General features: G+C 61.9%; 49 protein-coding genes and 1 pseudogene (1 of these 50 only partly in view). 21 read left to right on the top strand and 29 right to left on the bottom strand.

What is annotated here, in order from left to right:
• Positions 1-16 precede the first annotated feature (16 nt).
• The 3 genes from AC2CHD_RS18755 (at position 17) to AC2CHD_RS18745 (ending at position 2,952) form a co-directional block, all read left to right on the top strand.
• Positions 17-1,081 carry an ABC transporter ATP-binding protein gene (locus tag AC2CHD_RS18755; protein ID WP_484554864.1) on the top strand — a complete coding sequence of 355 codons (1,065 nt, stop codon included), beginning with the start codon at positions 17-19 and terminating at the stop codon, positions 1,079-1,081.
• Positions 1,074-1,955 carry an ABC transporter permease gene (locus tag AC2CHD_RS18750; RefSeq protein WP_229450781.1) on the top strand — a complete coding sequence of 294 codons (882 nt, stop codon included), beginning with the start codon at positions 1,074-1,076 and terminating at the stop codon, positions 1,953-1,955. The genes AC2CHD_RS18755 and AC2CHD_RS18750 overlap by 8 nt, the downstream gene beginning before the upstream one ends.
• A gap of 190 nt (positions 1,956-2,145) precedes the next feature.
• A complete protein-coding gene (locus AC2CHD_RS18745; RefSeq protein ID WP_484554863.1) occupies positions 2,146-2,952 on the top strand; it encodes an ABC transporter permease in 807 nt (268 codons plus the stop codon).
• A gap of 308 nt (positions 2,953-3,260) precedes the next feature.
• On the opposite strand, the gene AC2CHD_RS18740 is transcribed toward AC2CHD_RS18745, so the two are convergent.
• Positions 3,261-3,692 carry an Lrp/AsnC family transcriptional regulator gene (locus AC2CHD_RS18740; RefSeq protein ID WP_484554862.1) on the bottom strand — a complete coding sequence of 144 codons (432 nt, stop codon included), beginning with the start codon at positions 3,690-3,692 and terminating at the stop codon, positions 3,261-3,263.
• Between the two features lie 137 nt (positions 3,693-3,829).
• Here AC2CHD_RS18740 and AC2CHD_RS18735 point away from each other — a divergent pair, with 137 nt between their 5' ends.
• On the top strand, positions 3,830-4,933 hold the full coding sequence (locus tag AC2CHD_RS18735; RefSeq protein WP_484554861.1) for a saccharopine dehydrogenase family protein: 1,104 nt from the start codon (positions 3,830-3,832) through the stop codon (positions 4,931-4,933).
• Positions 4,934-5,028: 95 nt separating this feature from the next.
• Positions 5,029-5,964, top strand: a complete 936-nt coding sequence (locus AC2CHD_RS18730; protein ID WP_484554860.1) for a DMT family transporter — start codon at positions 5,029-5,031, stop codon at positions 5,962-5,964.
• 14 nt (positions 5,965-5,978) lie between these two features.
• On the opposite strand, the gene AC2CHD_RS18725 is transcribed toward AC2CHD_RS18730, so the two are convergent.
• From AC2CHD_RS18725 to AC2CHD_RS18690, 8 genes are all read right to left on the bottom strand, one after another.
• A complete protein-coding gene (locus tag AC2CHD_RS18725) occupies positions 5,979-7,007 on the bottom strand; it encodes a histone deacetylase family protein (RefSeq protein ID WP_484554859.1) in 1,029 nt (342 codons plus the stop codon).
• A gap of 9 nt (positions 7,008-7,016) precedes the next feature.
• Positions 7,017-7,982, bottom strand: a complete 966-nt coding sequence (locus AC2CHD_RS18720) for an NAD(P)-dependent oxidoreductase (RefSeq protein WP_484554858.1) — start codon at positions 7,980-7,982, stop codon at positions 7,017-7,019.
• A complete protein-coding gene (locus tag AC2CHD_RS18715; protein ID WP_484554857.1) occupies positions 7,975-9,276 on the bottom strand; it encodes an ArgE/DapE family deacylase in 1,302 nt (433 codons plus the stop codon). The genes AC2CHD_RS18720 and AC2CHD_RS18715 overlap by 8 nt, the downstream gene beginning before the upstream one ends.
• A 404-nt stretch (positions 9,277-9,680) precedes the next feature.
• Complete coding sequence (locus AC2CHD_RS18710) at positions 9,681-11,303, bottom strand: ABC transporter ATP-binding protein (protein ID WP_484554856.1); 1,623 nt, start codon at positions 11,301-11,303, stop codon at positions 9,681-9,683.
• A 9-nt stretch (positions 11,304-11,312) separates the two neighbouring features.
• Positions 11,313-12,152 carry an ABC transporter permease gene (locus AC2CHD_RS18705; RefSeq protein WP_484554963.1) on the bottom strand — a complete coding sequence of 280 codons (840 nt, stop codon included), beginning with the start codon at positions 12,150-12,152 and terminating at the stop codon, positions 11,313-11,315.
• Complete coding sequence (locus AC2CHD_RS18700) at positions 12,152-13,120, bottom strand: ABC transporter permease (protein WP_229450771.1); 969 nt, start codon at positions 13,118-13,120, stop codon at positions 12,152-12,154. The genes AC2CHD_RS18705 and AC2CHD_RS18700 overlap by 1 nt, the downstream gene beginning before the upstream one ends.
• Before the next feature lie 76 nt (positions 13,121-13,196).
• Positions 13,197-14,744, bottom strand: coding sequence for an ABC transporter substrate-binding protein (locus AC2CHD_RS18695; RefSeq protein WP_322340859.1), 1,548 nt, complete (start codon positions 14,742-14,744; stop codon positions 13,197-13,199).
• An 85-nt stretch (positions 14,745-14,829) separates the two neighbouring features.
• Positions 14,830-15,609, bottom strand: a complete 780-nt coding sequence (locus AC2CHD_RS18690; protein WP_484554855.1) for a class II aldolase/adducin family protein — start codon at positions 15,607-15,609, stop codon at positions 14,830-14,832.
• 214 nt (positions 15,610-15,823) lie between these two features.
• On the opposite strand from AC2CHD_RS18690, the gene AC2CHD_RS18685 reads away from it, so the two are divergent.
• Positions 15,824-16,498: a GntR family transcriptional regulator gene (locus tag AC2CHD_RS18685; RefSeq protein ID WP_484554854.1), complete on the top strand. Its 675-nt coding sequence runs from the start codon at positions 15,824-15,826 to the stop codon at positions 16,496-16,498.
• Positions 16,499-16,520: 22 nt separating this feature from the next.
• On the opposite strand, the gene AC2CHD_RS18680 is transcribed toward AC2CHD_RS18685, so the two are convergent.
• From AC2CHD_RS18680 to AC2CHD_RS18670, 3 genes are all read right to left on the bottom strand, one after another.
• Positions 16,521-16,931, bottom strand: a complete 411-nt coding sequence (locus AC2CHD_RS18680) for a DUF4168 domain-containing protein (protein ID WP_484554853.1) — start codon at positions 16,929-16,931, stop codon at positions 16,521-16,523.
• Positions 16,932-17,145: 214 nt separating this feature from the next.
• Entirely contained in the window at positions 17,146-20,232 is a 3,087-nt protein-coding gene (locus tag AC2CHD_RS18675) for an efflux RND transporter permease subunit (protein ID WP_229450766.1), read from the bottom strand.
• The gene (locus tag AC2CHD_RS18670; protein WP_484554852.1) at positions 20,229-21,431 is read right to left on the bottom strand and encodes an efflux RND transporter periplasmic adaptor subunit; all 1,203 of its coding nucleotides are present in this window, start codon (positions 21,429-21,431) and stop codon (positions 20,229-20,231) included. Before AC2CHD_RS18670 ends, AC2CHD_RS18675 begins: the two co-directional genes overlap by 4 nt.
• A 169-nt stretch (positions 21,432-21,600) precedes the next feature.
• Here AC2CHD_RS18670 and AC2CHD_RS18665 point away from each other — a divergent pair, with 169 nt between their 5' ends.
• Complete coding sequence (locus AC2CHD_RS18665) at positions 21,601-22,161, top strand: TetR/AcrR family transcriptional regulator (RefSeq protein WP_484554851.1); 561 nt, start codon at positions 21,601-21,603, stop codon at positions 22,159-22,161.
• A gap of 6 nt (positions 22,162-22,167) precedes the next feature.
• Here the strand turns inward: AC2CHD_RS18665 and AC2CHD_RS18660 are convergent, their stop codons facing one another.
• Positions 22,168-23,220: a LacI family transcriptional regulator gene (locus tag AC2CHD_RS18660; RefSeq protein WP_229450763.1), complete on the bottom strand. Its 1,053-nt coding sequence runs from the start codon at positions 23,218-23,220 to the stop codon at positions 22,168-22,170.
• Between the two features lie 249 nt (positions 23,221-23,469).
• On the opposite strand from AC2CHD_RS18660, the gene AC2CHD_RS18655 reads away from it, so the two are divergent.
• The 4 genes from AC2CHD_RS18655 (at position 23,470) to AC2CHD_RS18640 (ending at position 27,825) form a co-directional block, all read left to right on the top strand.
• Positions 23,470-24,726, top strand: coding sequence for an ABC transporter substrate-binding protein (locus AC2CHD_RS18655; RefSeq protein WP_484554850.1), 1,257 nt, complete (start codon positions 23,470-23,472; stop codon positions 24,724-24,726).
• Between the two features lie 225 nt (positions 24,727-24,951).
• Positions 24,952-25,830, top strand: a complete 879-nt coding sequence (locus tag AC2CHD_RS18650; RefSeq protein WP_229450761.1) for a carbohydrate ABC transporter permease — start codon at positions 24,952-24,954, stop codon at positions 25,828-25,830.
• The gene (locus tag AC2CHD_RS18645; RefSeq protein WP_484554849.1) at positions 25,827-26,705 is read left to right on the top strand and encodes a carbohydrate ABC transporter permease; all 879 of its coding nucleotides are present in this window, start codon (positions 25,827-25,829) and stop codon (positions 26,703-26,705) included. Before AC2CHD_RS18650 ends, AC2CHD_RS18645 begins: the two co-directional genes overlap by 4 nt.
• 4 nt (positions 26,706-26,709) lie before the next feature.
• The gene (locus AC2CHD_RS18640; protein WP_484554848.1) at positions 26,710-27,825 is read left to right on the top strand and encodes an ABC transporter ATP-binding protein; all 1,116 of its coding nucleotides are present in this window, start codon (positions 26,710-26,712) and stop codon (positions 27,823-27,825) included.
• Between the two features lie 12 nt (positions 27,826-27,837).
• Here the strand turns inward: AC2CHD_RS18640 and AC2CHD_RS18635 are convergent, their stop codons facing one another.
• The 6 genes and pseudogenes from AC2CHD_RS18635 to AC2CHD_RS18610 form a co-directional block, all read right to left on the bottom strand.
• On the bottom strand, positions 27,838-29,883 hold the full coding sequence (locus AC2CHD_RS18635) for an alpha/beta hydrolase family protein (RefSeq protein WP_484554847.1): 2,046 nt from the start codon (positions 29,881-29,883) through the stop codon (positions 27,838-27,840).
• Positions 29,884-30,184: 301 nt separating this feature from the next.
• A complete protein-coding gene (locus tag AC2CHD_RS18630) occupies positions 30,185-31,006 on the bottom strand; it encodes a carbohydrate ABC transporter permease (protein WP_484554962.1) in 822 nt (273 codons plus the stop codon).
• Positions 31,006-31,872 (bottom strand): carbohydrate ABC transporter permease, encoded by an 867-nt coding sequence (locus AC2CHD_RS18625; protein WP_484554846.1) that lies wholly within the window; start codon positions 31,870-31,872, stop codon positions 31,006-31,008. Before AC2CHD_RS18625 ends, AC2CHD_RS18630 begins: the two co-directional genes overlap by 1 nt.
• A 172-nt stretch (positions 31,873-32,044) precedes the next feature.
• On the bottom strand, positions 32,045-33,376 hold the full coding sequence (locus tag AC2CHD_RS18620; RefSeq protein ID WP_484554845.1) for an extracellular solute-binding protein: 1,332 nt from the start codon (positions 33,374-33,376) through the stop codon (positions 32,045-32,047).
• A gap of 14 nt (positions 33,377-33,390) precedes the next feature.
• Positions 33,391-34,967: pseudogene (locus AC2CHD_RS18615) on the bottom strand (putative N-acetylmannosamine-6-phosphate 2-epimerase).
• A 45-nt stretch (positions 34,968-35,012) separates the two neighbouring features.
• Complete coding sequence (locus AC2CHD_RS18610; protein WP_484554844.1) at positions 35,013-35,798, bottom strand: GntR family transcriptional regulator; 786 nt, start codon at positions 35,796-35,798, stop codon at positions 35,013-35,015.
• Positions 35,799-35,963: 165 nt separating this feature from the next.
• Here AC2CHD_RS18610 and AC2CHD_RS18605 point away from each other — a divergent pair, with 165 nt between their 5' ends.
• The 4 genes from AC2CHD_RS18605 (at position 35,964) to AC2CHD_RS18590 (ending at position 37,747) form a co-directional block, all read left to right on the top strand.
• Positions 35,964-36,377 carry an antitoxin Xre/MbcA/ParS toxin-binding domain-containing protein gene (locus AC2CHD_RS18605; protein WP_484554843.1) on the top strand — a complete coding sequence of 138 codons (414 nt, stop codon included), beginning with the start codon at positions 35,964-35,966 and terminating at the stop codon, positions 36,375-36,377.
• Complete coding sequence (locus AC2CHD_RS18600) at positions 36,374-37,081, top strand: RES family NAD+ phosphorylase (protein ID WP_484554842.1); 708 nt, start codon at positions 36,374-36,376, stop codon at positions 37,079-37,081. Before AC2CHD_RS18605 ends, AC2CHD_RS18600 begins: the two co-directional genes overlap by 4 nt.
• Positions 37,082-37,142: 61 nt before the next feature.
• Positions 37,143-37,430 (top strand): hypothetical protein, encoded by a 288-nt coding sequence (locus AC2CHD_RS18595; RefSeq protein WP_484554841.1) that lies wholly within the window; start codon positions 37,143-37,145, stop codon positions 37,428-37,430.
• Positions 37,421-37,747 carry a type II toxin-antitoxin system PemK/MazF family toxin gene (locus AC2CHD_RS18590; protein ID WP_171900112.1) on the top strand — a complete coding sequence of 109 codons (327 nt, stop codon included), beginning with the start codon at positions 37,421-37,423 and terminating at the stop codon, positions 37,745-37,747. Before AC2CHD_RS18595 ends, AC2CHD_RS18590 begins: the two co-directional genes overlap by 10 nt.
• A 12-nt stretch (positions 37,748-37,759) precedes the next feature.
• Here the strand turns inward: AC2CHD_RS18590 and AC2CHD_RS18585 are convergent, their stop codons facing one another.
• Entirely contained in the window at positions 37,760-38,773 is a 1,014-nt protein-coding gene (locus AC2CHD_RS18585; RefSeq protein ID WP_484554840.1) for a 1-aminocyclopropane-1-carboxylate deaminase, read from the bottom strand.
• A 144-nt stretch (positions 38,774-38,917) separates the two neighbouring features.
• Here AC2CHD_RS18585 and AC2CHD_RS18580 point away from each other — a divergent pair, with 144 nt between their 5' ends.
• Positions 38,918-39,397 (top strand): Lrp/AsnC family transcriptional regulator, encoded by a 480-nt coding sequence (locus AC2CHD_RS18580; RefSeq protein WP_484554839.1) that lies wholly within the window; start codon positions 38,918-38,920, stop codon positions 39,395-39,397.
• Positions 39,398-39,420: 23 nt separating this feature from the next.
• On the opposite strand, the gene bla is transcribed toward AC2CHD_RS18580, so the two are convergent.
• On the bottom strand, positions 39,421-40,305 hold the full coding sequence (bla, locus tag AC2CHD_RS18575; RefSeq protein ID WP_484554838.1) for a class A beta-lactamase: 885 nt from the start codon (positions 40,303-40,305) through the stop codon (positions 39,421-39,423).
• Between the two features lie 167 nt (positions 40,306-40,472).
• Between bla and AC2CHD_RS18570 the strand changes: the two genes are divergently transcribed.
• Entirely contained in the window at positions 40,473-41,348 is an 876-nt protein-coding gene (locus AC2CHD_RS18570) for a LysR family transcriptional regulator (protein ID WP_484554961.1), read from the top strand.
• A gap of 9 nt (positions 41,349-41,357) precedes the next feature.
• On the opposite strand, the gene AC2CHD_RS18565 is transcribed toward AC2CHD_RS18570, so the two are convergent.
• Positions 41,358-42,152, bottom strand: coding sequence for a crotonase/enoyl-CoA hydratase family protein (locus AC2CHD_RS18565; protein ID WP_484554837.1), 795 nt, complete (start codon positions 42,150-42,152; stop codon positions 41,358-41,360).
• A gap of 87 nt (positions 42,153-42,239) precedes the next feature.
• Between AC2CHD_RS18565 and AC2CHD_RS18560 the strand changes: the two genes are divergently transcribed.
• Entirely contained in the window at positions 42,240-42,842 is a 603-nt protein-coding gene (locus AC2CHD_RS18560; RefSeq protein ID WP_484554836.1) for a TetR/AcrR family transcriptional regulator, read from the top strand.
• Here the strand turns inward: AC2CHD_RS18560 and AC2CHD_RS18555 are convergent.
• The 7 genes from AC2CHD_RS18555 to AC2CHD_RS18525 all read right to left on the bottom strand — a co-directional run bounded on the left by AC2CHD_RS18555 (position 42,811) and on the right by AC2CHD_RS18525 (position 52,798).
• A complete protein-coding gene (locus AC2CHD_RS18555) occupies positions 42,811-43,941 on the bottom strand; it encodes a M20/M25/M40 family metallo-hydrolase (protein WP_484554960.1) in 1,131 nt (376 codons plus the stop codon). The genes AC2CHD_RS18560 and AC2CHD_RS18555 overlap by 32 nt on opposite strands.
• 119 nt (positions 43,942-44,060) lie before the next feature.
• On the bottom strand, positions 44,061-45,224 hold the full coding sequence (locus tag AC2CHD_RS18550) for a M20 aminoacylase family protein (RefSeq protein WP_229450743.1): 1,164 nt from the start codon (positions 45,222-45,224) through the stop codon (positions 44,061-44,063).
• A 382-nt stretch (positions 45,225-45,606) separates the two neighbouring features.
• A complete protein-coding gene (locus tag AC2CHD_RS18545; RefSeq protein ID WP_484554835.1) occupies positions 45,607-47,268 on the bottom strand; it encodes an ABC transporter ATP-binding protein in 1,662 nt (553 codons plus the stop codon).
• A gap of 306 nt (positions 47,269-47,574) precedes the next feature.
• Positions 47,575-48,429 (bottom strand): ABC transporter permease, encoded by an 855-nt coding sequence (locus AC2CHD_RS18540; protein WP_245291872.1) that lies wholly within the window; start codon positions 48,427-48,429, stop codon positions 47,575-47,577.
• Positions 48,430-48,458: 29 nt separating this feature from the next.
• A complete protein-coding gene (locus AC2CHD_RS18535; RefSeq protein ID WP_484554834.1) occupies positions 48,459-49,400 on the bottom strand; it encodes an ABC transporter permease in 942 nt (313 codons plus the stop codon).
• 152 nt (positions 49,401-49,552) lie between these two features.
• The gene (locus AC2CHD_RS18530; protein WP_484554833.1) at positions 49,553-51,178 is read right to left on the bottom strand and encodes an ABC transporter substrate-binding protein; all 1,626 of its coding nucleotides are present in this window, start codon (positions 51,176-51,178) and stop codon (positions 49,553-49,555) included.
• An 87-nt stretch (positions 51,179-51,265) separates the two neighbouring features.
• A complete protein-coding gene (locus AC2CHD_RS18525; RefSeq protein ID WP_484554832.1) occupies positions 51,266-52,798 on the bottom strand; it encodes a M81 family metallopeptidase in 1,533 nt (510 codons plus the stop codon).
• Positions 52,799-53,010: 212 nt separating this feature from the next.
• Between AC2CHD_RS18525 and AC2CHD_RS18520 the strand changes: the two genes are divergently transcribed.
• The 3 genes from AC2CHD_RS18520 to repB all read left to right on the top strand — a co-directional run.
• Entirely contained in the window at positions 53,011-53,820 is an 810-nt protein-coding gene (locus AC2CHD_RS18520; RefSeq protein ID WP_484554831.1) for an IclR family transcriptional regulator, read from the top strand.
• A gap of 716 nt (positions 53,821-54,536) precedes the next feature.
• Complete coding sequence (gene repA / locus AC2CHD_RS18515) at positions 54,537-55,787, top strand: plasmid partitioning protein RepA (RefSeq protein WP_484554959.1); 1,251 nt, start codon at positions 54,537-54,539, stop codon at positions 55,785-55,787.
• Positions 55,784-56,654, top strand: partial view of a plasmid partitioning protein RepB gene (repB, locus tag AC2CHD_RS18510; protein ID WP_484554830.1) — the 5' portion only. The gene runs 206 nt beyond the window's last position; 871 of the gene's 1,077 nt are visible here — the first part of the coding sequence; the start codon lies at positions 55,784-55,786; its stop codon lies beyond the right edge, outside the window. The genes repA and repB overlap by 4 nt, the downstream gene beginning before the upstream one ends.

Genomic DNA, 56,654 nt, shown 5'->3' with positions numbered 1-56,654 from the left:
GAAACATTGGAGGCCCATGTCACATTCCGTAGAGCTCGATCGTGTCGGCGTCACATTCGGCACCACCCGCGCCGTCGACGATGTGTCCTTCACGGTTGAAGGCGGGGAATTCTTCTCCATTCTCGGGCCGTCCGGCTGCGGCAAGACCACGCTTTTGCGCGTCATCGCCGGTTTCCTGAACCCGACTGAAGGCCGCATCCTGATTGGCGAGAAGGACATGACCCCGCTGGGGCCGAACCAGCGCCCGACGGCGATGATCTTCCAGTCGCTGGCGCTCTTTCCCCTGATGCCCGTGTGGGAAAACATCGCCTTCGGGCTGGAGGCGCGCGGCGTCTCGAAGGTCGAGCGCCGCAAGAAGGCGAACGATCTTCTGAAACTGATCGCGCTTGAAGGCTATGGCGACCGCATGCCGGGCGAACTTTCCGGCGGCCAGCGCCAGCGCGTTGCCATTGCCCGCGCGCTTGCGGTCGAGCCGCAGGTGCTGCTGCTCGACGAACCCTTGTCCGCGCTCGATCTCAAACTGCGCCAGCACATGCGCGCCGAGCTTCGCGCCCTGCAAAAGCGCACTGGCGTCACCTTCATCTACATCACGCACGACCAGTCCGAGGCGCTCGCCATGTCGGACCGCGTTGCGGTGATGAGCGCCGGCGTGGTTCAGCAGGTGGGCGCACCGCGCGAGCTTTACGACAATCCGGCCACGCCCTTCGTCGCCACCTTTGTTGGCGAAACAAATGCGCTCTCCTGCACGGTGAAGGGCATCGACAACGGCATCGCCACGGTGGAAACCGCGCATGGAACCTTGACCGGCCGCGCCGGCGACGGGCTTTCAAGCGGTGCGGCGGCAAAGCTTTATGTGCGGCCTGAAGCGCTGAAACCGAAGGGCGGGGCCAACCGGCTTGCCGCCACCATCGAGCGCATCGATTTCGAGGGCGCTTTTGCGCTGGCGCATGGCGTCGCCGAAGACGGCACGCCGCTGGTCGCCTCCATCGCCAGCACCGAACTTGCGAGCGCTCCCGCCATCGGCGAAAAATCCGGCTTCGGCTTTGAAAGCACAAACGCGGTGGTGCTGCCCGATGTCTGAGCTCTACAGACGCTTCGGCGGTGGCCTCGGCACGCTGTTTCTGGCGCTGGTTGGCGTATGGCTCGCCGGCATGGTGCTCGCGCCCAATGTCATGATGATCGACTATGCGCTGCGGCCCAACCTGCCGCCCTCGCAGCTTGGCGGGCCGGAGGATGTCTATTCACTCGACAACATTCTCTATCTGGCCAATGAGGGCGTTCACCGCGCGATCTTCTTCAAGACCGTGTGGGCGAGCGCGCTTGTCGCCTTCATCACCTTTCTGGTGTGTTATCCGATGGCGTTTTGGCTTGCCCAACACGCAACGGTGAACCAGACGGCGGTTGTGCTTCTGGCCCTCACCATTCCGTTCTGGATCAACGAGGTCTTGCGCACGCTGGCCTGGTATATCCTGCTTGCGTTTCGCGGGCCGCTGAATGCCTTTCTCCTGTCGCTCGGCATCATCGACGAACCGGTGCGCTGGTATGGCGATGGCGGCGTGCTGGCGGGTATGACCTATGCCTATATCCTGTTCATGCTGTTCCCGATCTACAACGCCATCGAATCCCTCGACAAATCGCAGATCGAGGCCGCGCGCGATCTCGGCGCCTCCACCTGGCGCATTCACTGGCGGGTGGTCATCCCGCACGCCAAGGCGGGCATCGCCACGGGCTGCGTCTTCACCTTCATGCTCGCCGCCGGCAGCTATGTCGCGCCTGCCCTTCTCGGCGCGCCGGGCAGCCGCTGGTTCACCGAGATCATCTACAACTGGTTCTTCGAGGGCGGCGACTGGAACCGCGGTGCCGCTTATGCGCTGGTGCTTCTGGTTCTGTGCCTTGCGGTGGTGCTCGTCACGCTGCGCATTGCCCGCGTGAGCCTGACGGAGGTGGCGAAATGAGTGCCGTGGCTATTTACAAAAGCCAGTGCTGCCCCTCATCCGCCCTTCGGGCACCTTCTCCCCGCGCACGGGGAGAAGGCAACGCGCCGAGATGCCCATTGCCTTTCCTCGCCCCGTTTACGGGGAGAGGATGCCGGCAGGCAGGTGAGGGGCAGCACCGGCCTCTCCGGCCAGCCCCGGAGGGTCGCGCATGAGTGCCGCCGACCGCATCGCCCGCGCCTTGTTCGGCTTCTACATGGTGGCGTTCTTTCTCTACCTGTTCGCGCCGCTCGCCATCATGGGCATCGCCACGTTCAACACGAGCCGCTTCCCCACCGTAACGCCATGGCGCGGCACGACGCTACAATGGTTCGACGCGCTGTGGAGCGATGGCGGCATGTGGCAGTCGCTGTGGACCTCCTTCGTCGTCGCTTTCTTCGTGGTCATCACCGTCCTGCCCATCGGCACGGCGGCGGCCCTCGTTCTCACCAGCCTGCATGCGCGCGCGCGCAGCTTCATGTATGCGGTCATGGTGTCGCCGCTGCTCACGCCCGGCGTGGTCATCGGCATCGCCACGCTGGTTCTCTGGCGGCAGCTTGGCGTCGGGGGCGGTGTTTTCCTTATCGTGGTCGCTCAGGCAAGCTTCATCATCTGCTATGTGATGCTGATGATCACGGCGCGCCTCCAGCGTTTCGATCCCACGCAGGAAGAGGCGGCTCTTGGCCTCGGTGCGTCGAAATTCATGGTCTTCCGCCGCGTGCTTTTGCCCTTCCTGAAGCCGGCGCTCATTGCCGCCGGTTTTCTTGCCGTTCTCCAGTCCATAGAGAACTACAACACCACGCTCTTCGTGCGCGGGTTCGACACGCCGCTCACGGTCTACATCGCCACCAAGGTGCGCACGGGGCTGACACCCGCCGTCAATGCGCTTGCGCTCATCATGATCGCGATCACCGTGTTCGGCGCCATCGCCTACGAGATTGCTCGCAGGCGCGGCGCGGCGCGGATGGCGGTGGAGTAGCGGTGCAACTTTGACGTCATCCCGGCCGACCGGAGGGAGAGCCGGGACCCATTGAGCGGCAAGGCCGATCTCCGCAGAAGGCGCCACCGGCATCCATCCAGCCGAACCACTGCCGGGCCACGCTCCATGGCGTTCTTCCAATGGGTCCCGGATAGCCCTTCGGACTTCCGGGATGACGGTTTCGCGTCAGCGGATCGCTGAAGCTCTTAGAGCGCTTCCGCTTTTCGTTGAATCGCGAAAACGCTCTAACTTATTGTTTTTCAGCAATTCCGGACGGAAAACCGGTTCCCACTTTTCCTGGAATTGCTCTAACGGTCGATTCTCGTCGACAGGATGATCGAGCTCATCGTCCGGTCAACGCCCTTCAGCGCGCCGATCGTGTCGATCACCGCGTCGAGCTCGGCCACTGACGGCGCTTCGACGATGATGATCATGTCGAACGACCCGCTCACGGAGTGAACCGTGCGCACGGCGGGCATCTTCTCCATCGCCGTAATCACATCGCCGGAAAGCTTTGGCGACACCGTGACCAGAAGATGCGCGCGGATTTGTGCTGCGTCATATTCCCCCGAAAGCCGCACCATATAGCCGGCAATCGTTCCGCTGCGCTCAAGCCGCTCCAGCCTGCTCTGCGCGGTGGAGCGCGAGACGCCCAGCCGCCGGGCAATCTCCGACACCGGCATGCGCGCATTCTCACGCAACAGCGCAATCACCGACCGGTCTGCGTCCGTTGTCGTCATATTGCTCATTCCATTCGTCGATACGCATAAAATCGTGAGTGAAACTACCCGGATTGATACTTCGATTCAACGTCGATCAAAGCCAGACTGGACAAACATCCAGGCAGAATCGCCAGACAAATTCGAAAGGGAGCGGGATGAAAGAAATCGTTGTCACGGGAGCCGGGCGTATTGGATCCGCTATTGCAGACATGCTGGTCGCCTCGGGCGATTACACGGTCACCGTCGCCGACCGGTCGGCGGAGCAGCTTGCGGTCCTGCCCTCTCACCCGCAGATCTCCGGCGTGGAAGTCGACCTCTCCGACACGAAGGCCCTTGCCGCCGTGCTCAAGGGCAAGTTCGCCCTGCTCAACGCCGCGCCCTACCACCTTACCGTTCCCATCGCCGAGGCGGCTGCCGAGGCAGGCGTTCACTATCTCGACCTGACCGAGGACGTGAAAAGCACGCGCCGCGTGAAGGAAATCGCTGCTTCCGCCGAGACGGCCTTCATCCCCCAGTGCGGGCTTGCGCCGGGCTTCATCACCATCGCCGCCAATTCGTTGGCCAAGCGTTTCGACGCGCTGCACGATGTGCGCATGCGGGTCGGCGCGCTGCCGCAGTTTCCGGCCAATGCGCTCAACTACAATCTCACCTGGTCGCCGGAAGGCGTCATCAACGAATATTGCGAGCCCTGCGAGGCCATCGTCGATGGCGAGATGAAGGAGGTCGCGCCGCTTGAGGGGCACGAGGAGTTCTCGCTCGATGGCGTGCGCTACGAGGCGTTCAACACCTCCGGCGGGCTCGGCTCCATCTGCGAATCGCTCAAGGGCCGTGTGCGCAATCTCAACTACCGCACGATCCGTTATCCGGGCCATGCCTCGATCATGAAAATGCTCTTGAACGATCTGCGCCTCAGCGAACGCCGCGACCTCCTGAAAGAGATTTTCGAGCACGCGCTGCCCACCACCATGCAGGATGTGGTGGTGATCTTCGTGACCATCACCGGCCTGAAAAATGGCCGGCTGGTGCAGGAGAGCTACGCCAACAGCGTGTTTGCCGACCCGGCCGGGCCAACTGCCCGCAGCGCCATCCAGAAGACCACCGCCGCGGGCATCTGCACCGTGCTCGACCTGCTCGCCAACGGCAAGCTGCCATCCAAGGGCTTTGTCCAGCAGGAAGACATCGCGCTTGAGGATTTTCTGGCAAACCGTTTCGGCCGCACCTACCAGCCCGAGACCGGCCCGCAGGCGCAGGCCGCCTGAGGTAAAGTCGGCCAGCGCGGGATTTCCTCGCTGGCCGTACCATTTCGCCGCCATGTGACATTGCGCGCTCCGGCTTCGCTCCATAGGGTCGCGCAATGTCAAACGACCGGCCGCTTGTCGGCATCCTTTTGATGATCGGGTTTTGCGCGGTCGCCCCTCTGGGCGACTCGATCGCGAAACTGTTGGGCGAGACCATTCCGCTGTTCGAGCTTCTGGTCGTGCGTTTTGCCGCGCAGGTGGTGTTTCTTATGCCGGTCGTGTGGTGGAGCGGCAAGTCGCTGCTTCTTTCTCCCCGCGTCATGCGCCTCACCGTGCTGCGCACGGCGCTCCACATTGCCGGCATCGGCACGATGTTCATGTCGCTGCGCTATCTGCCGCTGGCCGATGCGGTCGCCATCGCCTTCGTCATGCCTTTCATCATGCTGGCCTTCGGAAAATTCTTTCTGGGCGAGGATGTGGGCCCAAGGCGGCTTGCCGCCTGTTCGGTGGGCTTCGTCGGCACCATGCTCGTTGTGCAGCCGAGCTTCCTCAGCGTCGGTGCGCCCGCACTTCTGCCGCTGCTCGTGGCGGTCGCCTTCTCCGGCTACATGCTGGTGACGCGCCAGATCTCGCGCGATGCCGATCCCATCGCGCTTCAGGTGGTGAGCGGCATCTATGCCATGATCGGCTTTGGCGCGCTGGCCTTCGTCAATCTTGGGCTCGACCTGCCGCAATTGCGCATGGTGCAGCCCGATCTGCGGGAAATGCTGCTGCTGGCCGCCTCCGGCTTCTTCGGCACGTTCAGCCATCTCCTGATGACATGGTCGCTGCGCTTTGCGCCTTCGACCACGGTGGCGCCGATCCAGTATCTGGAGATCCCGTTCGCCACGGTCATTGGCTGGCTCATCTTCCGCGATCTGCCCAATGGGCTGGCCGCACTCGGCATCGCCATCACCATGGGAGCGGGGCTCTACATCGTGTTCCGCGAGCGGGCGCTGGCAAGGCCGGTCACCCCGGTTCAGCCAGCACCCGATCCGCAAAGCGTGCAATGACGCGCTGAGCCGCCTCAGCCCGCCAGCGCCTCGCGGCTGGCAGTGAGGAAGATCTCCGCATTTCTCGAAAGCGACGGGCCGAGATAACCGCCTTCCTGGATCAGCGCGGTTGGCAGTCCCAGAGCCGCGATCTCGCGTGCGATGGTAGCAAAGCCATCGCCCGTGAGCTTCACCTCCGAGAGCGGATCGTCCGCCGCCATATCGAGCCCCAGCGAAATCACCAGCGCCTCCGCGCCAAAGGCGGTGATCGCTGCAAGCCCCTCGCGGAAGCGGCCAAGGATCGTTTCCGTGTCCGATCCTGGCTTCAGGCAGAGATTGAGCGTCGCCCCCTCGCCTTCGCCCTCGCCGCGCTCGTCCTCATAGCCGAGATAATAGGTCGGGTAGAGGTCGGGGTCCGTGTGCAGCGAGCAGACGAAAACATCGCCGCGATCATAGAAAATGTCGAGCGTGCCATTGCCCGTATGCGTGTCGATGTCGAGCACCGCCACCTTGCCGAAGCGTTCGCGCAGGCTTTGCGCTGCGATGGCCGCGTTGTTGAACAGGCAGAAGCCGTTCGACGCATTGGAAAGCGCATGGTGTCCCGGCGGGCGGCACAGGCCATAGACCATGCGCTCGCCTTCCTTCACGCGTTCGGCAGTCTCAAGCGCGGTCTGCGCCGACCAGTAGACGGCATCCCATGTGCCTTCCGTCAGCGGAACCGACGTGTCGGTCGCCCACCAGCCGAGTTGGCCGAAAACGGATGACGAAGGCCGTCCCCGGCGCGGGCCGGGATGGCAGTTGGGGATCGGCTCCTGATCCGGCGCCTCCGCGCGCCAGCGTTGGTAGGCGTCCTTCCAGAAATCCACATACTCGGGATCATGCACGGCCTTGATCGGCCCGTCGCCGAAATCGCGGGGTTTCTCGATCGGGAATTCGTTTTTGATCAGCATGTCGCGGATCAGGATCGCGCGTTCAGCCTGCTCGGGATGGGGCATATAGGCCCCGCGCCGGAAATAGCGCTCCGGCGTGTGCCGCAACTGGCGTTCGTCGAAAATGGCTTTCATTGTCGTCCTTCAATATCCGTTGGATCTGTCGACCACCGTTTCCGGTATTTCTCCCGCCACCACGGCCCGTGCGGCGCGGGCAAGCTGTTCCGCCATCGTGTGCGGCGAGCAATCGCCCGCCTGATGCGGCGTCACGAGAATGCGTTCATCCGCCCAGAAGGGGTGGTTTTCTGGCAGCGGCTCCACATCGAAAACGTCGAGCGAGGCGGAGGCGATGCGGCCGCTGTCGAGCGCACGCATAAGATCGGCCTCGATCAGATGTTCGCCCCGCCCAAGCTGGATGAGTGCGGCGCCTTCCGGCATGCGGTTGAAGAAATCGAGATCAAGCAGGCCGCGCGTCTCTTGCGTCAGCGGCAACACGTTGATCAGGATGTCAGCCCGTTCCGCCACCCTAAGCGCCGCCCCCTCCCCGCTCTCGAAGCGCATGCCGGGCAAGTCATCCTTTGGCGAGGTCCGCACCGCAGCAATCACCGGAAACCCCATCGCCGTCACCGCGCGGGCAATGGCCCGCCCCATCAGGCCGAAACCCAGAATGCCCACCGGCGTTTCGCGCGGCGGCTTCATGATCGAGGGGATGAGCCGCGCCCATTCGTGCTTTGCCTCATGCACGATATGGTGGCGGATGTTGCGGTGATGCCAGATCACATGCCACGCCGCAAAGCCTGCCAGCATGTCGCCCTGATCCGGGTCGCGCACGCGCGCCACCAGCGCGTCCTTCGGCAGGCTCGGGCAGTGAATGATGCTGTCGACACCCGCCGCAATGGAATGTGCAAGCCGCAGATTCGGATAACGGTCAAAGGCATCATCCGCCGGCCGCCAGCAAAGCGCAAAGCGAACCGCCTCCGGATTATCGATCTCATGCGGATGGCGCAGGCGTATCGTGCCTGCATGCGGTGCCAGCGCATGGCCATAAAGCGCGTGCAGATCGAAGGCGGTGCTCAGATAAACCCCCTCGATCACCTGCCCGTCAGCCATGTGCAGCCTCCGCATCGATGGGTTCCACCCCGCACCAGTCGGCGATGAAAAGGGCGATCGCGCCCGTCACCCGCTTGATGGAGGAAAGGCTCACGCGCTCATCGAACCCGTGGATGTTCTCGGTGATCGGGCCATAGACGAGGCAGGGCATGCCCGCATAGATCACGAAGACCCGCGCATCGAGATAGCCCGGCGTCACGAAGCTTTTCAGTTCGCTCGCGGTCGCCGCGCGGTGCGCTTCGGCTAGCGCCTTTTCGGCATCCGTGCCTTCCTCCAGCACGTAGCCGCGCGCGAAAAATCCGTTCCAGATCACCTCTGGAGGACGATTGCCCAGAAAGGGATCATCGGCCAGCTCACGCGCCAGATGCGCCTCGATCTGCGCTGCCCGGTCCTTCGGGTCGTCACCGGGATAGATGGCGATGCGACAGGAGAGCTTGCACCAGGCCGCCACGGTGGAGGCCCAGTCGCCACCCTCGATCTTGCCGACATTGAAGTTGATCGGGTGATCGAGTTCCTCGAAATAGGGATAGTTCGCCTTCTCGGCGTTCCAATCCGCAGTCAGGCGTTTCAGGCTTTCGATCACGCGGAAGCTCGCCTCGATGGCGTTGGCCCCCGTGCCCGCCTCGCGCACATGCACGGGGTGGCCCGACACATTGACCTCGAACCACAAAACGCCCGTGTTGGCGCGCACCAGCATCTCGTCTTCCGGCTCGGGAATGATGGCGGCATCCGCCGTATAGCCCTCCACCAGGCAGGCAAGCGCGCCATTGCCGGTGCATTCTTCCTCCACCACGCTCTGCACATGCACTTTCGCCGCCGGCTGCAGGCCGATGCGGCGCAGCGCATCGAGTGCGAAAATGTTGGCCGCGATGCCGGCCTTCATGTCGCCGCCGCCGCGCCCGTAAAGCCAGTCGCCCTCGCGCTTCGGCTCATAGGGTGCCGAAACCTCCCACATATCGTGCGGGCCTTCCGGCACCACATCCATATGGCCGTTGAGGATCAGCGACCGGCCTTTCTCCATGCGCGGTGCGTGAGTGGCGATCACGTTCACCGCGTCGGAATAATCGACGGCCACGGGCGAAAAGCCCGGATGATCCCTGATCTTGTCTTCATCGATATGGAAGGTTTCCACCGCATAGCCACGCGCTTCGAGCGCCTTGTGCACGAACTCCTGTGCGGGCTTTTCCTTTCCGCGCAGCGAGGGAAAGCGGATCAGGTCTTCGGTAAAGCCGATCTGTTCTTCAAAGCCTTCCTCGACCGCTGCGAGGATTTTCTGTGCCAGTTGTTCGTCCACGTTTGTGGTTCCTGCGGGTTAGTGTTGAGAATGGTGAGCGATGGCGCGCGTCATCCCGCCCTCGCCCTTCGACAAGCTCAGGATGAGGGCTTGTGGTAGCGAAAGCTCGCTGAGAGCTGGTCTTGGCGATTGCTGGCTGAGCGGTGTAGCTGAGAAGCTGCTAAGGGCCGGTGTCGGAAGCGCGGACGTTTTGCAATCCTTCGCCACACCCGCCGGCCTATCGATGCCCCTTCCCTCATCCTGAGCTTGTCGAAGGGTGGGGGAATGGGCACGCACCGCGTTGCCACAGCAAGACGCCGCGGTCGGCACCAGCCTCTCCATGCCCGTTCCCTCATCCTGAGCCTGTCGAAGGGCGAGGGAATGGGCACGCACTGCACTGCCACAGCAAGACACTGCCACCATTCTCACCCCGCCGCCGCCAGCTCCTTCTCGCGGCCGGGAATGGCCTCGATCAGGGTGCGCGTGTAGTCGCTCTGAGGATTGTTGAAGATGGCATGTGCCGGCCCCATCTCGACCACCCTGCCCTTCTGCATCACCGCGATGCGGTCGCAGATCTGGGCGGCGACGCGCAGATCGTGGGTGATGAAGATCAGCGCCAGATTGAGCCGCTCCTTCAGCTCCGCCAGAAGATCGAGCACCTGCGCCTGAATGGAAACGTCCAGCGCCGAAACCGCCTCATCGGCAATGATCACGCGCGGCTCCAGCGCCAGCGCGCGGGCAATGCCGATGCGTTGGCGCTGCCCGCCGGAAAACTCGTGCGGATAGCGGTCGATGGCGAGCGCATCGAGGTCCACCAGTTCCAGAAGTTTCACCGCGCGCGCATAGGCTTCCTGCTTGGAAACCCCGTGCGCCATCGGCCCTTCGGCGATAATGCGGCCAACCTTGGAGCGTGGATTGAGCGAGGCATAGGGATCCTGAAAGATCATCTGGATCGATTTGCGCGCCTCGCGCAGCGCCTCGCCCGAGAGCTGCGCCATGTCGTGGCCGGCGAGCTTCACCGTGCCGGAATCGGGCTGCATCAGCCGCACGAGGCAGCGCCCGACGCTCGATTTGCCGGAGCCGGATTCGCCGACAATGCCCAGCGTCTCGCCTTCGCAAAGCGTGAGGTTCACATCGTTGACCGCATGAACGATACGCGGCTTGGAAAAGAGCAGGCCGCCGCCGGTCACATAGGTCTTGTTGAGCCCTTCCACTTCGAGGATCGGCGTCTTTCCCGCCATCCCTTCGCTCGCCTCGGCGGCCAGCTTCGGGATCGCCGCGATCAGCTTCTGCGTGTACTCATGCTGTGGGTTGTCGAGCACCTCGTCGGCGGTGCCGGCCTCGACAATCTTGCCATATTGCATCACCGCCACGCGGTCGGCGATCTCGGCCACCACGCCGAAATCATGGGTGATGAACATCACGGCCATGCCGTGCTTTTCCTGCAGATTGCGGATCAGCTCCAGGATCTGCGCCTGTGTGGTCACGTCGAGCGCGGTGGTCGGCTCGTCGGCGATCAGCATGCGCGGTTCGAGCGCCAGTGCCATAGCGATCATCACGCGCTGCCGCTGCCCGCCCGAAAGCTGGAACGGATAGGCGCGCGCCGCCTTTTCAGGGTCGGGAATGCCCACTTCCGTCAGGAGTTCGATGGCGCGCGCGGCGCGTTCCTTCGGCGTCAAGAGACCATGCGCCTCGAACACTTCGGCAATCTGGTCTTCCACCCGCATCAGCGGATTGAGCGCCGACATGGGCTCCTGAAAGATCATGGCGATCTTCTTGCCGCGCAGATCCATCATCTCGGTTTCCGAGAGTTTCAGAAGGTCCATGCCCTCGAAGAGGATTTCGCCGCCCACCGGCCGCACCAGATCGGGCAAAAGCCCCATCGCCGCATTGGCCGACATGGATTTGCCAGAGCCCGATTCCCCGACAATGCAGAGAATTTCACCGGCATGAAGATCGTAGGAAACATCGTTGACGGCGAAGTCGCGGTCGGCACCCTCCGGCAGCGCGATCTTCAGGTTCCTGATGCTGAGAACGGGGTCTGTCATCGCGCCCTCCTATTTGTCGCGCCGCGCAAGGCGCGGGTTGAGCGCATCGTTCAGCCCTTCGCCGATCAGGTTCAGCGCGAGAACGGTGAGCAGAATGGCAACGCCGGGAAAGAAGGAAAGCCACCAGGCCTGCCGGATCACCGTGCGCGCCGCGCCGATCATGTAGCCCCACGACATGAGGTTGGGGTCGCCGAGCCCGAGGAAGGACAGCGAGGATTCCAGAAGGATCGCCGTTGCCACCATCAGCGAGGCAAGCACGATGATGGGCGAGATCGTGTTGGGCAGAACCTGCCGCAGAATGATCGTCAGGCTCGTCTGGCCCGAAAGGATTGCGGCCTCCACATATTCGCGCGAGCGCAGCGATAGCACCTCGCCGCGCACGAGGCGGGCGACCGGCGGCCAGCTCACGATGGCGATTGCCGCGATGATCGATTCAATCGAGGGCTGGAAGATCGCCACCAGAACAATGGCGAGCGCAAAGCTCGGCACAGTCTGGAAGAACTCGGTAAAGCGCATCAGCGCGTCGTCCACCCAGCCGCCGAAATAGCCGGCAAGCGCACCGATGGGGATGCCGATCAAAAGAGCGGCGACCGTCGAGACGAGACCGACGAGAAGCGAGACCTGCGCCCCATAGGCAAGGCCCGAGATCACATCGCGGCCAAGCGCGTCGGTTCCCAGCGGATACTGGTCCATGGCAAATGGCGGCAGGAAGGGCCGCTGCACCATGCGCCAGGGCGATTGCGGGAAGATCAGCGGCGCAAGCAGCGCCACGAGAACCACGATGGCGAGGATCGCAAGGCCGATCACGGCGCCACGATTGCGGGAGAAGCGTTTCCAGAAATCAGCCATCATGCCACCCGGATTCTTGGATCAACGAACCGATAGAGAATGTCGGTGATGAGGTTGAACAGGAGCACCATGGCGGCGGAGACGAAGAACACGCCAAGAAGCAGATTGTAATCGCGCTGGGCGAGCGCCTCGAACATCAGCCTTCCGATGCCCGGCCATGCGAACACGGTTTCCGTCAGCACCGCGCCGCCGACGAGCTGGCCCGCCTGAAGGCCGGCGAGCGTGACCACTGGCAGCATGGCGTTGCGGAAAATGTGACGGCGCTGGATGATGCCGGGTTTCAGCCCCTTGGCCCGCGCCGTTTTGACGAAATCGAGCTGGCTGACTTCGAGCATGGAGGCCCGCGTCATGCGCATATAGACCGCCATGAAGAAGAGGCCGAGCGTGGTGGCGGGCAGAATGAGATGCTGGCCGATGTCGAGCGCACGGCGCAAGCCCGTGTAGTTCGCCCCCACCGTCTCATAGCCGAAACCCGGCAGCCAGTTGAAATAGACGGAGAACAGAAGCACCGCCATCAGCGCCGCCCAGTAGAGCGGCGTGGCGTAGAAAAGCAGCGCCAGGGTGGAGATCGCCGTGTCCGACCATTTGCCGACACGCGCGGAGGCGAGAACGCCTGCCAGCGTACCCAGAACCAGCGAGATGACGAATGCCGTCATGGTCAAAAGCAGCGTGGCGGGCAGCCGGTCGAGAATGAGATCGGCCACAGGCATCTGCTGGCGATAGGAGAAACCGAGATCAAACTGAAGCACGCCCTTGAGATAGATCCCGAGCTGGGTGAGCAGCGGTTTGTCGAGGCCGAATTGCTCGCGAAGCTGCGCGATGAACTTGGCGTCGGCGGCCCCCGCCTCGCCTGCCATCACCGCAGCGGGATCGCCGGGCGCGGCATGGATCAGGAAGAAATTGAGCGTCAGGATGGCGATCAGAATGATCGCCGCCTTGCCCAGGCGCATGAGTATGAAGCGTAGCATCGGGCCCCTGCAGGATCGGACTCAAGGTGAGGATGCGCGGGCGGTTCGCCCGCGCATTCCCGGATCGGGCAGTCGCCTATTTTTCGATATAGGCGTCCTTGAAGCCGTCATTCACGCCGATTGCCGTGGTGACGAGATCCTTCACATTGCAGCGATAGATCGTCGGGAATCCGAGTTCGAGCAGCCAGGCCACCGGCACGTCATCCACCAGTTTCTGCTGCACTTCGGTGTAGAGCTTCTGGCGTTCCTCCGCCGTCACGGCAACTGCCGCCTTGGCAAAGAGATCGTCGATCTCCTTGTTCTCGTAGCCTTCCACATTGTTCCACTGCGAGCCCTTGGCAATGTTCGTGGAAATGTAGGTACGGGCCACGCCCAGCGCCGGATCGCCATACTGGTAGAGATAGGTGAAGGCCATGTCGTAGTCCCACTCGGCCAGCTTCTGGTTCCAGCCGGCCACATCGGTGGAGACGATCTCGACATTGATGCCCACTTCACCGAGATTCTGCTTCACGGCCTCGGCCCAGCGCTGCCAGGTTTCGCCATAGGGCAGCGGCAGCAGGCGCACGGTCTCGCCGTCATAGCCCATCTCTTCGAGCAGGGCCCTGGCCTTCTCCGGGTCGTGGTCATATGCGGTCACGTCATCGGTGAAGAAACGCGTCGACGAGGACACCGGACCTTTCGCAACCTTGCCGAGGCCGTTCCACAGCGCGTCGCGGGCGAAGTCGCGGTCCATCGCATACATCACCGCCTGGCGGAAGCGCTTGTCGGCGGTCGGGCCTTCGCGGTTGTTGAGCCACATCCACGACAGCGGACCGAAATACTCCCAGCCCTTGTCGGTGATGCAGGTGTTCTCCATGTCGGCGATCCGCTGGACGTCGAAATTCTCCACCGAGCCGCCGGGCAGGATGTCCACCACGCCCGTCTCATAGGCGACCGCGCGCGAGGCAGCGTCCGGGATCACATGCCAGTAGATCTCGTCGAGATAGGGTTTGCCCTCCTCGTAATAGTCCTCGAACTTGGTGAGCAGGATGTGCGATCCCTTCACCCATTCGGTGAACTTGAACGGCCCGGTGCCGATCGGCGTGTTGTTGGCCGGGTTGTTCTTGTAATCCGTGCCTTCATAGATGTGCTTGGGCACCATCGGCATCGTGCCGGCTTCGAAAATGCCGAGGAACGGGCCGAAGGGCTGCTTCAGCTTGAAGACGACCGTGGTGTCGTCGGGTGCGGTGATGGATTCCACATGCTCCAGAGAGGTGCGCAGGCGCGCATGGGTTTCACGCAGGAAGACATCGGCGGAAAACACGACATCGGCGGAGGTGAACGGCTCACCGTCATGCCACTTCACATTGTCGTGCAGCTTGAACGTATAGGTCAGGCCGTCTTCCGAAACCTCCCAGGATTTCGCAAGCTGCGGCATGGGCTGCAGCTTCTCGTCGTAGCGCAACAGACCCTCATAGATCTGGCCGGCCACCATCTGGGTCGGGCCGTTCTGCACCAGACCCATCATCAGGCTTGGCGGTTCGGGCTGGATCACGACATTGGCGCGCCCGCCCGAGACGGGCTCTGCATGGAGCGCCGTCGACACCAGCATGGCGGCGGCAAGTGTGGTCAGTCGTTTCAGCATGGCTTTCGTTCCCCTTGTTGCTCGCCCGGCGAAAGATCGTTCTCCCTTGATCGTGCCGGGCAATTGGCTTTGCTTCAGTTCGGTCTCACTCCACGAGGTCGGGATAGTGCTTGATGGCGAGGCGCTGGAAGGCCTCCCATTGCGGGTCAGGCTTGTTACCGGTGTGATGGGTGTCCCAGCCCTCATATTGGCGCGCCGTTTTCTCGGCCAGTTCCTCGGCAATGCGGATCTGCCTGCCGCCCGAAGACATGATGGCGAGCTGGGCGCGGCAGGCACGCTCCATGTTGAACATGAGCGCGAAAGCCTCGCCCACCGTGCGCCCGCAGGTCAGAAGCCCGTGATTGCGCAGGACCATGACATTGCGGTCGCCGAGGTCGGCCACAAGCCGCTCGCGCTCGCCGAGATCCAGCGCGATGCCTTCATAGTCATGGAAGGCAAGCCGGTTGTGGAATTGCAGCGACCACTGGTTCAGTGGCAGTATGCCCTCTTCCATGGAAGAGATGGCCACACCCGCCACCGTATGCGTGTGAAGCACACAATGCACATCGGGCCGCGCGGCATGGACGGCGCTGTGAATGGTGAAGCCGGCCTTGTTGATGCCCGCGCCATGATTGTCGCGCAGGATGTCGCCATTGATGTCGACGGTCACAAGGCTCGATGCCGTCACCTCGTCGAAACGCAGGCCGAACGGGTTGATCAGGAAGGCGTGCTCACCCTCCTCTGCCGGCGCCCGAGCCGAGATGTGGGTGAAAATGCTGTCATCCAGGTGATAATGCGCGATCAGCCGATAGGCCGCAGCCAGCTCGACCCGCTCGCGCGGCTGCCCCGTGTCTGCGGCTGAAACCGGTTGGGATTGTACGTTCATCAACATCTCCCTCGCGCAAACCGTCCGGTCACGAACGGTGGTCATGTGTTGTCGCGCGGCTCCCCTCAGAGCCGTTTTGTTGATCGACAGGCAAGCACAGGTTCGGGCAGAGTGTCAATTGTCGACAATCGTCATTTTGCCTGTCATAGTGGCGGGACATACGCCGCGCCTGCGCTGCGATGCCATTGGGAGGGGAAGTTTTGGGAAAACGGCGGTGAGCGTGTTTTCGGAAGTATCCACAACGGATCTGGTGACGCAGATTGCCCGGCAGATCACCGAGGCGATTGTCACCGGGCATCTTAAGCCCGGCGAACGGCTGACCGAGCTTCAGCTTTCGCGCGAGTTCGGCACCAGCCGCGCCCCTGTCCGCGAGGCGGCCCGGCTTCTGGAAAGCCAGGGTCTTGTCACCTTCTCACCGCGGCGCGGTTTTTTCGTTCGCACCTTCAGCGCCAGCGAGATGCGCGACATTTACGAGCTGCGCATCGGCCTTGAACTGCATGCAGGCTGTCTCGCGGTGGAGCGCGCTACCGAGGCCGATCTCGCCGCTCTCGAAAAGCAGCTTGGACGTCTCTACGGCACGGCCGGTCAGGCGTCTATCGAGACACAGATTTTCGAGGATTTCGCCTTTCATCGCATGATCTGCAAGGCGAGCGGCAATGCGCGTCTGATCCGGGTCTATGACGAACTGGCGACCGAGATGCGCGCCGGTATCACCTTGATCGGCAAAATTTACGATGACCCGCAGCGCATGGCCGAGACTCATGAGCCGATCATGGAAGCGTTGAGAAAGCGCGATGAGGAACAGCTGCGTGGTGCACTGCGCTATCACATAGCCGTGGCGCAGGATGCTGTCGTCGCTCTGTTCGAGGAGCTGGAAAAGGGCGTCTGACGACGCCCCTTCCCGCATTTGCTTATTTCTGCGACTTTGCAGCCTCTCCGATCATGCCGTTGAGCTTCTGAGCCAATGCCTCATCGGTCTGGGCTGTCTGGATGATCTGATTGTATTCGTCCACCGAGATGCCGTCCGTCTGGTCGACGGCCTGTTCCATCTCTTGTGTCGCCTCGACCTGAACTTTCTGCTTCTCGTCATCCGAGGGAGCCTGCCGGAAGCGCTCCGTGTATTGTTCCTTCACATCGCTGACTGCGAGGAAGGCGACCGTAAAGGCCTGCAGCTTCTGGTCGTCGAACGATTGGGTCTGCGCCTGCGGCGCAGGAGAAGGTGACGGTACGGCATCTTGCGCCAGCGCCGGTGAGATCGCGGCGGCACTGGTGGTGAAGGCGAATGCGGCAGCGGCCAAGCGCAATTTGCTGCGTAGTATCATGAGGAACTCCTTCCTTACGGGTGTCACCCCTTCGCGGGGTTTCGAAATGCCCGACCCCGGGTTCATCCCGAGGGCCACTTTCGTGAAGAATGTGGCGAGAAGAAAAGTTGCTCTCCAGCGTTCCAATCAAATCGGGTTGCCGCAGAAAACAAAAAATGAGCCGGCCGTTTGCCATCAAAAAAAGACCCCGCCGAAGCGGGGCCTGGATTTTCGTTTATTCACCCGCCGGAGCCGGTTGTGCCGCCGATCCCGGGTGATCATCTTCCTCGGCTTCAAGCTTTTCCTTGGCAATGAAGGTGTAGAACATGGGGACCACGAACAGGGTGAACGAGGTGCCGATGATCAGGCCGGTGAAAATGACGAGACCCATCGAATAACGCGCCGCGGCACCCGCGCCTGCCGCCATGATCAGCGGCACCACACCGAGCGCCATGGCGGCCGTGGTCATGAGGATCGGTCGCAGGCGCACCTTGGCGGACGCGACGATGGCCTCAACGCGTGACAGGCCATGCTCCTCCCGCTGCTGGTTGGCGAACTCCACCATCAGGATGCCGTGTTTGGTGATCAGGCCTATGAGCGTGATCAGGCCGACCTGGGTGTAGATGTTCAGCGTCGACAGTCCCAGATTGAGCGGCAGGATCGCGCCGAAGATCGACAGCGGCACCGTCATCATGATGATGAGCGGATCGCGGAAGCTCTCGAACTGCGCCGCAAGCACCAGATAGATCACCACCACGGCGAGCGTGAAGGCGATCAGGATGGTGTTGCCCTGCTCCACTTCAAGCCGCGACTGGCCGGAATACTCGATGAAGAACCCGTCCGGGATGGTGTTTTTGGCAATGTCCTCGATCACGGCGAGGCCGTCACCGGTTGAAACACCGGGCACCGGCAGGGCCGAGATCGTCGCCGAGTTCAACTGGTTGAACTGCTCGATCGCAGCCGCGGCAACATCGGTCGACACCGTGATCACCGCCGAAAGCGGCACCATTTCGCCCGTGGCGCTACGTACGAAGAAATCGCCCAGCCTTTCGGGGTTGTCACGATACTCCTGCGGCACCTGCATGATGATGTCGTAGCTGTTTGAGTCGCGGTCAAACTGCGCGATCGAACCGCTGCCGACAAGCAGGCTGAGTGTCGTGCCGACATCGGAAACCGGCAGGTTCAACGCCGCCGCCCGGTCACGGTCGACCGTCACCACCACCTGCTGGGCATTGTAGGCAAGCGAGTTCTGCACGACGATGAAGCGGCCCGAGGCCTGCGCCTCTTCCTTGATCTTCTCGGCCACCTCGAACACACGCGCCGAATCGCTTGTCGACTGGATGACGAGCGAGATCGGCAGCCCGCCTCCGGCCCCCGGCAGCGAAGGCGGCGCAAAGACGAGTGCCTCGACGCCGGAGATCTTGGAGAGCCGTGCCTGGATGTCCTGCTGGATCTCCTTTTGCGACCGCTCGCGATCCGCCCAGTCCTTGAAGGCCCAGAGGGCGATGCCCGAATTGGTCTGCCCGCCGAAGCCGACAATGGAGAAGTTGGCTTTCAGTTCAGGTAGATCCTTGGTCAGCTCGCGCATCTGTGTCGTGTAAAGCGAGGTGTAGTCCGAGGTTGCATAGGACGGCGCGGTGATCAGCGAAAACAGCGCACCCTCGTCTTCTTCGGGTGCCAGCTCGCTGGAGGTGTTCATGAACATGAAACCGGTCAGCCCGAGAAGGACCAGAACCACCAGCATCGTGACGGGGCGGTAGTTGAGCGAACCGCTCACCATCCGTTCGTAGAAATTCGCAAGCCTGTCAAAGGTGGTGTCGACAATAACCTGGAACCGGCTGTGATTGCCACGCTTGAGAATGCGCGCTGACATCATGGGGGTGATGGTCAGAGCGACGATGCCGGAAATGACCACCGCACCTGCGAGCGTCATGGCAAACTCGCGGAACAGCGAGCCTGTCAGACCGCCGGTGAACGCCAGAGGCGCGAACACCGCAGCAAGCGTGATCGTCATGGCGACAACCGGGCCGGTGATTTCCTTCATGCCGACAAAGGCCGCGCGGCGCGGCGAGAGGCCTTCCTCGATATGCCGGTGAATGTTCTCCACCACGACGATGGCGTCGTCCACCACCAGGCCGATGGCCAGCACCATGGCCAGCAGCGACAGGAGGTTGATCGAGTATCCGAGCGCGAACAGGATGAAGCAGACGCCGATCAGCGAAAGCGGAATCGTCACGATCGGCATCAGCACGGAGCGGAACGAGCCGAGGAACAGGAGGATGATGACGATAACGATCAGCACCGCTTCCATGATGGTCTTGAAGACCTCGTCAATGGACGCACTGATGGATTCCGTCGCGTCGTAAAGAACCTCGATGCTCATGCCTTCAGGCAGGCTTGCCTGGATGGACGGCAACTCCTCCGTCACGGCACCCGCCATGTCGAGCGGGTTGGCGCCCGGCGTCGGGAAGACGCCGATAAACGTGCCCGGCTGGCCGTTGAAGCTCACCACCATGTCGGTGCTTTCAGCGGCAAGCTCGATATCGGCGACATCGCGCAGGCGCACCACGTCGTCACCTGTCGCCCTCAATGGGAGAGCACCAAAGGCTTCGGGTGTCTGAAGCGTGGATTCCATCGAGATCGCGTAGGCGACATATTCGTTTTCGGTCTTGCCGGGCGCGGCAAGGAAATTCGACGCCTTGATGCCGGCCAACACCTCGGCCGCGGTAAGCTGGCGTGCCGCCAGCCGAACCGGGTCGATCCAAACACGCATTGAATAATTCGCCGCACCGATGATCTGCACCTCGGCAACGCCGGGGATGGTCGACATGCGTGGGCGAATGACGCGTTCGATGTATTCGGTGAGCTGTTCGCTCGACATGTTGGGGTTCTGCATCGCCAGATACATGGTGGCGAACTGCATGCCCGTGCCCTTGACGATGGTCGGGTCCTTGGCGTCCGCAGGCAGTTCGCTGCGCACCTGCTGCACCTTGGACATGACCTCCGTCAGCGCGACGTCCGGGTCGGAGCCGAGCCGCATCTGCACGCTGACCGTGCTGGCCGAAGGGCGGCTTTGCGACGTGACGTAATCCACGTTTTCCGTGGTTGCCACGGCGCGGGCAATGGGTGCGGTGATGAAACCCTGGATCAGGTCAGCGCTGGCGCCGGGATAGATCGTGGTGACGGTAATCACCGTCTCCTCGACCTCCGGATACTGACGAACCTGCAGGTTGAACAGTCCCTGGAAGCCAAGCAGCAGGATCAGCAGTCCGAGGACGGTCGAGAGGACCGGCCTGCGGATGAAGATATCGGAAAAACTCATTGGGCTGCCGCCTCTTCCGTCTTGGGATCGTCGCCTGCCGGTTCCTGATCGGGCTCGGATGCCGTTGCGCCGTCGGACGTGGGTGACTCCGGCGAACCCGGGTTGATCGTGTTGTCGATCGCAACCGGCGTGCCGTTCGAAAGACGGTTCTGTCCGGCCGTCACGACGATGTCGCCAGGTTCGATGCCCGAACGGATCTCCACCTGGTTCCCGGAACGGCGGCCCACCTGGACGAATACCTGGCGTGCTTCCAGTTTCTCCTGACCGTCTTCGCTTTGCTCAGCCTTTTCAGGCTTGCGTGCGGCAAACACATAGTCACCATAAAGGCTGGTGACGACGGCTGTCTGCGGCAGCGAAATGATGCCTTCCTCTTCCGGAAGGATGACCTTCACCTGAACGAACTGGCCGGGGGTCAGCTTGCCAGAGGTGTTGTCGATGCGCGCGCGCACCGAGACAAGGCGGCTCGACGGGTCGACCTTCGGATCGATACCGGTGATTTCGCCTTCAAACTCTTCACTGTCATTGTTGAGCGAGAGGCGCACGGGCTGGCCGATCTCCAGATTGCCGAGCTGCTGCTCGGGAACGGTGAAATCGGCGCGCATCGTTTCGATGTCCTGCAGCGTGGCGACGATGGTGCCGGGGGAAAGATACTGACCTTTGTCGACGCGCGGAATACCGATCGTCCCCGAGAAGGGCGCGCGCAACTGCCGCTGCTGCAACACGGCTTCTGCCTTTTGCACCTGAGCTGCGGATGCCTGTGCTGCCGCTTCCGCATTGTCGAGCGACACGCCCGAGCTCACACCGCGGTTGCGCAGCTCACGGGCGCGATCGAGCGCCTGCTGATCCAGAGCCGCCTGCGTGCGCGAAGCGCTCAGATCAGCCTGCTGGATATTGTCCTCAAGCTGGAGAAGAACATCGCCGGCATTGACCTGCTGGTTCGCCTCGAAACGGATGTCGGTGACGATGCCGGTGGTCTCGACAGTCAGATCCACGCCCTGGTTTGCGTTGACCGTGCCGATGGCCTCGATCGTTGGCGTCCACTTTCCCTCTTCGGCTTCCACGGTCGAGACCGTGACTGTGGGAACGGGCATGTTGGCGAAAAACTGCTGGATCGCCTGATCGCGGAACATGTTGAAGCCGATTATGCCACCCGCGACAATTGCGAGCAGGACAATGGCGATGAGAAGACGCTTGATCATGTCGTCGGACCCCGGAGGCGTTCGTAATAATATCGATTAACTTACATAAGAGTGGCGCAGATAGCGACGCCGTTTGCCGTGGGCAAGAGCGGATCGCGAACTTGGCTTGCCAAATGTCGGCGCTTTACTGTACCGTCTGGACGGTATTGTCAAGCTTCAGGATGTCAGGATGGTGAGACCGAGTTCCGGCGCACGGGAGAAAATTCTCGATGCGGCCGCAGAGATCGTGCGTGAGGCGGGCGCTGCCAGCATGTCGCTGGATGCGGTTGCTGCGCGCGCTGGGGTCTCAAAAGGGGGACTTCTTTATCACTTCTCCAGCAAGGCAAAGCTGTTTGAGGCGCTCGTCGAGGGCTTCATCGGGGAGGAGTACGAGAAGTTTGAGCAACGCAAACAAGCGCATGAGAAGAGCCCCAACGGCATTGTGCAAGCCTATATCGACCTGTTTGTCGAGGAGCGAAAAAAGTGCCAGCCGCCGCCTTCGGGCCTGCTGGCTGCCCTGGCCGAGAATCCGGATTTCCTGAAGCCGGTGCAGACATATGAGCGCCAGGTTCTCGACCAGATGAAGGCCAGCGCAAGCGACCCGTCCCTTGCCGTCATCGCTCTTCTGATGGTGCATGGCGTCCGTGCGATGGAGCTGCTTTCCATCAATGTGGTCAACGACCAGGAGGTCGCCGATATGCTGAGCGCTTTCCGCGGCCTTCTGGAAGCCGGCGCCTTGCGGAGCTCGTGAGCTGACTTACGCCGACTGCCGTGCCCCGATGGCCGTCCGGGTTCCCTGGCCGCGATCGGTGAAGCGCGGCACCGGCTCTTGCAGAAACTGCAGCGCAGACGGCCTTTCGCCGGCTATCCGGCGGATAAGCAGTTTTCCAAGTGTCTCACCGGCTTGCGAGATGTCCTCGTAGACCGCGTCGATCCGCGGGCGGACTTCGTCATAAAGCAGCGAGGTCTGCTTGACGACCAGGTCGAAGTCACTGCCCACGGTCAGGCCTTGATCGCTTAGAGCGGCCATGAGCGAAAGCGCCGAAACTTCACCGGCACAAACCATGCCGTCCGGCGGATCCGGCTGCCTCAGCCGCCAGGTAAGCCACGCATATAAGTCGGCTGCATCACTGTCGAGATTGATATCTCCCGGCAATTCCGATGCGACGCCGGCCCTCTCCACCGCCTCCTGAAATCCGTCGCGCAGATGACGACGAAACATGAACCGGTCTGGCGGGAGGATCAGCGCCAGCCGCCGCCGCCCCTTTGAAACAAGACGCTCCACCGCCATCCGTGCAAAAGCCGCATTGTCATAGTCGACAAAGGCATGCTCGATGCCGAGATCCGTGCGGCCATGAGACACGAAGGGAAAATCGTTTTCCATCAGCAGCTTGACGCGCGGGTCCTTGGGTTCGGTTCTCGAGAAGACGACGCCGTCGGCCATGCGGTTGCGCAGTATGTATTCGATCGGGTCGAGCGTTGGAGCCTCGGCGAAATGCGGTGTGATCACCAGATGGTATTGCGTGTCACGCAGGGCGCGCGTCAGGCCGCTGATCATCGAGGTACTGAAGCCCAGCAATTCGTCATGCGGATCGAGCACGAAACTGATGACATTGGTACGCCCCGTGCGCAGGTGCCGCGCCGCGCGATCGGGCTGGTAGCCGATCTCGCGCGCGACCCGCTGGACGCGCTGCCGCGTTTCCAGCGCGATCTGCGGTGCATCGAGCAATGCGCGCGAAACGGTGGTGACGGCAAGGCCGGTCATCTCTGCAATTGTCCGCAATGTGGGGCGGTCCGATCGGCGCGCCATGTCATCTCCTCCCGGTTGCCTGTGCACGGCTCTGGATGGCGCCGGATTCGCCAAAAACCGCAATTTCAATCGATATAAATTTATGTTTACAGGCAGAAAAGCTGAAAAACGAGAAAAAATTCCCCTTGGTTTTCAATGTTTTATCTCCTCCCTTCAATCAGACAAGAATCTGATTGACCTCCATGGGATTTATAACGTTATAAATAGATAGATCGCAAAGGAGCAAGCGATCCCATTGGGAGGATTATCATGACCATTCGCAAATTCGCCGCGCTTGCGGCGGGAACAGCCCTTCTTACCCTCGCTGCCGGCAGCAATGCCATGGCAGAAGACAGTGTTGAAGTGTTGCATTGGTGGACCTCGGGTGGCGAGGCCGCCGCGCTCAATGTTCTCAAGGAAGATCTGGAATCCAAGGGCGTCACATGGCAGGACATGCCGGTCGCCGGTGGCGGCGGTGAGGCTGCCATGACGGCGCTGCGCGCCCGCGTCACTGCAGGCAATGCGCCGACCGCCGTGCAGATGCTCGGCTTCGACATCATCGACTGGGCCGAACAGGGCGTCGTCGCGAACCTGAACGATGTGGCCGAGGAAGAAGGCTGGGCCGACGTTGTGCCGGCGGCCCTCCAGAACTTCTCCAAATATGATGGCAACTGGATTGCCTCGCCGGTGAATGTCCACTCCACCAACTGGGTGTGGATCAACAAGGCCGCGCTCGATGCCGCCGGCGGCAAGGCGCCTGAAAGCTGGGAAGAGCTCGTCGCCGTTCTGGACAAGATGAAGGAAAACGGCATCACCCCGCTCGCCCATGGCGGCCAGCCCTGGCAGGATGCCACGGTGTTCGAGGCCGTCGTTCTCTCGCTCGGCGATGATTTCTACAAGGCCGCGCTCAACGATCTCGACCCCGAGGCGCTCGGCTCCGACAAGATGAAGGAAGCCTTCGACCGCATGGCGAAGCTGCGCACCTATGTCGACGACAATTTCTCCGGCCGTGACTGGAACCTGGCCTCGGCCATGGTCATCGAGGGCACCGGCGGCATGCAGATGATGGGCGACTGGGCGAAGGGCGAGTTCCTCAAGGCAGGCAAGAAGCCGGGCGAGGATTTCGTCTGCATCCGCTTCCCCGGGACGCAGGGTTCTGTGACCTTCAATTCCGACCAGTTCGTCATGTTCCAGGTCGGTGAGGACAAGCAGAAGGCTCAGAAAATGATGGCTTCCGCCGTCATGAACCCCGAGTTCCAGTCGGCCTTCAACGTGGTCAAGGGTTCGGTGCCTGCCCGTACCGACGTGCCGAACGACGCGTTTGACGATTGCGGCAAGAAGGGCATGGCCGATCTGGCCGAAGCCAATTCGAGCGGCTCGCTCTTCGGCTCCATGGCTCATGGCCATGGCGCACCGGCTGCCGTGAAGAACGCGGTGAACGATGTGGTCACGCAGCACTTCAACGGTGAGCTGACCTCGGAAGAAGCCGTCGAAGAGCTGAAGAACGCCGTCGCTGCGGCGCAGTAAGGGCGGCAGCGTCAGGGGCTCAGAGAAGCGAGGGGCTCAACGCCCCTCCGGCCTAAGGCCCATCTCCCCTCCACAGAGGAGATGGGCTGACATAGCCACCGGGCCTCATGCCAGCCGATGGGTCACCGAAACCGGCCCCACCGCGTGCTCTCCCCCTTGAGGGGGAGATGCCTGGCAAGGCAGAGGGGATACCCCACCCCACACCGTTAAAAACGGAAAACCAGAATGAACCGCAATCGCCTGCAGGAGATCATACCGCGCCTGGTGCTCAGCCCGAGCATGGCGCTGATCCTGATCTTCGTCTACGCCTTCATCCTCTACACGTTCTACCTGTCGATGACGGATTCGCGCATGCTGCCGTCCTACGGGTTTGTCGGGTTCGAGAATTACGCCAAACTGTGGGATCTGCGTCACTGGTGGCGGGCGCTCACCAATCTGGCCATCTTCGGTTCGCTCTACATCATCATCTGTTCCGTACTGGGGCTCTTTCTGGCGATCCTGCTCGACCAGAAGATCCGTGGCGAAGGCTTTCTGCGGCCTATCTATCTCTATCCGATGGCGCTTTCCTTCATCGTCACCGGCACGGCGTGGAAATGGTTTCTCGATCCCGGCATCGGGCTTGAAAACACCATGCATCAATGGGGCTGGGCTAGCTTCGAATTCGCCTGGATCAAGGACCGCACGCTGGCGATCTACACGGTGGTGATCGCCGCCGTCTGGCAGTCGTCCGGCTTTGTCATGGCCATGTTTCTTGCGGGCCTTCGCGGCGTCGACAGCGAGATCATCAAGGCCGCGCAGATGGATGGCGCGTCCAATGTCACCATCTATCGCCGCATCATCATTCCCATGATGCGCCCGGTCTTCCTGTCCGCCTTCGTGGTGCTCGCGCATCTGGCGATCAAGTCCTACGACCTCGTCATCGCGCTCACCGGCGGTGGGCCCGGACAGGCCACCGAACTGCCGGCCACCTTCATGTATTCCTACACCTTCACCCGCAACCAGATGGGCATCGGCGCATCGTCGGCCATCATCATGCTGGTGATGATCTTCTCGATCATCATTCCCTATCTCTATTCCGAACTGAAACCGGGGAGGCAGAGATGAGCGCTGAAAAAACCGCTGGCGTCAGCAGCAACAGGCTTGCCCGCGCCGCAATCTATTCCGTCCTCATCGTCTTTGCGGTCTATTATCTCCTGCCGCTCTACGTGATGCTGGTCAATTCGGTGAAGCCGCTCGACGAGATCCGCCAGGGCAACATGCTCGCCCTGCCCGATGTCTTCACCTTCGAGCCATGGGCCAAGGCGTGGTCGAGCGCGCAGGTGGGCGTGCAGCCGACGGGCCTGAAACCCTATTTCTTCAATTCCATTCTCATGGTGGTGCCGGCGGTGGCCATCTCCACCATTCTGGGCGCGCTCAATGGCTATGTGCTCACCAAATGGCGCTTCCGGGGCGATGACATCGTCTTCGGGCTCATTCTTCTGTCCTGTTTCATCCCCTTCCAGATCGCGCTCATTCCCGCCGCGCGCATTCTGGGGCTTCTGGGCATTGCCGGCACGACGCAGGGGCTGGTCCTGATCCACGTGGTCTATGGCCTCGGTTTCACCACGCTCTTCTTCCGAAATTATTACGCCGCCTTCCCCACGGAGCTGATCCGCGCGGCGCAGATCGACGGGGCCGGTTTCTTCCAGATCTTCCGGCGCATTCTCCTGCCCTCCTCCGCGCCCATCATCGTGGTCACGGTCATCTGGCAGTTCACCAATATCTGGAACGATTTCCTGTTCGGCGTTTCCTTCGGCGACTTCGATTCCCAGCCCATGACGGTTGCGCTCAACAATCTCGTGTCCTCGTCGGGCGGCGTGAAGGAATACAATGTCCATTTCGCCGGCGCGATCCTCGCCGCCCTGCCCACCCTGATCGTCTACATCGTCTCCGGACGCTATTTCGTGCGCGGCCTCATGGCCGGCGCCGTCAAAGGATAAGCCCATGGCCTTTCTCAAGATCGACAATCTCAGAAAATCCTTCGGCAAGGTGGATGTGCTGAAAGGCATCGACCTCGAAATCGAAGAGGGCGGCTTCCTGGTGCTCGTCGGCCCGTCCGGCTGCGGCAAGTCCACCCTGCTCAACACGATTGCAGGGCTTGAGCCCATCACCAGCGGTTCGATCAGCATCAATGGCAAGGTGGTCAATGACCTCCACCCCTCGCAGCGCGACATCGCCATGGTGTTCCAGTCCTATGCGCTTTATCCAAACATGACCGTGGCCGAGAATATCGGCTTCGGCATGGAAATCCGCGGCATTCCAAAAGCGGAGCGCGACGCGGCAATTGCCAAGGTTGCCGAAACGCTGCAGATCGGCGCGCTGCTCGACCGCAAGCCGAGCCAGCTTTCCGGCGGTCAGCGCCAGCGTGTCGCCATGGGCCGGGCGCTCGTGCGCGATCCGATGGTGTTCCTGTTCGACGAGCCGCTTTCCAATCTCGACGCCAAGCTGCGTGTCGACATGCGCACCGAGATCAAGCGCCTGCACCAGCGCATGGGCACGACAATCGTCTATGTCACGCATGACCAGATCGAGGCGATGACACTGGCCACCAAGATCGCGGTCCTGAAGGACGGCGTTCTCCAGCAGTTCGGAACGCCCGCCGAGATCTACAACCGGCCCAACAATCTTTTCGTTGCCGATTTCATGGGCTCGCCTTCCATGAACCTCATCCCGGCAAAGGTGAAAGCCGATGGCAGCGATGTCGCCATCGTCATGGAGCGCGAGGATGGCGCGCCCCTGACCTTGCCGATGGCTGGAACGAATGGCGCGCTTGCAGGCCGCGATGGCAAGGAGGTGGTGTTCGGCATTCGGCCCGAAGCGCTGACGGACCCCGACAGCGCCGACCGCAATGCCAGCCGCATCAGCGAGCTCGACTGCGAGATCGAGGTGATCGAGCCTGCCGGTTCCGACACATTCGCGGTCACCCGGCTCGGCGGGCGCGAGATCGTCGCCCGCCTGCGCGCCGATGCGCCCATCTCCGCCGGCCAGACCGCCCGCCTCGCCTTCAATCTCGACAAGGCGGTGCTGTTCGACCCGCAGACGCAAGAGCGCATCGGGTGATCTGAGCGCCGGTCAGTTAAACCAGCCGGGGAACCGGGTTGGCGAGGCGGGTTTCTCCACGTCGCCTCCCAGTTGTTCGGCCAGGAAGGACTCGATCGCCCTCGCCCGCTTCAACAGGGCTTCAGGATCTATCACGCTGTGGGCTTCGTCCTCATGGTAGAGTGCCTGCACGGACTTCCCTGCCTGTTTCAAAGCGCGCTCGAACGCTTCGCTCTGCTCGAAGCCAACCACCGTATCCCTCTTTCCTGCCATCAGAAGGATCGCGCCTTCGGTGCGACTGGCCTGTGTCAGGGGGGAACGGCGCCACATCTCCTCCAGTTCGGCTTCATCGTCCGGATTGCCGAAATATCGTTCCAGTTCATCTCTTCCGAGAGCCCAGGAAAACGGATTGTTCTGCATTTGATATCGCAGATCCAGAACGGCGGACTCCACGATAGCCGCCTTGAACAGACCTGGATCGCGGGTCATTGCGAGCGCGGCCGAGTAACCGCCATAGCTTCCTCCCATTACGGCCATGCGGTTCGGGTCAGCTGTTCCATTTTCTACGAGCCACTTCGCTGCATCGACAATATCGTCTTGCATGGCTCGGCCGGCCTCTCCGTAGCCAGCAGCCCGAAATGCTTTGCCATATCCGGTGGAACCGCGAAAGTTGACCTGTAGAACGGCGTAACCGCGGTTGGCGAGCATCTGGACGTCCGCGTCGAAACCATAGCGGTAATGGCTCGCTGGCCCCCCATGTATCATGACAACGGCGGGGAGGTTCTCGGGAGGACGGTTTTTGGGCAGCGTGAGGAAGGCAGGTAGCTTTAGACCATCCCTTGCGTGGATCGTTTTCGGGGTCATCGGCGAGAGGTAGCGAGCCCATTTTTTCAACGGCGTTGAACCCAACTCCTCTTTCGTTCCGCTCTGCACATCAAGCAGAAAGAAAGTAAGTGCCTCCGCGCTGTTTTGCTCTGCGATGGTGAGAATACGCCCGTCGGCAGATTGGCCTATCACACCTCCACCTGGTTGACGCTCGCGCGTATCAACCAGATTCTTGAGCCGATTGCCTTCCGGGGTCAGCGGTTCGATAAACGGATATCCATTCTTTGGGTAGGTGACCAGATCGGGGAGATTTTTCGACTTATTGAGGAAAAAGGCGGAAACAATGTCCACGTCCTCGTCCCGCGCAATCACCTCCTCAAGGCCATCCTCAAGGTTCACCTTGACAAGAGCGATCGTATCCCTTCCGCGATTGGACAGAGCGTATAGTTCCGTGTCGATGTTCTGAGGGCGCAGAATCTCGAAGTCATCTCGCTTGTCGATGTCGAGAACAGGCTTCCATTCCTCCTCGTTGGGTCTGCGATGCAGAACCCTTCTGTTTCCGTTCGGAAGCTCGTCCAGACGCACGACAGGGTTCAGATCGGCGTTGAACCACCATCCAAATGTGTTGCCTTCGTTTTCCTCAAGCAGTGTCTTGCCACTGCCATCGGTGCGCAGCGTGTAAAGGTCGGAAAAGGCGGGGTTTCGATCGGTTGATGAGACAACGAGCTCGCCGGAGGCATCCTTTGGCCAGCGCAAGATACTCGCGTTCAAAAATCCTCGGGGGGTAACATCGATCCACTTCTCGAGGCGCGGTGTTTCGGCTGGGATCTGCCAAAGTCTTCCGTTCTTGTTCACCACCAGAGCATTGAGAAAGGGATGCCAGTTGAAATCACTGATTTCTGAGGCATCGATTTCCTCATAGGAGCTTTTCTCAGAGCGTCGACGAAGGCGTATTGTTTTTTTTGCCCCTTCCTCCATGAAAGACGCAATGATTGACCCATCGAAAGATGGGATGAAGCCTCTTTCCGATGTCTCAGAGGCTTGGTACAGAGCCGAGAGGGGGATATATGGCCTTTCCTCTTCAGTATATAGAAGCGGATTTTTTCCGACGAAAAAGAAATATGACAGAATCGAAAACGTAATTATAAGCAGTGAAATTATATAAAAGTATCTTTTCATATATTTTATGCCAATATCAGATTCAGAAAAGTGAAACGGCAATAACCAAACATACGATATTAGGTCAATTGGCATAGCATTTAATTTTAAGTAATAGTTTTGACGATATTAAATAATAAAATACATTATATATAATTATATTTATTTTGTAATTCCCAATTCTCTGAAGAGGCGGGATATTGCCGGAAATACGCCTTACTCTGCATCGAATGAAAAATGGCTTTGCCCGGCGCTTGGCCTTTGTCCGAACTCTCTTGGCGTATGGCGGCTGAGAGAGTGTGAACGTTCTTGGGGAATGCAAATCCGCTCACGGCCCGCGCACGGCTAAGCCGATGTTCTTGTCGCCACAATCGGGCTGAAAAATTGGAGCATGACTCTACCCCTTCACCGCCCCGGCCATCATCGTGCCGCTGATCTTGCGATACATGAGAAGCCCCAGCAGCATGGGCGGCAGCGCGCCCACCATCATCACCGCTGCGGCCACGCCCCATTGCACACCGCCACCCGACGCTGCGAAAAAGAACGACGCGCCGACCGTCACCGGAACCGCCTTCGAGGTTGTCAGCATCAGGCCGAACAGGAATTCGTTCCACGCGGTGATGAAACCGAAGATCATGCTCGTCACAAGGGCCGGCCGGCACACGGGGCCGACGATCTTGAACAAAATGCCTGTGCGGCTCACTCCGTCGATCATCGCCGCCTCGTCCAGCTCGAATGGCACATCCGAAATGGCGTTGACGAGGATGATCAAGACCAGCGGAATGTTAACGATGGTCATCACCAGCCCAAGGCCCAGCCGCGTGTCGAGCAGGCCCATGAACTGGAACATCATGTAGATGGGGATGGCGAAGATGACGAGCGGCACGGCGCGCAGATTCACGATCAACGGCAGGAGCGTCTTTTCGCCAAACCGCCCGCGCACGATCGCATAGGCCGCCGGCAGCGCCAGCGCCACGGCCAGAAGCGTGCCCATGGCTGCCACGGCGAAGCTGTTCGCAAGGTATAGGAAAATATTCAGGCGGTCGGAAACGGTCAGCACGGTCACATAGTTTTCCAGCGTCGGCGCGTTGATCCAGAGCCCCGGATTGGTCGAAATCTCGCGCGCACTCTTGAACGACGTCACCAGCGTGACGATGAGCGGAAAGTTCATGGCAAAGGCGGCAAGGGCAAACACGGCCCAGCGGATCGCGTTGAGCATCATCGTCTCCTGCGCCTTGCGAGGCGGTTCAGGCCGTAAAGCACGGCAAACGACGCGGCGAACAGGATCACCGATGCCGCCACCGCCTTGCCGATGGCCGCCTGCTTGAAGAAGGCTTCATAAATGTAGATCGAGAGCGAGGTGGTGGAGCCGCCTGCCCCGCTTCCGGTCAGCACATAGACATTGTCGAACACGCGGAACCCGTCGATGAAGCGGATCAGAAGCGCCGCCGCCAGTGTCGGCAGCATCAGGGGCAGTTCGATGCGCCAGAAGCGGGCAAAGCCCGTCGCGCCGTCGATCGATGCCGCCTCCCGCAGCTCTTCGGGGATCGCCTGATAGGCCATGTGAAAAAGCAGGAAGGCAAACGGCGTCCATTGCAGCGTCTCGACCACAATCAGCGTCCAGAAGGCCGAGTTCGGTCCCAGAAACGCCGGGCTGTTGCCGAACCACGCCCACAGATAATGCGGCACCGGTCCGGCGAATTCATGCAACACGAGCCGGTACATCAGCCCCATCAGCGCGGGTGCCACCATCAGCGGCAGCATCAAGATGGCAATCGGCCAGCTACGATCCTTGAAGAGCGGCGCGAGAAAGACGGCGAGCCCCAGCCCGATCAGGCATTCGAGAATGGCCGTCAGCAGTCCGAAGCGCAGCGAAAACCAGTTGGCTCGCCAGAAACCGCTGTCGGTCAACACGGCAGCGAAGTTTCCGAAACCGGAAATCTCGGGGCTCCGCAGCGTCTCGAAGCTGATGTCGGAGACGGAGTAGATCAGGTTCACGATGGCCGGAAAGCCGAGACACACCAGCAGAAACGCCATCAGCGGTGTGGCAAGCAGCGTCCATTCAAGGCGATGGGTCGTTTCCATTGGGTTTCTTGGTCTGGTTTCCAGATTGGTTTAGCGGTTGGCACCGGCCCCTCATCCGCCTGCCGGCACCTTCTCCCCGTCCACGGGGAGAAGGAAGAAGCGGCAAAGTCTATGTCCCCTTCTCCCCGCGGGCGGGGAGAAGGTGAGGATGAGGGGCGAGCGCCAGCCAGCCTTACTTCAGCAAGTCCGCCATGCCCTTCTCGACATTGGCAAGTGCGGTATCGAGATCCTGCTGGCCCGACCAGTAGCCGGTGAACTCCTTCGCCTGCAATTCGTAGATCGCAAGCGCGTTGGCCGAAGCACCACCATTCATCACATAGCCATAGGCCCCGGCATATTCACCAAGCTGCACCAGGTCGGGCCGCTCGTCGGCAACTGCCGAAACCGCGTCCGCCGAAAGCGCCGGCGCACCGCCCGCACGGGCGTAGATCAGGGCGGCTTCCTCGGTCGAGAGCCATTTCAGAAAAGCCTTCGCGCCCTCCTTGTTTTCGGCACTCTTGTTGAGGCCAAGCCCCAGGCCATGGATATGCGTGGCGCGCGCCTCAGGGCCCGCTGGCGGCGCAATTGTGGCCGTCACCTCGCCCACGGCGGGCGATTTCTCCGCATTGGTCAGGTCTGCTGCCGCCGCGTTCCACTGCACCATGGCCGCCACCTGGCCTGCCGCATAGGCGGCATTCGCCTCGGCAAACTCATAGGAAAGGGAATCGCGCGGCGTCGCACCGGCATCATAGAGCTTCTTGTAGAGCTCCAGCCCCTTGCGGAAAGCCTCCGAGTCGACCGTGATCTTGCCATCGGCATCCATCCAGTCGCCGCCATAAGAGCGCGCGGTGGACTGCCACACCATGATGTTGAAGAGCAGGTTCTTCATCTGCAGAACCGTGCCATAGCGCGTCGGGCTGTCGGGGTTCACCGCCTTGGTGAAATAGAGCGCGGTCGCCGCGTAGTCGTCCCAGGTCCATTCATCCGGGTTCTTCGGCTCCATCGCCGTGCCCAAATGTTCCTTGCTGATGTCCGCATAGCGCGCCTTGGCATCGTCATCGCTCATCAGCGCGTCGATCAGGTCCTTGCGGTAATACATGAAATGGAGCGAAAGGTCGGTCGGCACGCCATACTGTTTGCCGTCGAACTGCATGGTCGAAAGCACGGCATCGCCATAAAGCGCCTGCGCCTCGTCGGAAAGCTCCACCGGCTCCATGAAGGGCGCGTAACGGCCGATGGAATAGGTGGCGAGTAGGTTGAGATCGAACGCGTCCGAGCCTGCGGCAAGGTCCGCCTGCAACTTGTCCCAGAAGCCGTCGCGGTTGAAGAAGAGAAGCTCGACCTTGTTCTCCTCGCTCACATCGTCCTTGGCGTTGTAGGCGTCGGCTGCAGCCCGCAGCGCCGTTTCTTCCGGGCCGCCCGGCCAGCCGAGCACGGTCACTTCCGCATTGGCCGCACCGGCATAAAGGCCGGCGGCGAAAACGCTGCCCAGAAGGGCGGCGGCAAATCGTGCAACAGGTTTCATTGTCATTCTCCCATTTATTGGTTTGTCTGGTTTTGGGTCTTGGTTTCACGTGCCAGGTCGGCGATCCCCACCACGCCGGCCTTGTCGCCGAGCCTCGCCGGCACAAGCCGGGGCCTCAGCCTTTCGGGCACATCGTCAAGATGCGCCTCGATGCGCGCCCGGTAGCCCGGCGCCAGCCCGATGCCGCCGCCGATCACGATGCGCGCCGGGTCGAAGGTCAGTTGAATGTTGCGGCACAGAATGGCCGCGCGCCGCGCGGAACGATCGAGAATGGCATCGGCCCAGCCCTCGCCTTTCTCCGCTGCGGCAAAAACCTCGCGCGCGCTCGCCCCCGGCTGATGGCCTGCCGCCTCGGCGGCGATGAAATTGCCCGAGACATGATCTTCGAGAACCCCGTCGAAATCCTGCCCCAGCGCGAGGCCGAAATGGCCGGCGAGCCCGGCCCGCAATTTGCCGTCAAGAACCACACCGCCACCAATGCCGGTGGAGATCGTCAGGAAAACGAGATCCCCCTCACCGTCACCATATCGATATTCGCCCCATGCGGCGGCCTGCGCATCATTGGCGGCGATGGCCGGTTTTTCCACAAGGCCAACCACCGTCTGCAACAGCGGAAACCGGTCTGGAATGTCGAGCGTCCTGCGGTTGAGCGGCGACCAGAGCCCGTCATCGACAATGCCCGTCACCGCCACGCCCACGCATTCGTAGGTTCCCTGCCAGTGCGCGATCTCGGCAAACAGCGCATCCAGCCATTCGGCGGGGCCGCCGTCTCCTTTCGGCGTCGGCAGGGTCAGGCTGTCGGCAACGGTCTCACCGCGCACCAGGGCGGCGAGCATTTTCGTGCCGCCAATATCGAGCGCCAGAACCATCTCCGCTCCGCTCATGCGCCCACTCCCACTGCCTCGTCCATGTCGGCACGAAACCATGAGGTCACGTGCTCCGGCCTTGTTATGGCGGAGCCGACCACCACCAGCCGCGCACCGGCCTTCAGTGCCGCACGCGCATGGTGCGGCTGGCGGATGCAGCCCTCCGCTACCACATGAGGCGTCAGCGCGCGCATGGCGCTTATCAGGTCAAGATCGGGTTCCGTCGGCTCCGGCCCGCCCGTATAGCCCGAAAGCGTGGAGCCCACCATTTCGGCTCCCTCATCCAGCGCCTGCCGCGCATCGGAAATGACGGAGCAATCGGCCATGGCGATCTTGCCGGTTGCATGAATGCGGCTCACGAGCTCGGCAGTCGGCACCGGCCGCTCGCGCTGGGTGGCGTCATAGGCGATCACATCCGCCCCCGCCGCCGCCAGCGCCTCCACATCCTCGATCCATGGCGTGATACGCACGGGCGAAGTGTCGAGATCGCGCTTCACCAGCCCGATGATGGGGGCGTCGGTTGCTGCCCGCACGGCCTGCACATAAGGGGCGGACTCGATCCGCAGCCCCCGCGCGCCGCCGGCAAGGGCGGCCAGCGCGAAAGCAACGACGATCGGCGCCGTATCCATCGGCCCGCCCGTCACCGGCTGGCAGGAGACGATCAGGCCGTTCTCAAGCGATTGAATGCTGTTTGCCACGCTTGTTCCCCCGTTTGAAGAGGGCATCATAGGCAGATCAAATACCAGAGTACAACCAGTTTTAAACTGGTATTATCTATGCAGCTCGATCACGAAATCATAGACGTCGCCGCGATATTTGGTCTGGGTAAACTCCACGATCTGCCCGTCTTCCAGAAAACAGCGGCGCTCCACCACTAGCAGGCTGGTGTCGGCAGGCGCTTCGAGCAGACGCGCCTCTTCCGGCGTTATCGGGGTCGATTGCATGCGCTGCACCGCGCGTACCGGCATGGCACCGCGCGCCTCCAGCGCCTGATAGAGTGAAGCCCCCACCGCCGTGGGTTTGGGCAGAAACCGCACGGGCAGTGCCGCCGTCTCGATGGCGATCGGCATGTCGTCGGCGGTGCGGATGCGCTTCAGCCGCGCGATCTGGTCGCTACCCGAAATGCCCAGCGCCATCATTTCGGCGGGTGAAGGGCGCGCGGTTTCCTTGGAAATCCAGATGCAGCCGGGCTCCAGCCCGCGCGAGCGCATGTCTTCGGAAAAGCTGGTCATGGTGGAGAGCGACTTTTCCAGCCGTGAGGAAACCACCGTCTTCGCGCCGTGCCGCCGGTGTAAAAGCCCCTCCCGTTCCAGGTCCTCGATGGCGCGGCGTATGGTGACGCGCGACATGGATAGGGCGGCACACAGCGTGCGCTCGCTGGGGATCACCGCCCCCCGTTTCAGCCGCGAGGAATGAATGGCTTCCGCCAGCGCCATCTCCACCCTTCGATAGAGCGGTTCGGCGCTGTTGCCGCGTGCGATGTGTGCGCGCATGAAGTCGAGAAGTGCCGCTTCTTCCATCTCTGTTCCTCTGCCCTGTGCTTGCCAGATGATCATGGCAAATTTTTCACAGGTTTTGAACTGGTATTATTTTTTGCTCGTCCGGCGATGTCGTCCCACCGGGCGCATGAGGCTCGTGCGGTCCATGTGGTTGGCCTGTTTCTATCGGAAAAGTTGCCAAATGGCATTATATATACTATTTAATGCCAAAAGGAGAGAAGCATGGCGCAGTTGCAGCCAGTCGATACCCGAAGCCAGGAATTCCGCCCCGCACCGATAACGGATGACGAGGCAGCGGCGATGTTTCGTGCGACGGTCAATCTCTTCCGGCTGTGGGAGATCACCGACGAGCAGGCGGCCATCCTGCTCGATCTGCCATTGCGCACCTATCGGCGCTGGAAGGCAGAGGGGCCTGGACGCATCGACCGCGATGGCCGGGCGCGGCTTTCAAACCTGATGGGCATCCACAAGGCGCTGCGTCTCATCTTCCGCGAGCCCCAGCGCGCTTATCGCTGGATCTCCCGGCCCAATGAAGCCTTCGCCGGCCACACCGCACTCGACATCATGCTGGGCGGCGAACTCACCGACCTGATGCGCGTGCGCCGCTATCTCGATGCCGAGCGGGGTGGCTGGTGACCGGCAGTGACACGCCGCCCCTCGCCTCCATCGACTGGCGTGGCGCGGTGCGCATCATCCGCAGCATCTATCCCCCGATCGACCTCTTCGAGGATATTGCCGATCCGGCCGACTGGCCTCTGCTCATCTCCGCCGAGCAGAAGACCAATCCGCGCATCATGGAAACCATCGGCAATCTGGATCTCGTGCCGCCTGCGCGGCGCGTGTCGGGGCCGGGTGCCTCCTTTCTGATGGCGCCCTTCACCCATGTCAGTCCGGACCGGCCGAGCCGCTTCAGCGATGGACGTTTTGGCGTCCTCTATGTGGCGGCCTCTTTCGAGACCGCGCTGTTTGAAACCATCCACCACCATGCCCGCTTCATGGCTGCAACGGGCGAGCCCGCCGGCTGGACCTCCCAGTTCCGCGAGATCGTGCTCGACGTGAAGGCAGAGCTCCACGATCTGCGTGGTGGCGGTTTTGATGCAGCACTCGCCCCTGACGACTATGCCGAGGCACAGGCGCTTGCCCTTGCTCTGCGCGAAGCCGGCTCCGAAGGCATTGCCTACCCAAGCCTGCGCCATCCGGGCGGCGAATGTGTTGGCCTCTTTTATCCCGACAGCGCGGCCAGCCCCGTGCAGGGGCGTCACATCGACTATCATTGGAATGGCGAGCGTGTGGATTTCTACCGCGATGCCGGCAGTGGTGCGGTGTTCCGGATCGTTTGAAAAGTACGCAAAAATGTCTTACATCTTGCAAGATCAAATGTCCTGACCCTAGGGACGTGCCATGCCGCGAATGCAAAACCAGAAAGAAGAGTCGATCACCTTCCGCATTGATGGTGAGACGAAGAATGCGCTTGCGCGTCTTGCCAGAAAAGACCGGAAATCTCTCGGTGCGCTGATGCGCGGTCTCGCTCTTGAGAAGATCGAACAGGACAGGCGCCGCCGGTTTGAGGAGGAGGCCGCGCGGCAGGCACGTGAAGCCGCCGCTGCCAGCCGGGTCTCGTCCGACGAGGCGGCGGTCATGCGTGAGCTGGAAGACGATCTATCTTTCTTTGGTGACGAATGGAAATAAGGCGCGGGGATCTGGTGACCATTGCTGTCGCCGGCGATTATGGCAAGCCGCGCCCCGCGCTTGTCGTGCAGGACGATGCCTTTGCCGAATTGCCGTCTGTGGTGGTTTTGCGGATCACCAGCGATGTGCATGAATGGCCGCTTTTCCGCATCACCGTCGCGCCCTCGCAGGAAAACGGCCTCAGGGCCGTCTCGCAGATCATGGTCGACAAGCCCGCAGCCGTGCCGGTGGCGAAGCTCGGACGCCGTATCGGCCGCATCGAGACACCATTGCTGGCAGAGGTGGATCAGGCGCTTGCGCGTTTTCTGGGGGTATAACCCCCTCTCCCCTCAACCATTGCGAAAGGCATAGCTGTAGCCGTTGATGGCCGGCACGCCACCGAGATGCGCATAGAGCACTTTCGAACCTTCGGGAAAAAATCCCTTCTTCACCAGGTCGATCATGCCCTGCATGGATTTGCCTTCATAAACCGGGTCGGTCATCATGCCTTCAAGCCGCGCGCAAAGCCGGATTGCGTCCTTCGTCTCTTCCGAGGGCACGCCATAGGCGGGGTAGGCATAATCCTCGATCAGCACCAGATCGTCGTCCGCTATGTCACGGCCAAGTTCCACCAGCTTCGCCGTGTTGCGCGCGATCTCCAGCACCTGCGCGCGGGTCTGGTCCGGCGTGCCGGACGCATCGATGCCGATCACCTTGCGCGCCCGCCCGTCAGCGGCAAAACCGACCAGCATGCCGGCATGAGTGGAGCCCGTCACGGTGCAGACGACGATATAGTCGAAGGTGAAGCCGAGCTCTTTCTCCTGCGCGCGCACCTCTTCGGCAAAACCCACATAGCCGAGGCCGCCATATTTATGCACCGAGGCGCCGGCGGGGATCGCATAGGGTTTTCCGCCTTTCGCTTCCACGTCTTTCAGCGCGTTTTCCCAGCTTTCGCGAATGCCGATGTCGAACCCTTCGTCCACCATTTCGACATCCGCACCCATCACGCGGCTTAAGAGAATATTGCCGACCCGGTCATAGACGGCATCTTCATGCGGCACCCAGCTTTCCTGCACCAGCCGGCATTTGAAGCCGATCTTCGCCGCCGTCGCGGCAACCATGCGGGTGTGGTTCGATTGCACCCCGCCGATGGAAACCAGCGTGTCGGCACCTGAAGCAATCGCATCGGGCACGATATATTCCAGCTTGCGCAGCTTGTTGCCGCCGAAGGCGAGGCCGGAATTGCAGTCCTCCCGCTTGGCATAGAGCGAAACCCCGCCGCCCAGATGCGCGGAAAGGCGCTCCAGCTTCTCGATGGGCGTGGGGCCGAAAGTGAGTGGATAGCGTTCGAATTTCTCCAGCATGGCAGGCCTTTCGATGATGTCTGATTTGAGGCGAGCCTAGCCGATAAATTGCGGAATGTGCTTTCAGATTTAAGCAGCAGATTGCTTATGAAATGCAGGCATGACCTAATATCTGACGCACTTTCTAAATCGATAGGAGTCTGAATGGAAGAATCTTCCACCGAGAGCAATCTTGACCGCACCGACATGCGCATTCTCCGCCATCTGCAGCGCGATGGCCGGCTGAGCAATGCCGATCTGGCAAAGCTTGTCGGCGTCAGTGCCGCCACCTGCCACCGCCGCACCGAGCGGCTTTTCAGGGAGGGCTATGTGCGCGGCGTTCATGCGGCGGTCGCTCCGCAGTCGGTCGGGCGCGGGGCTCTGGTCATGGTCGGTGTGGTTCTCGATCGTTCCACGCCTGAAAGCTTTTCCGCCTTCGAAGCGGCGATCCGCAAATTGCCCTTCATTCTCGATTGCCATCTGGTCGCCGGCGATTTCGACTATTTCCTCAAGATCCGGGTGCGCGACATGGCCGATTTCAACCGGCTGCACGGCAGCCAGTTGATCGCCCTGCCCGGCGTGCGCCAGACGCGCACCTTTTTCGTCATGAAGGAGGTGGTGGACGGCGCTGCACTCGATTTCTGAGCGCCGCGCCGTCCGTATCGTTCCTATCGGCTTTTCAGCACGTTCACGATGGCTGCACTGACATCCTTCAGCGCTCCATTGCGCGTTTCAAAATCCACATCCGTGTCGGAAATGAAGATCGAGACGAGGAAGGGTGCGCGGCCGGGCGGCGTCACCATGGCCACCAGATTGCGCGTGTGGCTTCCCGCGCCGGACTTGTCGGAGATCGCCCAGTCTTTGGGCAGGGAGGCGCGCATCAGGGCGCCGGTCACGCCGCCATGGCTCATCCATTCGATGAGTTGCGTGCGCGAGGCGGGTTTCAGCACATCGCCCAGAAGCAGGGCATGCCAGGTTTCGGTCATGGCTGCCGGCGTCGTCGTGTCGCGCGGGTCACCGGGCGCGAAGGCGTTGAGCTTCGGCTCCAGCCGGTCGAGGCGGCTGACGCGATCGCCGATATCGCGTAGAAACGCGGTGACCGCCTTCGGTCCGCCCAGCCGGCCGATCAGGAGGTTCGCTGCCGCATTGTCGCTCATGTCCAGTGTGGCAAGGCAAAGATCTGCGATCGACATGGCCTTGCCCACTTGCTTCTGGGTCACCGGCGAATAGGAAACGATATCGAACTGGCGAATGGGCAGGGCATCTTCGAGAGCGAGCGCCCCGGCATCGGCCTTCGCAAGCACGCCGCCGCAAACCAGCGCCTTCACCGTGCTGTTCATCAGAAACCGTTCTTCCGCGCGGTGGCTCCAGCGCCAGTCCGAACCGGTGTCGCGGATCACGATGCCCACCCGTGCGCCGAGCGTGCTTTCAATTCGCTCGACTGTCTGGGAGAGCGTCGCAGCGCCCTCTTCTGCGCTGGCGGGGCCGAAAAGCGACAGGCCGATCGCGAGCCCTGCCGCGAAGCGCGACAGAACAGATGTCAGTTTACGCATGTCTTGTTCCTTGTTCATGCCGGCTGGCGTTTGCCTGTCAGTCGGCGGAGGAGCCCCGCTATGCCCTTGCATGACATCAGTCAATGTCATGACAATCCTATATTTCGGCTTGCGTTCACGCCGCAAACGACAAATGATCAGGGGCATCATTAGATAAAGTAATGCCTATGGACAGAGCCGATATTCCGCTCAATGCGCTGCGCGTGTTCGAGGTCGCCATGCGGCAGGGCAGTTTCACCAGGGCGGCGGAGGAGCTGCGGGTCACGCAGGCCGCCGTCAGCCACCAGATCGCCCGGCTGGAGGATAGGCTCGGTGTCGCCCTGTTCCTGCGGGCGTCCGGCGGGCTAGTGCCGACCGATGAGGGGCGCCTCCTCTATCCCGTGCTGGAACACGGGCTCGACGGCATTGCCCGCACGCTGTCCCGCATCACCGGGCGGCGCGATGTGGAGCTCCTGAAGATCGGCGTGAACACCACCTTCGCGCTCGGCTGGCTGTTGCCCAGGCTTGCCGCCTTCGAGAACGCCCATCCGGAGGTCGACCTGCGCATCTCCACAAACAACAACCGCGTCGACATTCTGCGTGAAGGGCTCGACATGGCGATCCGCTTCGGCAATGGAAGCTGGACCGGAAATGATGCGGTCCCGCTTGTCGCAGCACCCATGGCGCCGCTCTGCGCGCCGTCCCTCGCGCTGCGTCTATCGGAGCCTGCGGATCTGGCCCAGATGGTTCTCTTAAGAAGCTATCGCAGTGCCGAATGGCCAGGCTGGTTCGAGGCGGCCCAAGCGCCCTGCCCGCCCGTCACCGGCCCGGTGCTGGATTCCTCCATCGCCCTGGCGCAGCTCGCCGCTGAGGGCGCGGGCGTCGCGCTGCTGCCGGTCGCCATGTTTGCGCGTCAGGTGGCCGAGGGACGGTTGACCCAGCCCTTTGGCACCACGGTGTCTGCCGGCCGCTATTACCTCACCTGGCACTCGGACCGGCCACAGACAAACGCGATGGCGCGTTTCCGGCAATGGATCATCACCGAGTCTTCCCGCGCCACCTGAATCGCGGCATCACCGCCCCTCATAGCGCGGGGTCCGCCGCTCGATCCACGCACCGAGGCCTTCATGCACGTCGCGGGTCACTGCCATCCTGGCAAACTGTTCACTCTCGATCAGCAGCCCCTCCGCAATGGTGGTGTTGAGCCCGCGCGTCACCGCATGGAGGATACGCGCGCTCGCCAGCGGTGAATGACGCGTGATGCGTTCGGCCAGTTCGAAGGCGGCATCGAGAAGTTTTCCATGCGGCACGACCCGGTTGACGATGCCCATCTCGCAGGCCCGGTCAGGGCTGAAGGGATCGCCCGTCAGCAGATATTCAAGTGCCCGCTTGCGCCCGGCCAGTCTTGGCAGGCGCTGCGTGCCGCCGAAGGTGGGCGGGATGCCGATGTTGATCTCCGGCTTGGCGAAGAGCGCCCGCTCGCTTGCGATCGCCAGATGCACGGCCTCGGTGATCTCGCAGCCGCCGCCGAAGGCAAGCCCGTTCACCGCCGCGATGATGGGCTTCGGAAACGCCTCCATGCGCGACGTCATCGTCTGCCCGCGCCGCACGAAATCGCGCACCGCCACATCCACGCCGTCCTTGATGCTTTGCGAAAACTCATGAATGTCGCCGCCTGCCGAGAAGGCCCGATCCCCCGCCCCTGTCAGGATCACCGCCTTGATGGTCTCATCCTGCTCGATCTGATCCAGCAGCTCCATGAGCCTGTCATTGGTCGCGTAGTTCAGGGCGTTGAGCTTTTGTGGCCGGTTGAGCGTCAGCAGCGCGATATGGCTGCGCTTCTCAAAAAGCACTGTGCTGGTCGACATGTCATCCTCCGATGCCTTTGCAGAAACCTGCATCTGGGCTAACATCAGACATCAATTATATAAACTCACTAGTCAGTGTAGATTGCCATGCCCAGAGACGCCACACAAACCCGGGAAAAAATCGTCAAAACGGCCAGCCGCCTGTTCTATGGCAAGGGTGTGCGCGCCGTCAGCATGGACGCGGTGGCCGAGAAGGCGGGCCTCACCAAGAAGACGCTCTATTATCATTTCCGCAGCAAGGACGATCTGGTCACGGCCTATCTCGCCTCCCGCGACCAGCCCAATCTCGACCTCTTCGCCAGATGGTTCGCGCAAGCGGAGGGTCCGCTTTCCGAGCGCATCCGAGCCATCTTCGACAACATCGCCAAGGTGGCAGCAAGCCGCCGCTGGAAGGGCTGCGGTTTTCTGCGCACGGCGGCCGAACTGGTCGAGACACCGGGTCACCCGGCGGTGAAGCAGGCCTCGGCCCACAAGAAGCGGCTTGAGGCCTGGCTTGCCGAGGTGATCGCCGCCGAACAGCCCGACCACGCGCCGCAGCTCGCGCGCCATGTCCTGCTTCTGCTCGACGGCGCCTTTTCCACCATGCTCGTGCACCACGACACGGCCTATATCCGCAGCGCCGGCGAAGCGGCTGCGGCGTTGCTGCGCGGAAAGGGTTTTATGTCACCCGCGTCAAAAGCGCTGCCATGAGCCGAGCGCGCTCCACCAGGCTGTCGGTCTCGATATATTCGCCGAGCGTGTGCAGCCCCGCCCCGCGCACGCCGATGGAATCGAGCGTGGGGATGCCGAGCGCGCCGGTGAAATTGCCATCCGAGCCGCCGCCGGCGCTGGCATGGGTCAGCTCGAAGCCGATTTCGCCGGCAATCCCGCGCGCCAGTTCATAAACCGCCATCGTACCCGCATCCGGCTCCCACACGGGCCGCGTCACGCCGCGCGTCACCTCGATCACCACGTCGTTTTCCTCGCCCGCAAGCGCCAGCATGCGCTCCACGCCATGGTCGAGATCGGCCTGGCGCTTGGCCATGGAAAGCACTTCCGCATCGCAGGTGGACGACACGCAGTTCACCCATTGCCCCGCATGGATCACACCCACAGAGAAGGTGCAGTCCTCCCCGGTCATGCTTTCGATCTCCAGCACCTTGCGCGCCATGGCGGCGATGGCCGAGCGGCCATCCTTGAGCGCCCAGCCCGCATGGCTCGGCCGGCCCGCCGTCTTCACGTTGAAGCGCGCAATGGCATAGCGGCCCGTCACCGCGCCGCCGTCGGGGCGCGCGGGTTCGGGCACCAGCACCACCTTGTTCTTGCGCGCTTCCATCTCGATCAGCTCGCGCGTTGAAGGCGTCCCCACCTCCTCGTCGGGCGTGAACAGAACGGTGATCGGCAGCGGCGTCTCGATGCCGGCGCGGATCAACTGGCGGATCGCCTCAAGGCTCACATAATTGCCGCCCTTCATGTCCTGAATGCCGGGGCCATAGCAGCGCCCGTCCTCGATGCGCCACGGGTTCTTCTCCAGCGTGCCGATGGGATGCACCGTGTCGAGATGGCCGGAAATGAGAATGCCCGGCTTGCCGAAATCCTTGTGCGGAAAGCGCGCCCGCACGGAGCCGCCAAAGCCCATCCGGCCCGGAATGCGCTCGATCTCCGCGCCGATCGCGGCGAGCTCGTAGGCCGCAAGATCCATCATGCGGTCCACGGCAGCCGCGTCGAATGTGGGGCTTTCGCAGAGGATCCAGGGCTTGAGCCCGGCCAGCATCGTTTCGGTGTCGAAGGGCAGGTCTTTGATGTTCATCATGTGTGTCCTGAACTGGAGCAATTCCAGGAAAAGTGGAAACCGGTTTTCCGTCCGGAATTGCGCAAAACAATGGGTTGGAGAGCTTTCGCATTTCAGCGAAAGCGCTGTCGTGTCTGTCAGAGCGGAAGGCGCTTTTCGACGATCCGCGCCATGATGCTCGCGCCCACGGGCAGCATGTCGTCGTCGAGAATGAAGCCGGGATTGTGCACCGGGATCGAGCCCTTGTGCCCAAGCGTGCAATAGGCGCCGGGGACAGCCTTCAGCATGTCGGCGAAATCCTCGCTTCCGGTGACCAGCTCTTTGGTGATGGTCGCGTTCTCCTCGCCGACAATCTCTGCCGCCGCCTCGCGATAGGCTTCGGAGAGGTCGGCATCGTTCATCAGCACGTCGAAGACGGGCCGCAGGTCCGGCACGATCTCCACCTCATAGCTCGCCGCAAAGCCGGCGCAGAGCTTTGCCACCCGGTCGTGGATCAGGTCGCGCACCTCGTCGGAGAAATAGCGGATCGTGCCGGAGATCACCGCCTTGTCGGGCACCACATTATAGGCCGAGCCGGAATGGATCTGCGTCACCGAAAGCACCGCCGGCTGTGTCGGCTGCACATTGCGGCTGACGATCGATTGCAGGTTTTGCACCAGCGCCGTAGCAATCACGATCGGGTCGCGCGCGTGATGCGGCATCGCGCCGTGGCTGCCGACGCCATTGATGGTGATGTCGAAAAAGGTCGCCCCCGCCATGGCCGGCCCCGGCTTGACGCCAAACTTGTTCGGCTCCGCAAGCGGGTTGTTGTGCATGCCATAGATTTCGTCGCAGGGAAACTTGTCGAACAGCCCTTCGGCCAGCATGGCGCGCGCGCCGCCTAGCCCCTCTTCCGCCGGCTGGAAGATCATGATCGCTCGGCCCGCGAAGTCGCGCGTTTCGGCCAGATAGCGCGCCGCACCCAGAAGCATGGTCGTGTGGCTGTCGTGTCCGCAGCCATGGAAGGCGCCGGGGTTCTTGGAGGCGTAGGGCAGATTGGTCATCTCATCCATGGGAAGCGCGTCCATGTCGGCCCGCAGGCCCACAGTGCGGCCGCCCTCCTTCTTGCCCTTGATCACGCCGATCACACCGGTCTTGCCGAGCCCGGTGTGGATCTCGTCCACGCCCCATTTTTTCAGAAGCTCCGCGACGATGCCGGAGGTGCGCACTTCCTCGAAGCCGATCTCGGGATGCTGGTGGAAGTCGCGGCGGATCTCGGTGAGCTCATCCGCATAGTCGGCGATTTTGGGTAGTACGGGCATGGTAGTCTCCGGTGTTGAATGAAAACTGACGGGCAAGGCGCAAGCCCCTCATCCGCCTGCCGGTACCTTCTCCCCGCCTGCGGGGAGAAGGACGCGGTGGGGAAACGGGCACACAGCCGTTCGAAGCGCAAGCAACAGCGCCGACGCCCCCTCTCCCCGCCTGCGGGGAGAGGGTATGGGTGAGGGGCGAGCGCTGGGCGCGTGGTGGCGTGAGCCGGCAGGTGTCGAAGAGAACACAGACATCACCCTTTTCGGCCCCGCGCCGACTGAACAAAGCCATAGCGCCAGCGCCGACACCCCCTCTCCCCGCGTGCGGGGAGAGGGTAAGGGTGAGGGGCGGGCGGAGGCGGGAGCGGCTGCAGCATCGGTCACGAAACACGCCTCACACACTGTCCAGCTCACGGAAATTGGCGAAATCCCACTGGCGCCCCGGCGCCGCTTCGATCAGCGCGCGTGTGTAAGCATGCTTCGGCGCGGCGAGCACATTGGCCGCGCTGTCATGCTCGACCACGCGACCATGCTGCATCACCACCACCTCGTCGCAGATCTGCGCCGCAACGCGCAAATCATGGGTGATGAACAATATGGCGATGCCGAGTTTCTGCTGAAGTTCGTCGAGCAGGTCGAGCACCTGCGCCTGCACCGAAACATCGAGCGCGGAAACAGCCTCGTCCGCCACCAGAACATCGGGCTCCATGGCGATGGCGCGCGCGATCGCAATGCGCTGTCGCTGGCCACCTGAAAACTGGTGCGGATAGCGGTCCACCGCATCATCGGGCAGGCCGACCAGCTTCAAAAGTTCACGAGCGCGTTCAAGTGCCGCCTTTCTGTCCGTCCCCATGTTCAGCGGTCCCTCGACAAGGCTCCGCCCAATCGTCCAGCGCGGGTTCAGAGATCGGAACGGGTCCTGAAACACGATCTGGATGTGACGGCGCAGAGGCCGGAGCGCCCGGCGCGAAAGCGTGGCGATTTCCTGGTCGGCCACGCGGATCTCGCCCTCGGTCGGGTCGATCAGCCGCATGATGCAGCGCGCGACGGTTGACTTGCCCGAGCCGCTTTCTCCGACAATGCCCAGCGTGCGCCCGCGCGGGATGGTGAAGTTCACATCGGTAGCCGCTTTCGTCGGCTCCGTGCGTTTGAAGACCCCGTGCGCGCCATAGATCTTCTGCAGGCTGTTGACCGAGAGCACGGGCGCGCCTTCCGGCGTATCGCGTGCGGCGCGCGGGGTCAGGCTTGGCACGGCCTGCAGAAGCTGGCGCGTATACTCTTCCCGTGGCCGGCGCAAAAGCTCTTCCACGGGGGCATGCTCGACAATCCGGCCAAGTTTCATCACGTGGACAGTGTCGGCAATCTCTGCCACCACGCCCATATCGTGCGTGATGAAGAGCACGGCGGTTCCATGCTTTTCCTGCAGTTCGGCGATCAGGCTCAAAATCTGCTGCTGCGTCGTTACGTCGAGCGCGGTCGTCGGCTCGTCGGCGATCAGAAGCTGCGGCTCGAGGATCAGCGCCATGGCGATCATGATGCGCTGGCGCTGGCCGCCGGAAAGCTGGTGCGGATAGGAACGGTAGATGCGCTCCACATCGGGCAGATGCACCTGGTTCATGATGTCGAGCACACGCGCCTTTTTCTCCCGGGCGGAGAGTTTGGTGTGCGTGTTGAGCACCTCCTCGATCTGTTCACCCACGCGCATCACCGGGTTGAGTGCTGTCATCGGCTCCTGGAAGATCATGGATATTTTCTGCGCGCGCATGTCACGCATGGCCTGCGGCCCGAGCTCGAGCAGGTTCCTGCCCTCAAGCCCGATCCGCCCGCCCGTCGCCTCCAGTGCGCCACGCGGCAGGAGCCCCATGACCGAGAGCGATGTGACGGATTTACCCGAGCCGGATTCACCGACAAGGCAAACCGTTTCGCCTTGCCTGATCGTGAGCGACACCCGGTCGAGCACGGGTGCGGCCTTCTCGTTGCCGGCAAGGCGCACGGTCAGGTTTTCGATTTCCAGAACAATTGGCAGATCGTCGAAAGTGCGGGTCTTGAATTTCATATTGCGTGCTCCGGGATGTGAGGCTTGGAGCACTGTCGGGAGTCACCTCCCGTTTCCGTCATCCCGGCCGACCGAAGGAAGAGCCGGGACCCATTGAGAGGCACGGCCGATCTCTGCAGAAGGTGTGGGTGATGCCAGTTCGCGTTCGAACCGGAGCCGGGCCGCGCTCCACGATGTTCTTCCAATGGGTCCCGGACAGCCCTTCGGGCTTCCGGGATGACGCCGTTTGCGAGACAACACAACGAGATGCAGTTGCCGATTGCGACGGGACTGTTTGTAAGCTGGGTATACAACAGCACTGTCATTTCATCCCTCCCGCTTCTTGAGGCGCGGGTCCAGCATGTCGCGCGCGGTGTCGCCGAGAAGATTGATCGACAGGATGCACAGCGAAAGCATGAGCCCGGGCCAGAAAATGAGCGAAGGCTTCAATTGGAAATACACGCGGCCTTCGGCCATGATGTTGCCCCATGTGGGAATTTCGGTCGAAACACCCGCCCCCAGAAAGGAGAGGATCGCTTCGGTGAGGATGGCTGACGCGCAGATATAGGTGCCCTGCACGATGAGCGGCGCGAGCGTGTTCGGCATCAAATGCTGCCACAGGATTTTCGGCATGGAGGAACCGAGCGCGATGGCCGCTTCCACATAGGGTTCCTCGCGCGCCGAAAGCACCACCGAACGCACCAGCCGCACGACACGCGGTATCTCGGGAATGGTGATCGCGCCCATGACCGACCAGATGCTCGGCCCGTTGAGCGCGACCAGCGCAATGGCGAGCAGGATCGAGGGGATGGCCATCAGGCTGTCCATGATGCGCATGATGATGGCATCCGCCATCCGGAAAAAGCCGGAGACAAGGCCGATCAGAAGGCCGATCATCACGCTGACAATCGCTGCCGAGATGCCGATGAAGAGCGAGACACGCCCACCGGTGATGACACGCGAAAGCACGTCACGCCCATAGGCGTCGGTGCCAAGCGGATAGGTTTCGCTCGGTCCCTTGAGGCGCTGGAGGGCGTCGATGGCCATGGGATCGTGCGGCACGATCAGCGGTGCGAGCACCGAAAGCATGACAATGATTGCAAGCACGATGGCCGCGATGATCGGGCCGGCGCCGAGCCGCCAGCCGCGTGGAAGGGCAATGGCGCCAAAGAGCCACTGCATGCGGGATGCGGGTTGATGTGAAGCGGCCATCAGTAGCGGATCCTCGGATCGAAGAATGTGTAGGAAAGATCGATGAGCAGGTTGATCAGAACATAGAGACCGCTCGTCAAAAGGATCATGCCCTGGATGACGGGATAGTCGCGGGCCAGAATGGCATCGACGGTCAGGCGGCCGATGCCGGGAATGTTGAACACGCTTTCCGTCACCACCACGCCGCCGATCAGGAGCGCGAAACCGGTGCCGATGATCGTCATGATCGGCACGGCCGCGTTTGCCAGTGCATGGCGGAAAAGGACCATCGTTTCCTTCACGCCCTTGGCGCGCGCGGTGCGGATGTAATCCTCGCCCAGCACCTCAAGCATGGACGCGCGTGTCATGCGGGCGATCAGCGCCACATAGATGGTGGCAAGCGTCAGGCATGGCAGAATGGCGCGGGAGAGGAATTTCCCAAAATCCTCCGATGGCGCGACATAGCCCTGAACGGGAAACCAGCGCAGCTCGATCGAGAAGATCTTGATGAAGATGTAGCCGATGACAAAGACGGGAATGGAAAAGCCCAGAACCGAGAAGGTCATCACCGCATAGTCGACCCAGGTGCGGTGCCGCCATGCGGCGAGCACGCCCATAGGCACGGCAATCAGCACCGAAAGCAGGATCGTCAGCACGGCGATGTTGACCGTCGGCCAGATGCGTTGCCCGATCATCTGGGTGACAGGCGTGCTGGAAATGAGAGAGGTGCCGAGTTCACCCTGAAGAAGCAGCCCCACCCATGTGATGAACTGTTCGTGCAAGGGGTCGGCGAGGCCAAGCGAGGTGCGGATGCGCTCAAGCTGGGCAGGTGTGGCCATGTCGCCGGCAATGATCGCCGCCGGGTCACCCGGGGTGAGCCGCAGCAGGAGGAAAACGAAGATGGCGACAATGGTCATGACCGGGATGACGGCCAGGATGCGTCTGGTGATGTAGCCTAACATCGAAACGTGATGTCCTTTGACACGCGCTTTGAATATAAAAAACGGGGCGCGCGATCCCCATCAGGGAGATCGAGGAAACCGCGCCGGGCAAGAGCCCGAATGCCCCGGAGGTGACCCCGCCCGGCAACCAGGTGGGGCGGGTTCTCAGGCGATCACTCCGCCTTTTCGATGTTCCAGAACACTGGTACCGGCGACGGGATCATGCCGGTCAGCTTGTTGCTGCGCGCCTGTGGCATGATGTACTGGCCAAGCGGCACGTAGAGGACGTTCTCCAGCGTGTGCTTCTGGATTTCGACCGCCACTTCCTTCTGCTTTTCCGGCGTGTCGGCGGCGATGAAGGCGGCGCGCAGTTCTTCCACCTTCTCGTCTTCCGGCCAGCCGAACCATGCGGCATCGCCACGGCCGTTCAGCATGGGGCTGATGAGGGGCGAGTTGATCTCCGGCACCATCCAGTTGGTGAAGAAGATGTTCCAGCCGCCTTCGGAAGGTTTCGACTGGCTGGCGCGGCGGGTGACGAGCGTCTGCCAGTCCATCGCCTGCATGTCGACATTGAAGCCGGCCTCGCGCATGGCCTGTGCGGCCACCACGGGCTGCGCCGTCAGGCTCACCACATCGGTCGGCTGCATCAGGACAATCGGCGTGTTGTCGTAGCCGGCCTCTTCAAGCAGCTTCTTCGCACCCTCGACATCGCCACCGGATGTGAGCGTGTTCGAGCCGGATTCGTCGCCCAGCGGCGTGCCGCAACCGAAGATCGCGCCGCACACCTTGTAATAGTCCGGATTGCCGATCAGCGTGGCGAGCACCGCTTCCTGGCTGAGCGCCATCTGCGCTGCCTGGCGGATCTTCACATTGTCGAAGGGCGGGTGCTTGAAGTTCATGCGCCCGATCGTCTGGTAACCAAGATCGTCGCGCGTCTCGACCGTCACGTCCTCGCTGGTTTCAAGCAGCGGCAGAAGGTCGATCTGCACCTGCTCGATATAGTCGATCTCACCGGACAGGAGCGCGTTGATGCCGGTCTGCGCGTCGGGCATCGTCACCCATTTCACCACGTCGACCTTCACGTTCTTGCCGCCGGCCATCCAGCTCGCCTCGCCCTCGCGCGGGACATAATCCTCGAACTTGCGATAGGTGACTGAAACGCCGGGCTGATACTCATCCGCCACGAACACGAAGGGACCGGAGCCCGTATAGTCGGTGATCGCCTCGTCGGCGGAACCGCTGGCCACGCGCTCGGGCATGATGAAGGGCGGCACGGCCGATTGTTTGCCCACCGTGTCGAGCAATGCCGGGAACGGGGTCTTGAGCTTCCAGACAATCGTCTTGTCGTCGGTCGCCTCGAGGCTCTCGGTCACGTCGAAGATGAGCTGGCCGCCCGAGTCCCGCTTGCCCCAGCGCTGAAGCGAAGCCACCGCATCGGCTGCCGTCACCGGCGCACCGTCATGGAATTTCAGCCCGTCGCGCAGGGTGAACGTGTAGGTGAGATTGTCGTCGGAAATGGTCCAGTCGGCCATCTGCGGCTGCGGCGCAAAGTTCTCGTCCACCGCCACCAGCACGTCATAGACCATGTAGCCATGGTTGCGGGTGATGTGGGCGGTGGTGATGATCGGGTCAAGCACGCGCAGGCCCGAATGCATGACGGCGGTGATCGTCTTGTCCTGGGCGAGCGCCGGCGTGGCTGCGCCAAGTCCGGCCATGAGCGCGGCGCCGGCGGCAAGGCCCAGCGACACGCCACGGGCGTGGTTTCTTAAATGCTGAAGTCTATCGTGAAGACGCGACATGATGTTCCCTCTTTTGTTGAGAATGAAGTTTTGGTCGTCGTAACGTCTTGAACGCGGTTCTCCCGCCGCGCTGATTTATGTCTCCCGCTATCCCTCCATCGCCAGCGCTTCGCCCGCCGCACGGCGGAAAACCGGTCCGTTGGGCGAAAGGCGCATTCCCTCGGCAAGCTTCGTCCACGGCAGGTCCGCCGGGTCGAGCGGCATCGGCCCCGGTGCCGTACACACCAGAACCGTCTCGGCGATGGGATCGAAATCGGCGCGAAAATGCACCGAGCTCTTGTTGACCAGAATGGCCATTTCCGTCGGTTCGATGCCGACGAAACGATACATGGCAAGATCCGCCATTTGCGCCTTGTGCGTGGCGACGACGATCTTCACGCCGTCGATCGCGAGGCAGGCGGACGGTCCCACATTCATATGCGTGCCGCCATAATAGGGGCCGGTCGCATGCAGGTCGCCATTGGAAAGTTTCTCTAAACGGAACGTGCCTGTGAAAGGCTCGTCGCCGGGAATGCCGGACTGCCCGCCGAGCGGGATCGTGATCTCGGCCCCCTCCCCCGCCGCATGGGCGGCGCGTGCGGCCTGCGGATCGACGATCATGCCGATCGCGGCGCGTTCCGCGCCGTTTCGCAAGAGCGCACGCAGCATGCCCGTCGTGTTGGAATCGCCGCCGGCTCCCGGATTGTCCTGCGTGTCGGCGATCACCACCGGGCGCGTTGCCGTCTGTGCAATACGCATGGCCTCGCGCACCCCTTCATCGGGGCCGTAGGCGCGGCCGGCAAAGGCCGCTTCCGCGTCCATGATGCTCTGATAAAGCCGGTCGGCGGCCCGGTCCGCCTCTGCCTGCGTCTCGGCATAGGCGATCACGGTCTGTCCGCAGTCTGCAATGTCGGCCGCCGGAAAACCCATCCAGTAGGAAACGCTCGCAACATCACCCGTCTCAAGCGCCGCCACCTCCTCATAGAGGCTCCTTGCCGGCTCGATGAAGGTGCATTGCCATGGAATGGAGGTCAGATAGGGCAGCCTGCGAAAGGCGTACGCAAACGGTCTGCCGCGCGCCATCAGCCGGTCGAGCCCTTCGGCGGCGCGCCTTCCCGTCTCGGCCATGTCCACATGCGGATAGGTGCGAAAGGCGACGAGAAGATCGGCCTCGTCCACCATGCGCTCACTGGTGTTACCGTGCAGGTCGAGGCTGACGGCGATCGGCACGTCCGGCCCCACCACAGCGCGCACCCGGGCGATCAGTTCCCCCTCCCCGTCATCCAGATGCTCGGCCACCATGGCGCCATGCAGATCCAGACAAACGCCATCAAGCGGCCCGGCTTCGGCAATGCCCTCGACAATCTCGCCGGCAATTCGCTCATAGGCATCGCGCGTGACATGCGCCGAGGGGATGGCCCCCGTCCACAGGATGGGCACCATCTCCCAGCCCGCCTTCTGCCCATGGGCCACAGCGCCCGAAATACCCAGATTGACACCCGGGCAGCGCTTCAGGATTTCGTCGCCGCGCGAGATGGGAAGATACCCTCCTCCCTGTTCGAAATTTGCGTAACTGGCGCGTGAGGGCGCGAACGTGTTGGTCTCGTGCAGGAAACCGGCGAGCGCGACCCTTTTGCTCATGCCGCTTCCGCCTTGGTCGAACTGCCAGCCCAGATAGAACGCCGCATTTTCACGCCCCGCTTCTCAACGACTGCATTTTCGGGTCGACGCCCGGAAAATGCGTGATAGGGTGGGAGACAATGTATCGCTGTACGATACACTCGTATCGTTATTACGATAGATGTGCAGCGGTTGAGGAGTCAAACGAATTTTGGCGAAACCGGAGGCCGGGCGTGCGGTATATTCAGAAGGCGGAATATGGGGTGCCGCCGAGCACCAGCATCGATGAGAGCGATCCTCTCTTCGTGCAGGCCATTGCCCGCGCCATGCAGGTGCTTTCCACGTTTCACGAGGCCGGCAAGCCGCTGACCCTCAACGAGATCGCTGCTGCGGGCGGCATGGGCAAAAGCGCTGCCCAGCGGGTTGTCCACACGCTGCGTCAGCTTGGCTATATTGACCGGGATGCGGATGATCGCGGCTATGTGCCTGGCATCCGCATTCTCGATCACACGCGCGACTATCTGCGGATGAACCCCCTGGTCGCCCGCGCCTCGCCGGTGTTGATGGAACTGCGCCGGAATGTGCGCGAGCGTGTGGACCTCAGCCTTCGCGACGGGCTCAGGCTTGTCTATGCCGCGCGTCTTCAAAGCAAGCGCGAGACCTTTTTCGCCACGCTGGTCGGGCAGAGCGTGCCGATCTACTGCACGTCGGGTGGCCGCGCTGTCATGGCACATATGAGCGATGCCGAAGTGGACGAGATCATCGAACGTTCGGTGCGCCGCGAGATCACGCCCAAGACGATCACGGACCCCGCCGCGATCCGGGCGAAGGTCCAGGAGGCGCGCGAGAATGGCTATGCGCTGGCGCTTGAAGAGGTTCTGCAGGGCGAGATCGCGATTGCGACAGCATTGGTGGCGCCCGACGGCACGCCGCTTGGCGCCATCCACATAGCCGGCTCATTGAGTGAATGGGACGCAGAAAGCTTCTGCCGCCGTTTTGCTCCGCTGGCTGGTGAGGCCGCTGGCGCGATCAACAGGTTTTAACTGCCTTGGAACCTCCTCCCCTCCCCTCTCTCCCTTTGGGGGGCAAGCGCGGATATTTGAATGTTAAGGGGGGCTGTGCCTGGCAATCCGGTTTGCCTTCCGATTCTACCACCGGTCTGCAAGTGCTTCCCGCGGGCCGGGTTTTTTAAAACGGCTTTCGCCTCACAGATAAAAATTCGCCGGGGAAAGGAAGCCACTCCGGCGGTCACTTTCTTGCGGGTTTGTGCGTAAGTCACGGTAAGTGCGGCGATATTCGGTGCGCTGGCGCTCCCGTCAGGCAGTCACACGCGTGGCGTTAACCCTTTGTTAACCAAAAACTTCTTGACGCCGCCGCCGCTTCTCATGGCATTAGTAACGGTATTGAAGGCGATTGTTTGAAATCGGCGTAACCGTGATGCGGTTCTGTTAATAGCGGTTATTTCCGGTTTCAGGCAAAGTCGTAGCGCGTCTGCTTTTTCAGCGTATCTTGGCTCCCAGCCGTAGGCCACTCGCCCAGCGGCTGCGAATCGGGTTACGTTGCGCGATGAGTTCCCGTGTTCGGGTTCCGGCGTCGGGGGCAGGATTGAGCATAGCGCGCTGCAGTCGCCAGTGAAATGCCTCCCGTTGACAGCTGTCAACGATGGCGGACCTGAAAGATTGACGAGGAGCAGCGCGGCATGGATATCGCCAGCGACCATGAAGGAGTGCGGGAGTTGGACAAGGTGGCGGAGGCAGCGATGGGAGGCACGGAGGGGCGCGATGCGCTCGCGGCCGATGAGGCCATCGCGGCAGATGCCGCCCGTCTTTCCGAGCAGTTGCGCGTCATGCGCGACCGGCTCTTTCCGCCGGCTGCGCAAAAGACGCTTCGCACATTTTCAAGCGGTGAGGCAGCGAAGCTCATCGGTGTTTCCGATGGCTATCTGCGGCAGCTCTCAATCGCCGGCGAAGGGCCGCAGCCCGAGACAGGCGCGGGCGGCAGGCGCTATTATTCGCTGGCCGACATCAATGCACTGCGCCATCACCTGGCGGCTCAGGCCCGCTCCAAGGGCAATCTCGCCAAGGCGCGCTCCTACGTGAAATGGCGCGATCCGGAACGCGAGCACCTTCAGGTCATTTCCGTGACCAACTTCAAGGGCGGTTCGGGCAAGACGACGACAAGCGCCCATATGGCGCAGCATCTTGCCTTGTCGGGTTATCGCGTGCTCGCGGTCGATCTTGATCCGCAGGCCTCACTCTCGGCCCTCTTCGGCTATCAGCCGGAGATCGATCTTTCGGGCAATGACACGCTCTATGGCGCGATCCGCTATGACGAAGAGCGACGCCCGCTTTCCCAGATCATCCGCAAGACCTATTTCGACGGTCTCGATCTGGTGCCCGGCAATCTCGAGCTTCATGAGTTCGAACACACGACCCCGCGCATGCTGGCAGAACGGCAGGCGGGCGGCGGTGCGGATGATTTCTTCTTCGCGCGCATCCAGGCCGCCCTCGCCTCGGTCGCCGATGATTACGACGTGGTGGTGATCGACTGTCCGCCGCAGCTCGGGTTCCTGACCCTTTCGGCGCTGTGCGCATCCACATCGGTGATCGTCACCGTGCATCCGCAGATGCTGGATGTCGCCTCCATGAGCCAGTTCCTCTACATGACGGCGGATCTCCTGTCTGTGGTGCGCGAGGCGGGCGGATCACTCAATTTCGATTTCCTCCGCTATCTGGTCACACGCTACGAGCCGAATGACGGCCCGCAGACGCAGATCGTCGGCTTCCTGCGGTCGCAGTTCGGCGAGCGCGTGCTGACTGCACCCATGGTGAAATCGACCGCCATTTCCGATGCCGGTCTCACCAAGCAGACGCTCTATGAGGTCGGCCGGGACAATTTCACACGCTCCACCTATGACCGCGCCATGGAAGCGTTGACATCTGTCAACGCCGAGGTCGAGGCGCTGGTGGAAGCGGCCTGGGGCCGCAATGCGGCGGGAGAGGCCGCATGAGCAAGCGCAAGGATCATCTCAAGGCGCTGTTTGGCGGCTCAGGCGAGGGCAACGCACCCTCGCCTGCACCCGAACCGAAATCTATGCCGCGCGCGCCGGAAACGAAATCGGCTCCAACGCCGGTCAAGGCAGACCCCGTGCCGCGCAGTTCGTCCGGTGCGGTGAAGGCGATGGGGCTTACGCTCTCATCCATGACCCGCGAAGTGGAGGATGCCCGCGCCATCCGCGAGAGCCTGGCGAAGGGTGAGCGCATCGTCGAGGTCGATCCGGAACTGATCGATCCCTCGCTCGTGCGCGATCGCCTGAGCCGTGAGGATGATGGCGACGAGGATTTCAATGCTCTTGTCGAAAGCGTGCGGGAAAACGGCCAGCAGGTGCCGGTTCTGCTGCGCCCTCACCCGACTGAAACCGGACGCTTTCAGGTCGCCTATGGCCATCGCCGTGTGCGTGCAGCCGCACGCCTCAAGCGTCCCGTTCAGGCCATCGTGCGTACGCTCAATGACGATGAGCTGGTGCTGGCGCAAGGCAAGGAAAACACGGAGCGGCGCAATCTCTCCTTCATCGAGCGGGCCTTTTTTGCCGATGCATTGATGCGTCATGGCTTCGACCGCGGTGTCGTCCAGCGCGCATTGTCATTGCACAAGGCGGAGATGACCCGTCTGCTCCAGGTGGCCGAAGCCGTCCCCGCGCAGATCGCCAACGCCATTGGCCCTGCTCCCAAAGCCGGCCGGCCACGCTGGATGGCGCTTGCGGAGTTTTTGAAGCGTGAGGCTGCCGTCGTCATCGCGCAGGATGAAATCACGTCCGTGGCGTTTCGGGCTGCTGATTCCGACGAGCGTTTTCGCAGGCTCTATGAGCGGCTGGCCA

The organism is Nitratireductor sp. ATLC21 (assembly GCF_057196525.1).
The sequence above is the reverse complement of the archived record's forward strand: the minus strand, read 5'-3'. Positions and strand labels throughout refer to the sequence as shown.

What these genes read in the sequence shown, in the direction of transcription:
- AC2CHD_RS18555 (WP_484554960.1), bottom strand. Translation starts at nt 43,941, where the DNA reads ATGAACATCAAAGACCTGCCCTTCGACACCGAAACGATGCTGGCCGGG.
- AC2CHD_RS18590 (WP_171900112.1), top strand. Translation starts at nt 37,421, where the DNA reads ATGGAAATAAGGCGCGGGGATCTGGTGACCATTGCTGTCGCCGGCGAT.
- AC2CHD_RS18560 (WP_484554836.1), top strand. Translation starts at nt 42,240, where the DNA reads ATGCCCAGAGACGCCACACAAACCCGGGAAAAAATCGTCAAAACGGCC.
- AC2CHD_RS18670 (WP_484554852.1), bottom strand. Translation starts at nt 21,431, where the DNA reads ATGATCAAGCGTCTTCTCATCGCCATTGTCCTGCTCGCAATTGTCGCG.
- AC2CHD_RS18640 (WP_484554848.1), top strand. Translation starts at nt 26,710, where the DNA reads ATGGCCTTTCTCAAGATCGACAATCTCAGAAAATCCTTCGGCAAGGTG.
- AC2CHD_RS18530 (WP_484554833.1), bottom strand. Translation starts at nt 51,178, where the DNA reads ATGTCGCGTCTTCACGATAGACTTCAGCATTTAAGAAACCACGCCCGT.
- AC2CHD_RS18610 (WP_484554844.1), bottom strand. Translation starts at nt 35,798, where the DNA reads ATGATCATCTGGCAAGCACAGGGCAGAGGAACAGAGATGGAAGAAGCG.
- AC2CHD_RS18525 (WP_484554832.1), bottom strand. Translation starts at nt 52,798, where the DNA reads ATGAGCAAAAGGGTCGCGCTCGCCGGTTTCCTGCACGAGACCAACACG.
- AC2CHD_RS18735 (WP_484554861.1), top strand. Translation starts at nt 3,830, where the DNA reads ATGAAAGAAATCGTTGTCACGGGAGCCGGGCGTATTGGATCCGCTATT.
- AC2CHD_RS18595 (WP_484554841.1), top strand. Translation starts at nt 37,143, where the DNA reads ATGCCGCGAATGCAAAACCAGAAAGAAGAGTCGATCACCTTCCGCATT.
- AC2CHD_RS18620 (WP_484554845.1), bottom strand. Translation starts at nt 33,376, where the DNA reads ATGAAACCTGTTGCACGATTTGCCGCCGCCCTTCTGGGCAGCGTTTTC.
- AC2CHD_RS18605 (WP_484554843.1), top strand. Translation starts at nt 35,964, where the DNA reads ATGGCGCAGTTGCAGCCAGTCGATACCCGAAGCCAGGAATTCCGCCCC.
- AC2CHD_RS18665 (WP_484554851.1), top strand. Translation starts at nt 21,601, where the DNA reads ATGGTGAGACCGAGTTCCGGCGCACGGGAGAAAATTCTCGATGCGGCC.
- AC2CHD_RS18545 (WP_484554835.1), bottom strand. Translation starts at nt 47,268, where the DNA reads ATGAAATTCAAGACCCGCACTTTCGACGATCTGCCAATTGTTCTGGAA.
- bla (WP_484554838.1), bottom strand. Translation starts at nt 40,305, where the DNA reads ATGCGTAAACTGACATCTGTTCTGTCGCGCTTCGCGGCAGGGCTCGCG.
- AC2CHD_RS18690 (WP_484554855.1), bottom strand. Translation starts at nt 15,609, where the DNA reads ATGAACGTACAATCCCAACCGGTTTCAGCCGCAGACACGGGGCAGCCG.
- AC2CHD_RS18680 (WP_484554853.1), bottom strand. Translation starts at nt 16,931, where the DNA reads ATGATACTACGCAGCAAATTGCGCTTGGCCGCTGCCGCATTCGCCTTC.
- AC2CHD_RS18540 (WP_245291872.1), bottom strand. Translation starts at nt 48,429, where the DNA reads ATGCAGTGGCTCTTTGGCGCCATTGCCCTTCCACGCGGCTGGCGGCTC.
- AC2CHD_RS18750 (WP_229450781.1), top strand. Translation starts at nt 1,074, where the DNA reads ATGTCTGAGCTCTACAGACGCTTCGGCGGTGGCCTCGGCACGCTGTTT.
- AC2CHD_RS18630 (WP_484554962.1), bottom strand. Translation starts at nt 31,006, where the DNA reads ATGCTCAACGCGATCCGCTGGGCCGTGTTTGCCCTTGCCGCCTTTGCC.
- AC2CHD_RS18580 (WP_484554839.1), top strand. Translation starts at nt 38,918, where the DNA reads ATGGAAGAATCTTCCACCGAGAGCAATCTTGACCGCACCGACATGCGC.
- AC2CHD_RS18645 (WP_484554849.1), top strand. Translation starts at nt 25,827, where the DNA reads ATGAGCGCTGAAAAAACCGCTGGCGTCAGCAGCAACAGGCTTGCCCGC.
- AC2CHD_RS18585 (WP_484554840.1), bottom strand. Translation starts at nt 38,773, where the DNA reads ATGCTGGAGAAATTCGAACGCTATCCACTCACTTTCGGCCCCACGCCC.
- AC2CHD_RS18695 (WP_322340859.1), bottom strand. Translation starts at nt 14,744, where the DNA reads ATGCTGAAACGACTGACCACACTTGCCGCCGCCATGCTGGTGTCGACG.
- AC2CHD_RS18740 (WP_484554862.1), bottom strand. Translation starts at nt 3,692, where the DNA reads ATGACGACAACGGACGCAGACCGGTCGGTGATTGCGCTGTTGCGTGAG.
- AC2CHD_RS18635 (WP_484554847.1), bottom strand. Translation starts at nt 29,883, where the DNA reads ATGCCAATTGACCTAATATCGTATGTTTGGTTATTGCCGTTTCACTTT.
- AC2CHD_RS18650 (WP_229450761.1), top strand. Translation starts at nt 24,952, where the DNA reads ATGAACCGCAATCGCCTGCAGGAGATCATACCGCGCCTGGTGCTCAGC.
- AC2CHD_RS18730 (WP_484554860.1), top strand. Translation starts at nt 5,029, where the DNA reads ATGTCAAACGACCGGCCGCTTGTCGGCATCCTTTTGATGATCGGGTTT.
- AC2CHD_RS18700 (WP_229450771.1), bottom strand. Translation starts at nt 13,120, where the DNA reads ATGCTACGCTTCATACTCATGCGCCTGGGCAAGGCGGCGATCATTCTG.
- AC2CHD_RS18675 (WP_229450766.1), bottom strand. Translation starts at nt 20,232, where the DNA reads ATGAGTTTTTCCGATATCTTCATCCGCAGGCCGGTCCTCTCGACCGTC.
- AC2CHD_RS18565 (WP_484554837.1), bottom strand. Translation starts at nt 42,152, where the DNA reads ATGTCGACCAGCACAGTGCTTTTTGAGAAGCGCAGCCATATCGCGCTG.
- AC2CHD_RS18755 (WP_484554864.1), top strand. Translation starts at nt 17, where the DNA reads ATGTCACATTCCGTAGAGCTCGATCGTGTCGGCGTCACATTCGGCACC.
- AC2CHD_RS18550 (WP_229450743.1), bottom strand. Translation starts at nt 45,224, where the DNA reads ATGCCCGTACTACCCAAAATCGCCGACTATGCGGATGAGCTCACCGAG.
- AC2CHD_RS18570 (WP_484554961.1), top strand. Translation starts at nt 40,473, where the DNA reads ATGGACAGAGCCGATATTCCGCTCAATGCGCTGCGCGTGTTCGAGGTC.
- AC2CHD_RS18705 (WP_484554963.1), bottom strand. Translation starts at nt 12,152, where the DNA reads ATGGCTGATTTCTGGAAACGCTTCTCCCGCAATCGTGGCGCCGTGATC.
- AC2CHD_RS18655 (WP_484554850.1), top strand. Translation starts at nt 23,470, where the DNA reads ATGACCATTCGCAAATTCGCCGCGCTTGCGGCGGGAACAGCCCTTCTT.
- AC2CHD_RS18710 (WP_484554856.1), bottom strand. Translation starts at nt 11,303, where the DNA reads ATGACAGACCCCGTTCTCAGCATCAGGAACCTGAAGATCGCGCTGCCG.
- AC2CHD_RS18745 (WP_484554863.1), top strand. Translation starts at nt 2,146, where the DNA reads ATGAGTGCCGCCGACCGCATCGCCCGCGCCTTGTTCGGCTTCTACATG.
- AC2CHD_RS18725 (WP_484554859.1), bottom strand. Translation starts at nt 7,007, where the DNA reads ATGAAAGCCATTTTCGACGAACGCCAGTTGCGGCACACGCCGGAGCGC.
- AC2CHD_RS18535 (WP_484554834.1), bottom strand. Translation starts at nt 49,400, where the DNA reads ATGTTAGGCTACATCACCAGACGCATCCTGGCCGTCATCCCGGTCATG.
- repA (WP_484554959.1), top strand. Translation starts at nt 54,537, where the DNA reads ATGGGAGGCACGGAGGGGCGCGATGCGCTCGCGGCCGATGAGGCCATC.
- AC2CHD_RS18625 (WP_484554846.1), bottom strand. Translation starts at nt 31,872, where the DNA reads ATGGAAACGACCCATCGCCTTGAATGGACGCTGCTTGCCACACCGCTG.
- AC2CHD_RS18660 (WP_229450763.1), bottom strand. Translation starts at nt 23,220, where the DNA reads ATGGCGCGCCGATCGGACCGCCCCACATTGCGGACAATTGCAGAGATG.
- AC2CHD_RS18720 (WP_484554858.1), bottom strand. Translation starts at nt 7,982, where the DNA reads ATGGCTGACGGGCAGGTGATCGAGGGGGTTTATCTGAGCACCGCCTTC.